This window comes from Nocardia sp. NPDC060249, from assembly GCF_042728755.1.
Classification (GTDB): Bacteria; Actinomycetota; Actinomycetes; order Mycobacteriales; family Mycobacteriaceae; genus Nocardia.
This window is the reverse complement of record NZ_JBHXAQ010000005.1, coordinates 4,421-59,515: the sequence shown is the minus strand read 5'-3', so window position 1 is coordinate 59,515 and position 55,095 is coordinate 4,421. Positions and strand designations below refer to the sequence as shown.

Annotated in this window: 60 protein-coding genes and 1 pseudogene (1 of these 61 running past the window's edge); 29 read left to right on the top strand and 32 right to left on the bottom strand. The window is 66.0% G+C overall.

Annotated elements, in window-relative coordinates; translation table 11 throughout:
- The 4 genes from ACFWFP_RS19625 to ACFWFP_RS19610 form a co-directional block, all read left to right on the top strand.
- On the top strand, window positions 1-1,345 hold the 3' portion of the coding sequence (locus ACFWFP_RS19625; RefSeq protein ID WP_379296964.1) for an acyl-CoA dehydrogenase. 437 nt of this gene lie to the left of the window's left edge; 1,345 of the gene's 1,782 nt are visible here — the last part of the coding sequence; its start codon lies off the left edge, out of view; its stop codon occupies window positions 1,343-1,345.
- 44 nt (window positions 1,346-1,389) lie between these two features.
- The gene (locus ACFWFP_RS19620) at window positions 1,390-2,151 is read left to right on the top strand and encodes an SDR family NAD(P)-dependent oxidoreductase (RefSeq protein WP_379296962.1); all 762 of its coding nucleotides are present in this window, start codon (window positions 1,390-1,392) and stop codon (window positions 2,149-2,151) included.
- 136 nt (window positions 2,152-2,287) lie between these two features.
- Window positions 2,288-2,698: a DUF4189 domain-containing protein gene (locus ACFWFP_RS19615; protein WP_379296960.1), complete on the top strand. Its 411-nt coding sequence runs from the start codon at window positions 2,288-2,290 to the stop codon at window positions 2,696-2,698.
- A gap of 213 nt (window positions 2,699-2,911) precedes the next feature.
- The gene (locus ACFWFP_RS19610; RefSeq protein ID WP_379296958.1) at window positions 2,912-3,460 is read left to right on the top strand and encodes a DUF1062 domain-containing protein; all 549 of its coding nucleotides are present in this window, start codon (window positions 2,912-2,914) and stop codon (window positions 3,458-3,460) included.
- Window positions 3,461-3,788: 328 nt separating this feature from the next.
- On the opposite strand, the gene ACFWFP_RS19605 is transcribed toward ACFWFP_RS19610, so the two are convergent.
- On the bottom strand, window positions 3,789-4,256 hold the full coding sequence (locus ACFWFP_RS19605) for an STAS domain-containing protein (RefSeq protein WP_379296956.1): 468 nt from the start codon (window positions 4,254-4,256) through the stop codon (window positions 3,789-3,791).
- 500 nt (window positions 4,257-4,756) lie between these two features.
- Here ACFWFP_RS19605 and ACFWFP_RS19600 point away from each other — a divergent pair, with 500 nt between their 5' ends.
- The 5 genes from ACFWFP_RS19600 to ACFWFP_RS19580 all read left to right on the top strand — a co-directional run bounded on the left by ACFWFP_RS19600 (window position 4,757) and on the right by ACFWFP_RS19580 (window position 9,671).
- On the top strand, window positions 4,757-5,206 hold the full coding sequence (locus tag ACFWFP_RS19600) for an SRPBCC family protein (RefSeq protein WP_379296954.1): 450 nt from the start codon (window positions 4,757-4,759) through the stop codon (window positions 5,204-5,206).
- A 220-nt stretch (window positions 5,207-5,426) separates the two neighbouring features.
- Window positions 5,427-5,639: an NAD(P)H-binding protein gene (locus ACFWFP_RS19595; protein ID WP_379296952.1), complete on the top strand. Its 213-nt coding sequence runs from the start codon at window positions 5,427-5,429 to the stop codon at window positions 5,637-5,639.
- 286 nt (window positions 5,640-5,925) lie between these two features.
- The gene (locus ACFWFP_RS19590) at window positions 5,926-6,342 is read left to right on the top strand and encodes a hypothetical protein (protein ID WP_379296950.1); all 417 of its coding nucleotides are present in this window, start codon (window positions 5,926-5,928) and stop codon (window positions 6,340-6,342) included.
- A 124-nt stretch (window positions 6,343-6,466) separates the two neighbouring features.
- Window positions 6,467-8,248, top strand: a complete 1,782-nt coding sequence (locus ACFWFP_RS19585; protein WP_379296948.1) for a thiamine pyrophosphate-requiring protein — start codon at window positions 6,467-6,469, stop codon at window positions 8,246-8,248.
- Between the two features lie 67 nt (window positions 8,249-8,315).
- Window positions 8,316-9,671: an APC family permease gene (locus tag ACFWFP_RS19580; RefSeq protein ID WP_379296946.1), complete on the top strand. Its 1,356-nt coding sequence runs from the start codon at window positions 8,316-8,318 to the stop codon at window positions 9,669-9,671.
- A gap of 282 nt (window positions 9,672-9,953) precedes the next feature.
- Here the strand turns inward: ACFWFP_RS19580 and ACFWFP_RS19575 are convergent, their stop codons facing one another.
- A complete protein-coding gene (locus ACFWFP_RS19575) occupies window positions 9,954-10,787 on the bottom strand; it encodes an oxidoreductase (RefSeq protein ID WP_379296944.1) in 834 nt (277 codons plus the stop codon).
- A gap of 89 nt (window positions 10,788-10,876) precedes the next feature.
- On the opposite strand from ACFWFP_RS19575, the gene ACFWFP_RS19570 reads away from it, so the two are divergent.
- Window positions 10,877-11,449 carry a TetR/AcrR family transcriptional regulator gene (locus tag ACFWFP_RS19570; RefSeq protein ID WP_379296942.1) on the top strand — a complete coding sequence of 191 codons (573 nt, stop codon included), beginning with the start codon at window positions 10,877-10,879 and terminating at the stop codon, window positions 11,447-11,449.
- Window positions 11,450-11,632: 183 nt separating this feature from the next.
- Here the strand turns inward: ACFWFP_RS19570 and ACFWFP_RS19565 are convergent, their stop codons facing one another.
- The 5 genes from ACFWFP_RS19565 to ACFWFP_RS19545 form a co-directional block, all read right to left on the bottom strand.
- Window positions 11,633-11,908 carry a GlsB/YeaQ/YmgE family stress response membrane protein gene (locus ACFWFP_RS19565; protein ID WP_379296940.1) on the bottom strand — a complete coding sequence of 92 codons (276 nt, stop codon included), beginning with the start codon at window positions 11,906-11,908 and terminating at the stop codon, window positions 11,633-11,635.
- 264 nt (window positions 11,909-12,172) lie between these two features.
- On the bottom strand, window positions 12,173-12,787 hold the full coding sequence (locus ACFWFP_RS19560) for a class I SAM-dependent DNA methyltransferase (protein ID WP_379296938.1): 615 nt from the start codon (window positions 12,785-12,787) through the stop codon (window positions 12,173-12,175).
- Window positions 12,784-13,536, bottom strand: coding sequence for a PIG-L deacetylase family protein (locus tag ACFWFP_RS19555; protein WP_379296936.1), 753 nt, complete (start codon window positions 13,534-13,536; stop codon window positions 12,784-12,786). Before ACFWFP_RS19555 ends, ACFWFP_RS19560 begins: the two co-directional genes overlap by 4 nt.
- Entirely contained in the window at window positions 13,518-14,486 is a 969-nt protein-coding gene (locus ACFWFP_RS19550; RefSeq protein ID WP_379297681.1) for an acyl-CoA dehydrogenase, read from the bottom strand. Before ACFWFP_RS19550 ends, ACFWFP_RS19555 begins: the two co-directional genes overlap by 19 nt.
- Before the next feature lie 62 nt (window positions 14,487-14,548).
- Complete coding sequence (locus ACFWFP_RS19545) at window positions 14,549-15,244, bottom strand: glycosyltransferase (RefSeq protein ID WP_379296934.1); 696 nt, start codon at window positions 15,242-15,244, stop codon at window positions 14,549-14,551.
- 106 nt (window positions 15,245-15,350) lie between these two features.
- Here ACFWFP_RS19545 and ACFWFP_RS19540 point away from each other — a divergent pair.
- A pseudogene (locus ACFWFP_RS19540) lies at window positions 15,351-15,431 on the top strand (hypothetical protein); the annotation flags it as partial.
- Window positions 15,432-15,436: 5 nt separating this feature from the next.
- Here the strand turns inward: ACFWFP_RS19540 and ACFWFP_RS19535 are convergent.
- Window positions 15,437-16,084, bottom strand: coding sequence for a TetR/AcrR family transcriptional regulator (locus ACFWFP_RS19535; RefSeq protein ID WP_379296932.1), 648 nt, complete (start codon window positions 16,082-16,084; stop codon window positions 15,437-15,439).
- A 158-nt stretch (window positions 16,085-16,242) separates the two neighbouring features.
- On the opposite strand from ACFWFP_RS19535, the gene ACFWFP_RS19530 reads away from it, so the two are divergent.
- From ACFWFP_RS19530 to ACFWFP_RS19520, 3 genes are all read left to right on the top strand, one after another.
- A complete protein-coding gene (locus tag ACFWFP_RS19530) occupies window positions 16,243-17,274 on the top strand; it encodes a crotonase/enoyl-CoA hydratase family protein (protein ID WP_379296930.1) in 1,032 nt (343 codons plus the stop codon).
- 188 nt (window positions 17,275-17,462) lie between these two features.
- Window positions 17,463-18,707 (top strand): serine hydrolase domain-containing protein, encoded by a 1,245-nt coding sequence (locus ACFWFP_RS19525; protein WP_379296928.1) that lies wholly within the window; start codon window positions 17,463-17,465, stop codon window positions 18,705-18,707.
- Window positions 18,708-19,520 carry a class I SAM-dependent methyltransferase gene (locus ACFWFP_RS19520; protein WP_379296926.1) on the top strand — a complete coding sequence of 271 codons (813 nt, stop codon included), beginning with the start codon at window positions 18,708-18,710 and terminating at the stop codon, window positions 19,518-19,520.
- Window positions 19,521-19,626: 106 nt separating this feature from the next.
- Here ACFWFP_RS19520 and ACFWFP_RS19515 read toward each other — a convergent pair whose 3' ends face one another.
- Window positions 19,627-20,064 (bottom strand): VOC family protein, encoded by a 438-nt coding sequence (locus ACFWFP_RS19515; RefSeq protein ID WP_379296924.1) that lies wholly within the window; start codon window positions 20,062-20,064, stop codon window positions 19,627-19,629.
- A gap of 134 nt (window positions 20,065-20,198) precedes the next feature.
- Between ACFWFP_RS19515 and ACFWFP_RS19510 the strand changes: the two genes are divergently transcribed.
- The 4 genes from ACFWFP_RS19510 (at window position 20,199) to ACFWFP_RS19495 (ending at window position 24,999) form a co-directional block, all read left to right on the top strand.
- Complete coding sequence (locus ACFWFP_RS19510; protein ID WP_379296922.1) at window positions 20,199-20,669, top strand: RrF2 family transcriptional regulator; 471 nt, start codon at window positions 20,199-20,201, stop codon at window positions 20,667-20,669.
- A gap of 1 nt (window position 20,670) precedes the next feature.
- Window positions 20,671-21,894, top strand: a complete 1,224-nt coding sequence (locus ACFWFP_RS19505) for a globin domain-containing protein (protein ID WP_379296920.1) — start codon at window positions 20,671-20,673, stop codon at window positions 21,892-21,894.
- Window positions 21,895-21,924: 30 nt separating this feature from the next.
- Window positions 21,925-22,350 carry a hypothetical protein gene (locus ACFWFP_RS19500; protein WP_379296918.1) on the top strand — a complete coding sequence of 142 codons (426 nt, stop codon included), beginning with the start codon at window positions 21,925-21,927 and terminating at the stop codon, window positions 22,348-22,350.
- Between the two features lie 360 nt (window positions 22,351-22,710).
- Window positions 22,711-24,999, top strand: coding sequence for a S8 family serine peptidase (locus ACFWFP_RS19495; protein ID WP_379296916.1), 2,289 nt, complete (start codon window positions 22,711-22,713; stop codon window positions 24,997-24,999).
- A gap of 33 nt (window positions 25,000-25,032) precedes the next feature.
- On the opposite strand, the gene ACFWFP_RS19490 is transcribed toward ACFWFP_RS19495, so the two are convergent.
- Window positions 25,033-28,563: a CHAT domain-containing protein gene (locus ACFWFP_RS19490; RefSeq protein ID WP_379296914.1), complete on the bottom strand. Its 3,531-nt coding sequence runs from the start codon at window positions 28,561-28,563 to the stop codon at window positions 25,033-25,035.
- Window positions 28,564-28,633: 70 nt separating this feature from the next.
- Here ACFWFP_RS19490 and ACFWFP_RS19485 point away from each other — a divergent pair, with 70 nt between their 5' ends.
- A complete protein-coding gene (locus ACFWFP_RS19485; protein WP_379296913.1) occupies window positions 28,634-28,984 on the top strand; it encodes a hypothetical protein in 351 nt (116 codons plus the stop codon).
- A complete protein-coding gene (locus tag ACFWFP_RS19480; protein ID WP_379296911.1) occupies window positions 28,981-29,856 on the top strand; it encodes a hypothetical protein in 876 nt (291 codons plus the stop codon). Before ACFWFP_RS19485 ends, ACFWFP_RS19480 begins: the two co-directional genes overlap by 4 nt.
- A 103-nt stretch (window positions 29,857-29,959) precedes the next feature.
- Here the strand turns inward: ACFWFP_RS19480 and ACFWFP_RS19475 are convergent, their stop codons facing one another.
- The 4 genes from ACFWFP_RS19475 to ACFWFP_RS19460 all read right to left on the bottom strand — a co-directional run bounded on the left by ACFWFP_RS19475 (window position 29,960) and on the right by ACFWFP_RS19460 (window position 32,925).
- Entirely contained in the window at window positions 29,960-30,313 is a 354-nt protein-coding gene (locus ACFWFP_RS19475) for a thioredoxin domain-containing protein (protein WP_379296909.1), read from the bottom strand.
- A 90-nt stretch (window positions 30,314-30,403) separates the two neighbouring features.
- Window positions 30,404-31,675 carry a PucR family transcriptional regulator gene (locus ACFWFP_RS19470; protein ID WP_379296907.1) on the bottom strand — a complete coding sequence of 424 codons (1,272 nt, stop codon included), beginning with the start codon at window positions 31,673-31,675 and terminating at the stop codon, window positions 30,404-30,406.
- 310 nt (window positions 31,676-31,985) lie between these two features.
- The gene (locus tag ACFWFP_RS19465) at window positions 31,986-32,345 is read right to left on the bottom strand and encodes a nuclear transport factor 2 family protein (protein ID WP_379296905.1); all 360 of its coding nucleotides are present in this window, start codon (window positions 32,343-32,345) and stop codon (window positions 31,986-31,988) included.
- Window positions 32,346-32,541: 196 nt separating this feature from the next.
- Window positions 32,542-32,925: a hypothetical protein gene (locus ACFWFP_RS19460; protein ID WP_379296903.1), complete on the bottom strand. Its 384-nt coding sequence runs from the start codon at window positions 32,923-32,925 to the stop codon at window positions 32,542-32,544.
- On the opposite strand from ACFWFP_RS19460, the gene ACFWFP_RS19455 reads away from it, so the two are divergent.
- The 3 genes from ACFWFP_RS19455 to ACFWFP_RS19445 all read left to right on the top strand — a co-directional run bounded on the left by ACFWFP_RS19455 (window position 32,906) and on the right by ACFWFP_RS19445 (window position 36,410).
- Window positions 32,906-33,088, top strand: a complete 183-nt coding sequence (locus tag ACFWFP_RS19455; RefSeq protein ID WP_379296901.1) for a hypothetical protein — start codon at window positions 32,906-32,908, stop codon at window positions 33,086-33,088. The two genes, ACFWFP_RS19460 and ACFWFP_RS19455, sit on opposite strands and share 20 nt — an antisense overlap.
- Window positions 33,089-33,215: 127 nt before the next feature.
- Window positions 33,216-34,496: a cytochrome P450 gene (locus ACFWFP_RS19450; protein WP_379296899.1), complete on the top strand. Its 1,281-nt coding sequence runs from the start codon at window positions 33,216-33,218 to the stop codon at window positions 34,494-34,496.
- Between the two features lie 804 nt (window positions 34,497-35,300).
- Complete coding sequence (locus ACFWFP_RS19445) at window positions 35,301-36,410, top strand: saccharopine dehydrogenase family protein (protein WP_379296897.1); 1,110 nt, start codon at window positions 35,301-35,303, stop codon at window positions 36,408-36,410.
- Window positions 36,411-36,502: 92 nt separating this feature from the next.
- Here ACFWFP_RS19445 and ACFWFP_RS19440 read toward each other — a convergent pair whose 3' ends face one another.
- On the bottom strand, window positions 36,503-37,714 hold the full coding sequence (locus ACFWFP_RS19440) for an oxygenase MpaB family protein (protein WP_379296895.1): 1,212 nt from the start codon (window positions 37,712-37,714) through the stop codon (window positions 36,503-36,505).
- A 75-nt stretch (window positions 37,715-37,789) separates the two neighbouring features.
- Here ACFWFP_RS19440 and ACFWFP_RS19435 point away from each other — a divergent pair, with 75 nt between their 5' ends.
- A complete protein-coding gene (locus tag ACFWFP_RS19435; RefSeq protein WP_379296893.1) occupies window positions 37,790-38,413 on the top strand; it encodes a TetR/AcrR family transcriptional regulator in 624 nt (207 codons plus the stop codon).
- 108 nt (window positions 38,414-38,521) lie between these two features.
- On the opposite strand, the gene ACFWFP_RS19430 is transcribed toward ACFWFP_RS19435, so the two are convergent.
- From ACFWFP_RS19430 to ACFWFP_RS19415, 4 genes are all read right to left on the bottom strand, one after another.
- Window positions 38,522-39,697: an alkane 1-monooxygenase gene (locus tag ACFWFP_RS19430; protein ID WP_379296891.1), complete on the bottom strand. Its 1,176-nt coding sequence runs from the start codon at window positions 39,695-39,697 to the stop codon at window positions 38,522-38,524.
- 19 nt (window positions 39,698-39,716) lie between these two features.
- Window positions 39,717-39,941, bottom strand: coding sequence for a hypothetical protein (locus tag ACFWFP_RS19425; protein WP_379296889.1), 225 nt, complete (start codon window positions 39,939-39,941; stop codon window positions 39,717-39,719).
- Window positions 39,942-40,191: 250 nt separating this feature from the next.
- A complete protein-coding gene (locus ACFWFP_RS19420) occupies window positions 40,192-41,469 on the bottom strand; it encodes a lipase family protein (protein ID WP_379296887.1) in 1,278 nt (425 codons plus the stop codon).
- 405 nt (window positions 41,470-41,874) lie between these two features.
- Window positions 41,875-42,126, bottom strand: coding sequence for a hypothetical protein (locus ACFWFP_RS19415; RefSeq protein WP_379296885.1), 252 nt, complete (start codon window positions 42,124-42,126; stop codon window positions 41,875-41,877).
- A 389-nt stretch (window positions 42,127-42,515) separates the two neighbouring features.
- On the opposite strand from ACFWFP_RS19415, the gene ACFWFP_RS19410 reads away from it, so the two are divergent.
- Window positions 42,516-42,953 (top strand): XRE family transcriptional regulator, encoded by a 438-nt coding sequence (locus ACFWFP_RS19410; protein ID WP_379296883.1) that lies wholly within the window; start codon window positions 42,516-42,518, stop codon window positions 42,951-42,953.
- A 1-nt stretch (window position 42,954) separates the two neighbouring features.
- On the opposite strand, the gene ACFWFP_RS19405 is transcribed toward ACFWFP_RS19410, so the two are convergent.
- The 6 genes from ACFWFP_RS19405 to ACFWFP_RS19380 all read right to left on the bottom strand — a co-directional run bounded on the left by ACFWFP_RS19405 (window position 42,955) and on the right by ACFWFP_RS19380 (window position 46,746).
- Window positions 42,955-43,542, bottom strand: a complete 588-nt coding sequence (locus ACFWFP_RS19405; RefSeq protein WP_379296881.1) for a hypothetical protein — start codon at window positions 43,540-43,542, stop codon at window positions 42,955-42,957.
- Complete coding sequence (locus tag ACFWFP_RS19400; RefSeq protein WP_379296879.1) at window positions 43,539-44,138, bottom strand: hypothetical protein; 600 nt, start codon at window positions 44,136-44,138, stop codon at window positions 43,539-43,541. Before ACFWFP_RS19400 ends, ACFWFP_RS19405 begins: the two co-directional genes overlap by 4 nt.
- A gap of 5 nt (window positions 44,139-44,143) precedes the next feature.
- A complete protein-coding gene (locus ACFWFP_RS19395) occupies window positions 44,144-44,590 on the bottom strand; it encodes a hypothetical protein (protein ID WP_379296877.1) in 447 nt (148 codons plus the stop codon).
- A 23-nt stretch (window positions 44,591-44,613) separates the two neighbouring features.
- Window positions 44,614-45,108 (bottom strand): ImmA/IrrE family metallo-endopeptidase, encoded by a 495-nt coding sequence (locus ACFWFP_RS19390; RefSeq protein ID WP_379296875.1) that lies wholly within the window; start codon window positions 45,106-45,108, stop codon window positions 44,614-44,616.
- 388 nt (window positions 45,109-45,496) lie between these two features.
- Window positions 45,497-45,832, bottom strand: a complete 336-nt coding sequence (locus ACFWFP_RS19385) for a hypothetical protein (RefSeq protein ID WP_379296873.1) — start codon at window positions 45,830-45,832, stop codon at window positions 45,497-45,499.
- Between the two features lie 173 nt (window positions 45,833-46,005).
- Window positions 46,006-46,746: a helix-turn-helix domain-containing protein gene (locus ACFWFP_RS19380; RefSeq protein ID WP_379296871.1), complete on the bottom strand. Its 741-nt coding sequence runs from the start codon at window positions 46,744-46,746 to the stop codon at window positions 46,006-46,008.
- A gap of 234 nt (window positions 46,747-46,980) precedes the next feature.
- Between ACFWFP_RS19380 and ACFWFP_RS19375 the strand changes: the two genes are divergently transcribed.
- Window positions 46,981-47,796, top strand: coding sequence for an alpha/beta fold hydrolase (locus ACFWFP_RS19375; protein ID WP_379296869.1), 816 nt, complete (start codon window positions 46,981-46,983; stop codon window positions 47,794-47,796).
- A gap of 296 nt (window positions 47,797-48,092) precedes the next feature.
- Here ACFWFP_RS19375 and ACFWFP_RS19370 read toward each other — a convergent pair whose 3' ends face one another.
- A complete protein-coding gene (locus tag ACFWFP_RS19370) occupies window positions 48,093-48,929 on the bottom strand; it encodes an LLM class F420-dependent oxidoreductase (protein ID WP_379296867.1) in 837 nt (278 codons plus the stop codon).
- Between the two features lie 51 nt (window positions 48,930-48,980).
- Window positions 48,981-49,382, bottom strand: a complete 402-nt coding sequence (locus ACFWFP_RS19365; RefSeq protein WP_379296865.1) for a DUF302 domain-containing protein — start codon at window positions 49,380-49,382, stop codon at window positions 48,981-48,983.
- Between the two features lie 403 nt (window positions 49,383-49,785).
- On the opposite strand from ACFWFP_RS19365, the gene ACFWFP_RS19360 reads away from it, so the two are divergent.
- On the top strand, window positions 49,786-50,184 hold the full coding sequence (locus tag ACFWFP_RS19360) for a hypothetical protein (protein ID WP_379296863.1): 399 nt from the start codon (window positions 49,786-49,788) through the stop codon (window positions 50,182-50,184).
- Window positions 50,185-50,264: 80 nt separating this feature from the next.
- On the opposite strand, the gene ACFWFP_RS19355 is transcribed toward ACFWFP_RS19360, so the two are convergent.
- From ACFWFP_RS19355 to ACFWFP_RS19340, 4 genes are all read right to left on the bottom strand, one after another.
- A complete protein-coding gene (locus ACFWFP_RS19355) occupies window positions 50,265-50,642 on the bottom strand; it encodes an AMP-binding protein (RefSeq protein ID WP_379296861.1) in 378 nt (125 codons plus the stop codon).
- A gap of 200 nt (window positions 50,643-50,842) precedes the next feature.
- On the bottom strand, window positions 50,843-51,298 hold the full coding sequence (locus tag ACFWFP_RS19350) for a flavodoxin domain-containing protein (protein ID WP_379296859.1): 456 nt from the start codon (window positions 51,296-51,298) through the stop codon (window positions 50,843-50,845).
- Window positions 51,299-51,395: 97 nt separating this feature from the next.
- A complete protein-coding gene (locus ACFWFP_RS19345; protein WP_379296857.1) occupies window positions 51,396-52,007 on the bottom strand; it encodes a flavodoxin family protein in 612 nt (203 codons plus the stop codon).
- A gap of 119 nt (window positions 52,008-52,126) precedes the next feature.
- Complete coding sequence (locus ACFWFP_RS19340; protein ID WP_379296855.1) at window positions 52,127-52,561, bottom strand: STAS domain-containing protein; 435 nt, start codon at window positions 52,559-52,561, stop codon at window positions 52,127-52,129.
- Window positions 52,562-52,909: 348 nt separating this feature from the next.
- Between ACFWFP_RS19340 and ACFWFP_RS19335 the strand changes: the two genes are divergently transcribed.
- The gene (locus ACFWFP_RS19335) at window positions 52,910-53,854 is read left to right on the top strand and encodes a helix-turn-helix transcriptional regulator (protein ID WP_379296853.1); all 945 of its coding nucleotides are present in this window, start codon (window positions 52,910-52,912) and stop codon (window positions 53,852-53,854) included.
- 74 nt (window positions 53,855-53,928) lie between these two features.
- Here the strand turns inward: ACFWFP_RS19335 and ACFWFP_RS19330 are convergent, their stop codons facing one another.
- A complete protein-coding gene (locus ACFWFP_RS19330) occupies window positions 53,929-54,342 on the bottom strand; it encodes an ATP-binding protein (RefSeq protein ID WP_379296851.1) in 414 nt (137 codons plus the stop codon).
- 287 nt (window positions 54,343-54,629) lie between these two features.
- Here ACFWFP_RS19330 and ACFWFP_RS19325 point away from each other — a divergent pair, with 287 nt between their 5' ends.
- Window positions 54,630-54,986, top strand: coding sequence for an STAS domain-containing protein (locus ACFWFP_RS19325; RefSeq protein WP_379296849.1), 357 nt, complete (start codon window positions 54,630-54,632; stop codon window positions 54,984-54,986).
- Window positions 54,987-55,095 lie beyond the last annotated feature (109 nt).

The following is a 55,095-nucleotide window of genomic DNA, read 5'->3' as shown; positions in this document are numbered from 1 at the left end:
CGATACCTGGGTCCGGCCGATGCTCGACGGTCGTTTCACCGGCACGATGTGTCTGTCCGAGCCCCAGGCCGGGTCGTCTCTGGCCGACATCACCACCAAGGCCGTCGCGGCGCCGGATGGCACCTATCGGATCACCGGCACCAAGATGTGGATCTCGGGCGGTGACCACGAGCTGACCGACAACATCGTTCACCTGGTCTTGGCCAAAGTCCCCGGTGGCGGCGCTGGGGTGAAGGGCATTTCGCTGTTCATCGTGCCCAAGTATCTCCCCGATGGAACGCGCAACGACGTTGCGCTGGTCGGCCTCAACCACAAGATGGGCAACCGCGCCACCACGAACGCACTGCTCAACTTCGGAGACGGAACCTTCGATCCCACTCCGGAACCCGGCGCGGTCGGCTACCTCGTCGGCACCGAGCACCGTGGGTTGTCCTACATGTTCCACATGATGAACGAAGCCCGCATCGGTGTGGGACTGCTGGCCACAGCGCTGGGGTACGCCGGCTACCTCGCCTCCCTGGAGTACGCCCGCACTCGCGTCCAGGGTCGAGCGATCGATGACGCTGCCTCGGCCGCGGACAGCAAGCCCGTCGCCATCATCGAACACGCCGACGTCAAACGGATGCTCTTGGCCCAGAAGTCCTACGTCGAAGGCGCACTGGCGCTCGGGCTCTACTGCAGCAAACTCGTCGACGAAGCCGCTACAACGACCGGGCCCGAGCGCGATCGAGCGAACCTTCTGCTCGATGTCCTCACTCCCATCGCGAAGAGCTGGCCGTCACAGTGGTGCCTGGAAGCGAACAGTCTCGCGATCCAGGTCCACGGCGGCTACGGCTACACCACAGAGTTCGATGTCGAGCAGTACTACCGCGACAACCGGCTGAATCCCATTCACGAAGGGACGCACGGCATCCAGGGCCTGGATCTGCTGGGCCGCAAGGTCACGATGCACGACGGTGCGGGTCTGGCCCTACTCTCGGAAACCATCAGCGACACCATCGACCGAGCCTCCACCGTGCCGGCGCTGGCCACCTACGCCGATGATCTGGGCACGGCGCTGAACCAATTGGTCGCGGTCACCGCACAGATCTGGTCGGTCGACGACCGCGCCGCCTCGCTGGCCAACGCGAGCATCTACCTCGAAGCCGCCGGGCACATCGTGATCGCCTGGATCTGGCTCGACCAGCTGCTCGCCGTCGGCAACCTGGACGGTGCCTTCTACGACGGCAAACGCGTCGCGACGCAGTACTTCTTCCGGTATGAACTGCCCAAGGTCGCCGCGCAGCTGACACTGCTGGCTCAGCTCGACCGAACCACCCTCGATACCGACCCGACCTGGCTGTGAGCCTCGTTCACCGCACCACCTCGACTACGTTTCAGGAGAACTCGATGCCCCTACTCGAAATGTTCGACATGACCGGCAAGGTCGTCATCGTCACGGGCGCATCGTCCGGACTCGGAGTGTCGTTCGCTCAGGGGTTCGCCGAGGCAGGCGCCGACCTCGTGCTCGCGGCCCGCCGTGTCGACAAGCTCACCGAGACTGCGGAATCCGTGCGCGCAGCCGGTCGACGAGCTGTCGTCGTTCCCGCCGACGTCTCGGTACCCGAACAGTGCCAGGCAGTCGTCGACGCGGCCATCGCGGAGTTCGGGCGTGTCGATGTCCTGATCAACAACGCCGGCGTCGCCTCCGCCCACCCGGCGACCCGGGAGACCCCCGACCAGTTCCGCGCGGTCATCGACGTCAATCTCCACGGCTCCTACTGGATGGCGCAAGCCTGCGGCCGCGTCATGCCGGCCGGCGGCTCGATCATCAACATCTCGAGCATTCTCGGACTCACCACCGCGGGCTTGCCACAGGCCGCCTACAGCGCCAGCAAGGCCGCCATCATCGGACTGACACGCGATCTGGCCCAGCAATGGGGATCCCGCAAGGGAATTCGCGTCAACGCGCTGGCCCCGGGGTTCTTCCGTAGCGAGATGACCGACACCTACGACGACGGCTATGCCGCGTCCCTGATGCCCCGGGTCGTTCTCGGACGGTACGGCCACGGCGAGGAAATCGCGGCCACCGCGGTATGGCTCGCCTCTGCGGCCGGCGGCTACGTCACGGGTCAGACCATCGCTGTCGACGGCGGCGTCACCATCACCTGAGCTCGCCGGTGATGGTCGAGGACGACTGGATCTGCCATGACCCCAAGACTTTTGGGGCGTCCTCGCGTCCATGCGCTGCGGTATCTTCCATGCGATCGCCGCACCCTGGTCGGCAAGCAGAGGAAGCACACACCACATGTTCAACAAGACCTTTGCGGCCGCCGCGCTCTCGATGAGCGCCGCTGCCGTCCTCGCGGCACCGCCCGCCGCCGCCGACCCGGTCAACTGGGGCGCCGCTTCCCTCAGCGTGTGGGGCAACGTCTACGCGTTTTCGGTCAATCACCCGACGGAAGCCGACGCCATTCGAGCCGCCGACCGAGCGTGCAAGGGTCAAGGCATCATCGACTGCCGGATGGTGGTGACGTTCGCGAACGGCTGCGGCGCGGTCGTGACGAGTCCGCTCGCGATCGTCGCGGGGTTCCCGATCGTGGGTTTCGGTAAAGGGGCGACCCACGGGGAGGCATACGCAGACGCCACCCGCAACCTCCCCACCGGCACCGGAAGCGCCGGCTCGTTCACTGGTGACCACGCCTGCACCCGGCCTTGATCTAGGTCCCCTGCCGCGCTTGGCGATGAGCACCGAAAACCGTTGGAACAGCGGTGTTATGTGCCAGTACCATGCTGCCCAACTATGACGTCTAGTTAAGGACCTTCCGCTGTACATCCGGTGAGACCTCCCCAGCGCTGATTCGTCGCGCGTCGCGCATGTGCGACGCGCTCCTTCCTGCTGCGAATTTCTCACCGAAACGGGTGTACTTCTATGCTCGAGATCTGGGTTGTCGTGCCCACCTGCCTGCCGCTCGTTGTCCGACGTTGCCACGCGTGCGCGTCCGAGCGCTTCCGGGCAAACGGAAAATTCCGCGTCAACGCACACCACAAACTCATCGACGCTTGGCTCCTCGCGCTGTGTGCCGGTTGCGGGGAAACCACCAAGCTCACGGTCGTGGAGCGAGTGAACGTGCGCTCGATACGACCTGAGCTGCTGGACCGGCTACACAACAATGACCCCGGCTTGACCGCTGAGCTGCTCCAGGACCCAGTCGTGCAGCGTCGCAATGGCATCGCCCTCGACTGGGCCAATGCCTGGCGGCTCGATACCGGAGAATCGGACCACCTGGACTGCGAGGTGGTTGACGTCTCAGTCCGTTTCGTGGCCCGGATCCCGGTGCGGCCGGTGCGCCTGATCGCTGAAGGTTTCGGTCTTTCGCGGGCCGAGGTCGAGAGACTCCTCACCGAGGGGAACCTGATTTCGGCAGTCCGGCTGAGCGGCAAACTCTCCGGCGACTTCACCTTCACGCTCAAGCGCTGAGCCAGGCTGAAACCAGGGTTACGGTGGCGTTCAGGTCACCGCGTCAGTGTCCGGTCGCCGACGATCCGGGGCTTTCTGGCCGCTGCGGCGCCCGGGCGTGGGCGGGACGAGGTGCTCGTGCACGACCTGTTCCCACCACGGTTGCAGCGGGCTGGGGTCCGGCCAGGACACGATCGCGGTATCGATAGGCGGTAGGGGTGAGCGGTCGATCCGATGCGTCATGAGATCTCGATTGCAGTAGCAATCCCGCGGGATGCGCAGGACTTCGGGAACGAGTGGTCGCGACGGTGTGCACGGTCGCTGCTGTACTCGGGTCCGGACTTGCCCGTTACGCCGCACGAGGACTTCCGGTAGTCGTCGGGGGGAGCTCGGACTGAGCCCCGGCCAGGGCATCGACGAGTTCGGGGTAGACCGGTAGCCAGTCGGTCAAGCCGGTGACCTCGACGACTCGGCCGGTCACCGCGTACGGTCTCGCTTCGACCACGCTGATCCCTACGCCGTGCCGCCGGCCGTGCCGGGTGAGTTCGGTTATGGCGAAGATCGCGCGCAGGGATAGGAACTCGACCTTGGTGAGGTCGACGATCACGTGTCGGCCGCCCCCGAGCGCGGTTGTGCCGATCGCTGATTCCAGCACCCGCTGCCAGCGGGTGAGGGTGAAGGCATCGACGATGCCCAGCACTCGCAGGATGGTGGTGGTGCCGCAGGGCTCGACCTCGGCACGCAGGCGTTGCGTCGCGTCGCGAGCTTCGGCGGTGATGGCGTTCGACCAGTGATGCGTGCTGCGAGTGATGTTCATCGAGTACTCGATTCCTCGGCACCGGCAGATCTGCTACCGCCCCGCCGCTCCTGCACTGCTCGAGAACGACCGGTACCACCATCCCACCACACAACACGTCCCGCCGGGCATGACCGTGACCTACCTGTGGCCGTTTGCCCAGGTAAAACCGACTGAATGTCATCTCGAGGGTGGATCAGTACATGACAACGGAGGCGTTGTACCCAGCCGTACATGTGGGCTCGACCCAGATAACGAGGTCGCTTCGCGCACCGAGCGAATCTCGGCAACGACCCACGGCCGGAGGCGCAGACAGGCAACAAAGCAGATTCGAGCTCACGGGACCGGGTACGCGCCGTAGGACCGACATCAGTCCTGCCCGGCCCGGTCGACGGTAGCGGACATGACCTCGAGCGGCCTGCAGGAAGCTGGGAGCACTGCACGATCGCTCGAGACAGGCCGACGAGAACACGGAAAGTAGTACCCCGGTGACAGTTCGAGACCGAGGAGATGAGGTCGTCATGGTCCAGGTCACACTCAGGATCCAGGCTCCGGTAGAGGAGGTATTCGCGGTGCTCGCCGACGGCTGGTTGTATGCGAGCTGGGTGGTCGGTGCCTCCCATATTCGCGGAGTCGACGACGAGTGGCCACAGGTCGGCGCGCGGATACATCACAGCGTCGGGCCATGGCCGCTGACCATCCAGGACACCACCGCGGTCCGCGCAGTCGACCCTCCTTTCGGCATCGAGCTCGATGCCCGGCTGTGGCCGTTCGGTGCGGCCGTCGTCCGGCTGGAACTGCGCGCGACCGGACCCGCCGCATGCGAGGTTGTGATGAGCGAACGGGCTGTCCGTGGTCCCGGACGGCTACTACCTCACGCTGTCCAAACGCTGGTACTCACGCCGCGCAACCGGGAATCACTGTCCCGGCTCGCTGATATCGCGGTCGGTAGACACCAAGCGGCACCGTAGCGGGTATTCGCCGTGCTGAGCGGTCCAGCAAGCACGCCCGTCCTGCGCCATGTACGCGGGGGCGGTGTGCGGAGATCTCGGCCGGATCAGGGTGCGGCGAACCCGTCTGTTGCGCTGCCGGGCTCGCGGATCGGCCGGGCGAACCGGACCATCGCGCGGTACAGGGCGCGAGGTTCGGGTGCGGACGGCAGGGGTGGGACCTGGGTGCCAATTGCTCGGAATGAGCGAACTGATCACAGGCAGCGGCGTGAACTGGACGATCATCCGGTTCACCGCTCCCAAGGACAGGCTGCAGACCGGGAAGCTGCGGGTCGGGTTCTACGGCACTGACCGGATCGGATTCGCCGTCAGCCGCGCTGACATCGCCGCCTTCACCGCGGCGCAAGTCGACGACGACACCTACATCAACGCAGCCCCCGCCATCAGCAACTGACCACTGTGGCCGGGGCACCGCAGTCCGTGGTACGGACCCACGTCCAACGGCTGCAACGATGTTCGACCACCTGCTCTTGACCGGCCACGAACGAATCGAGCCCAACGGCGATACATAACTTGCGCAGCATGAGATCGCCGCGTGATCGACTACACGCCTGGTGAGCGAGCGATAGTCCTGTAATCGCTGTCACCGCAACTGATTTCGGCCCGAAATTCTGATTCGGTCACAAAGCCGCGGGCATTCGAACAGTGAACCGTCGTGTTCCCGATCGAAGGAGAGCCCAATGTTTTTGAGACGAACGCGCCGACGCGTCCACCACATGGGCCGCCTCGCGTTATTGGGCGCTCTCATCTCGGCCGGTGTTGTCGCCTGCGCGACGACTACCGAGTCGCAAGGCCCCGGTGGGGAAGCCGGCTCCGCCGACGCACCGATGATCGGTCCCGCCGCGGGTGCGAAGTTGTGCGAGACGATGTGGGCCGATCTCGATGATTGGCGCCAACAGGGCAGCGCCATTGCCCGCGTGAAATTCAACGGCGTCGTCCACACCTGGGCGCTGCGCAACGGCGCGATCAACATCGCCGTCGCCCGCCACCGCGACGCCATCGACGCGACCACCCGCGACCAGTGCCCCAACGCACGCGAGCAGGTCACACGGATCATCAACACTGTCGATCTGGCATCGGGGCTCGTCGGTTTCTGATTCCACGCACGGGTTGTTTAGGAACTGGTTCGCGCGGTAGCACCACAGTGGGCTGCCGACAGCGGGAAGTGAAGATACACCGGTAGCCGGCCCACCGACCATCTCGGCCCGGAAAGGGAGAACCATGTCGATGCAGGTAGCGGATTACGTCCTTGCGCGGCTGCGGGAATGGGATGTCGGGCAGGTTTTCGCCTATCCCGGTGACGGCATCAACGGCCTGGTCGCCGCATTCGGGCGAGCCGACAACGCGCCGCGGTTCGTGCAGAGCAGGCACGAAGAGATGTCGGCCTTCCAGGCCACCGGCTACGCGAAGTTCAGCGGCACCGTCGGCGTGTGCATGGCCACCTCGGGGCCAGGCGCGATCCACCTGCTCAACGGCCTCTACGACGCCAAGCTCGATCACGTACCGGTGGTGGCCATCATCGGCCAGACCGCCCGCAGCGCGATGGGCGGCAGCTACCAGCAGGAGGTGGACCTGCAGGCACTGTTCAAGGACGTGGCCTCGGACTACCTCGTCGAGGTCAATGTCGCCAACCAGCTGCCCAACGCGCTCGATCGAGCCATCCGCACCGCGCTGACCCGCCGCGCGCCGACCGCGGTGATCATCCCGGCCGATCTGCAAGAGCAACCCTACGAGCCGCCGGCGCATGCTTTCAAAGAGGTGCCGTCCAGCCCGCCCAGCATTTCATCGAGCACCGCCGTCCCGGCGCGCACGGAGGTAGAGCGCGCGGCAGAGGTGATCAACGCCGGAACCAAGCTGGCCGTGCTCATCGGCCAGGGTGCGCGCGGCGCGGCCGAGGAGCTGCTCGAGGTCGCCGAGCTGACCGGTGCGGGCATTGCGAAGGCGCTACTGGGCAAGGACGTGCTCTCCGATGACCTGCCCTTCGTCACCGGCTCGATCGGCCTGCTCGGAACGCGCGCGAGCTATGAGCTGATGCGTGACTGCGACACCCTGCTGATCGTCGGTTCGAACTTCCCCTACAGCCAGTTCCTACCCGAACTGGACCAGGCCCGGGCGGTACAGATCGACCGGGACGGCGCGTCGATCGGGATGCGCTACCCCACCGAGGTGAACCTCGTAGGAGACGCGAAAGCCACACTGCGCGAGATGATCCCGCTGATCGAACACCAAGACGACCGCTCCTGGCGCGAGACCGTCGAACAGAACGTGCGGCACTGGTGGCAGACGCTGGAACGCCAAAGCATGCTCGACGCCGACCCGGCCAACCCGATGCGGGTGGTGTGGGAACTGTCGCAGCGCGTTCCGGACAACGCGATCATCACCGCGGATTCGGGCTCGTCCACCAACTGGTATGCCCGCTGCCTGCGCATGCGCGCCACCATGCGCGGCTCGTTGTCGGGCACCCTGGCCAGCATGGGCGCCGGGGTCCCCTATGCCATCGGCGCGAAGTTCGCACACCCCGATCGCCCGGTGATCGCGCTGGTCGGCGACGGCGCGATGCAGATGAACGGCCTCAACGAGCTGATCACGATCCATCGCTACCAGCACCTGTGGGCTGACCGGCGACTGGTCGTGTGCGTCTTCCACAACAATGACCTCAATCAGGTCACCTGGGAGTTGCGCGGCATGGGCGGCGCGCCGAAATTCGAAGAGTCGCAGACACTTCCGGATGTCTCCTACGCCGACATCGCTCGGTGCACCGGCATCGAGGCGATCACCGTCGACAACTCCGGGAACATCGGAGCCGCCTGGGATCGCGCGCTGGCCGCAGACCGCCCGATACTGCTCGACATCCACTGCGATCCCGAGGTCCCCCCGATACCGCCCCACGCGACCACCGAGCAGATCAAGGACATGGGCCGTGCTGTTCTCCGAGGTGACCCGAGCGCATGGCACCTGCTGGTCCAAGGAGTGAAAAGCAAAGCTCAGGAATTTCGGCCTTGACCAACGGCCCGCGCGCGACTGCTGCCTCCGCGTGCTTGGGCCGGAAACAACGGGGTATGGCCTTCTCATGCCTGACTCGCTGAAGCGGGCGGTCACCACCCCGCTGCTGTACTTCTTCATCCTCGGCGACGTTCTCGGCGCGGGCGTCTATGTGTTGGTCGGATCGGTCGCCCGTGAGTCCGGTGGCGCGGTCTGGCTGCCGCTGTTGACCGCACTCGTGCTGGCCACGCTCACCGCGGGCTCCTACGCCGAGCTGGCCACCAAGTACCCGCGAGCAGGCGGATCGGCCCACTACGTCACCATCGCGTTCGGTCCCGCCGCTGGTTCGTTCGCCGGTTTCTGCATGCTCGCTGCGGGCATCGTCTCGGTGGGTGCGCTGGCCAGGGCGTTCGCCGGAGACTACTTGCAATCGTTGATCTCGCTGCCGACTTTCATGGTCGTAGTCGTCTTCCTCGCACTGCTCGCCGCACTCAATATCCGCGGCATCAAGGAGTCGCTCGCGGCGAACGTGGTGGCCACTCTGGTGGAAATCGGCGGTCTGCTGCTGATCATCGCCTTGGGCGCCTGGCTGATGCTGCGCGGTGACGCGGATCTGGACCGGCTCACCCAGGTGGGCACCGCCGACCACGGCGCCATCGGGGCGGTGCTGGCGGGTTCGGTGCTGGCGTTCTACTCGTTCGTCGGGTTCGAGACCTCCGTGAACCTGGCCGAGGAGGTCAAAGATCCGCGGCGGTCCTATCCCACCGCACTGTTCGGGGCATTGCTCACCGCGGGGGTGGTGTACGTGCTGGTCGGTGTGGTCGCCAGTGCTTGCGTACCCACCGATCAGTTGGCCCAGTCCAGCGGGCCGCTGCTCGAGGTCGTTCGCGCCACCGGTGACATCCCCGACTGGCTGTTCAGCGTGATCGCACTCGTCGCCGTCGCCAACGGTGCGCTGCTCACCGGCATCATGTCGTCACGGTTGGCCTACGGGATGGCCGAAGACGGGCTGCTTCCACCGGTTCTTGGCCGGATCCTGGCGGGCAGGCGCACGCCGTGGGTGGCGATTCTCGCGACGTCGGCCGTGTCGCTGATCCTGGCGTCGACCGGCGAAGTCGACTCCCTGGCCGCCACATTGGTGCTGTTGCTGCTGTTCGTCTTCGCCGGCGTCAACGCGGCAGTGCTGGTCTTGCGCCGAGACAACGGCGAATCCGACCACTTCCGAATTCCGGTCATTTTTCCGTGGCTCGGCTTGGCCTCGTGCCTGTTTCTGTTCACCCGGATCGACGGTGAGGTGTGGGTGCGCGGACTCGTGCTCGTCGGATTCGGAGCCGTGCTCGCCCTGGGGAACGCGATCCGTGCCCGCCGAAATGGTGTGATCGAGACAGACCGAAACAGATATAGCGCAACGACGACAAAGGAGGATTCTCATGCCGAGAACTGACGACACCGATGACGAAGCCGACGAGCCGAAAGGTGGGAGACCCGGACCGACCGATCAGGGTCGCCGAGGTGGGATGGCAACACGCGAAGTATCCCCGGAATTGAGCGAGCCGGACGACACACAAGAACCACCCGACTGACCTACCTGTCATTCTCCTGGCTCGCGCGCTGCTGGCAGTGGTGGTTGTGCTGGTGAATGTCGACGCCGCTCATCGGCGAATCCGGCCGTCGCTGCACAGCACGGCCTGTTGATCCCGGCCGCGATCTCGGCGACGGCTCGCATTCAGTGCCGGGTACCGGTGGCGCGCTTGATCAGTGCGTCGAAGGCACGGTCGGGCAGCAACCACTTCAGGAAGATCAGCGGCCGGGAACCGAACCCGACCCGGTAGCGGGTCTTGGGTCGGCGGGCGGTGACGGCCTTGCCGATCGCGTCCGCGATCACCTCCGGCGGGGAACTGAGGCGGGCGACGGTGGCCTCGGGGCCCAATGAGGCGGCCACCGCTTCGGCCTGGGCCGCGTAGGCGCCGTCGCCGGAGACCTTGCGCAGGTGGTCGGCGGCGATGCCGCCCCACTCGGTGCGGATACCGCCGGGCTCGATGACGACAACGTCGACGCCGAAGGGCTCGGCCTCGAGCCGCAGGCAGTCGCTGAGGCCTTCGAGGGCGAATTTGGTGCCGTGGTACCAGCCGCCGAGCGGGGTGTAGATCTTGCCGCCCATGGAGGTGATGTTGACGATGGTGCCGCTGCGCTGTTCACGCATGTGCGGCAGCGCCAGCTGGGCCAGTCGCGCGGCACCGAAGACGTTGACCTCGAACTGGTAGCGGGCCTCGTCGAGCGGTACGTCCTCGATCGCGCCGTAGGAGCCGTATCCGGCGTTGTTGACCAGCACGTCGATGCGGCCGGTCTCGGCGACGATGTGTTCGATGCCGGCGCGCACGGAGGCGTCGTCGGTGACGTCCATGGCCAGTGGGCGGATCCCGTCGGCGGCCAGTTTCTGTAGCCGGTCGGCGCGGCGGGCAGCGCCGTAGACGGTGTAGCCGAGGGTGGCGAGTTTGCGGGCGGTGGCTTCGCCGATGCCGGAGGAGGCTCCGGTGACGAGTGCGGTCTTGTCGGTCATGTCGGCTCCTGTCGGTAAGATGAACAGTAATTCATGTTCTATCATGAACTAGTATTCATCTTCATGCAAGGACCCTGTGGGAGAAGTTCATGACCGAGGCCAGACCGCAGCGCGCCGACGCGATCCGCAACCGCGGCAAGATCGTGTCCGCCGCCCGTGAGCAGATCACCGCGCACGGACCCGACGTGGGAATGAACGAGATCGCGACCGCGGCCGGGGTCGCCGTCGGCACCCTCTACCGTCATTTCCCGACCAAGGCCGACCTGGTCACCGCCATCGTGGCCGAATATGTGGCCCAGGTAGCCGATGACGCCGAAGCGGCGTGCGAACGTGTCGCGGGCGGCGCGGACGCGACGCACGAGATCACGGCGTTCTTGCGACGGGTCGTGGACGTCTCGGCCACCAATCACGCTGCCAAGGCAGCGGCACAGACCCTCGGCGCCGATCTCCGAGTACAGGCCGACGAACAGCGCGCCGGCGCCGCACTGGCCACGCTCATCCGCGCCGGGCAAGCCGACGGCAATGTCCACCCCGACGTCACCGTCGGCGATATCTACCTGCTGTTCTCCACCGCTCCGATCGACCAGTCCCCCGCCGCACGCGAACGCTGGCTCACGCTGGTCCTGCCCGGCCTGAGTGCCCGCGCCCGGATGGTGGGTTGATCAACCCGGGGTGTCGCGACCCTGGAGCTGGGCGCGTTCAAGCCCACTGACCCTCCCACCAACGCTGTGCTGGGAGACCGCGACGCCGATCGTTCGGGTTGACTGCGCGCCCACGACAACCGAAAACGGCCCGAAGCTCACAGGCTTCGGGCCGCGCGCGGCCGATATCGGGGTCGGGAAAGGTTATCGCGAGACTCCACGACGGCCAGTGACCAGATTGACGAGGAACAACAGAACGACCGAGCCGCCGATGCAGGTGAAGAAGCTGAACCACAGTCCACCGCCTTCGACGTCCACCCCGAGCAGTGTGAGCAGGAATCCCCCGAGCAGACCGCCGATGACACCGACGACGACGTTGAGCAGGATTCCTTGCTGGGCGTCGGTTTTCATGATCTTGCTGGCGATCCATCCGGCGAGTCCGCCGATGATGATCCATCCGAGAATACCGAGACCGAGCATGGCCTTCTCCCATCATCTCACTGTGCTGACGAGCACCCGGTGCGCCCGTCCCATCGCGGCATACCCCGGCTTGGCACAGCCAATCAGCTGAAGCGACAACCGCTTCGAGTCGTCGCCCTGGGAGCAATGACGAAACCGGTAAGGCCGGCGAACCGCGGGCGTAGTGAAGGGCGGCCAACGACCGACTGGTCCACTGCCCCGGGGGCGCCGTGGGCGAATCCGTGTACGGCACAGCTCATCTGCGCTGAAGCGCCCCGCGGAATCTCAGACGAGGCCCTCGACCTCGGCCACCGACGGGGGAACTCGCTTCGACGCCGCGAACACGTCGATGAGCAAGTCTTCGTCGTGGTAATGAGCCGAGGCCGACAGGCCGACGGTCTGCTGGGCGAGTGCGTGGACTTCGTCGCCGGTCAGCGGGTAGTCCTCCACGATGTGGCGCCAGTGCGCGCACAGCAGTGTGCCTCCTGGTTCGAGGTGCGCCACGACTTGTTCGAAGACGTCCCGCAGACCTGTTGTATCGAGGTAGTAGCAGACTTCGCTCAATACGATGAGGTCGAAACGCTCTGTCTGCCAAGGCTGGCCCAGACCCCACAGCCGGAACTCCACCGGTGCGTCGCCGAGGCGCGACCGCGCGGCGATGAGGGCGCGCTCTGCGATATCGGTACTTACCAGGTGATCGCAGCGCTCGGTCAGCTCCTCGGTGAGCACACCGATGGAGCAGCCGGGTTCGAACCCCCTTCGGTAGTGCGCCCGCGGCAACATAGCGGTCGTCAACGCGCGTTTGCGCCGCTCGTACCAGCGGGTGGTGAAGCGCCATGGGTCCTCGTCGTGGGCATACATCCGATCGAAATAGCCCGGCGGCATGGGCTTTTCGTTCACTGGAAGAAGACCTCGTCCGGTGTGGTGAACCGCTGAAGGACATGCGCGGGCAGGACAGGACGGTCGGCCGGATGATCCGACAGCGGGCGGATCTGGGTGCGATGTTGCGCCATCGCCCGCGCCTTGGCCGCGACCGCCGACGGCAACAGCGGCAACGCGAAGGCGCTCTCCGGGCTCACTCTCGGATGCTCCGGATTGCCCCAGTGCCACATCCACACCGGGTACTCGACCAGCGCGGTGACGGTGTTCGCACAGGCAGCGGCGGCCGCGCGGCCGACGGCTTCGTGGTCGGGGTGACCGTCGTGGCGCCAGGTGGCCGCGCACCGCACTCCTGGCCCACCGAGGCGGGCCAGGACGTAGGTGAGCAGATCGGTGAGCTCCGCCTCCTGCTCCGCGATACCTCCATCGGACATACCGAGCCGCATCGGCGCTCCGATGGCGAGTTCGTAGGCTGCGTTGTGCGATTCCTGGATTCGCAGCGCTGCCAGCTCACCAGGGGTATGGGTGGGTGAGCCCGGATGCGAGGCTTCACCATCGGTGACCGCGATCAGCGTGACCGGGATGTCGGCAGACCGCAGCCGCGCGATGAGCCCGCCCGCTCCGAGTACCTCGTCGTCGGGATGCGGCGCGACGACTACGAGGTGCCGCCAGTCGTCGATCCGAAGTTCGGGCCGGCTCGCCCGCCACCTCGCCCAGACACCCTCGCTTGCTCCGGGACATCCCGTGTCGATCAGCGGCTGGGCAACCACGAGAACTCCTTTTCCGCCTGGTCACGGCCGAGGGCGGCCAGATCACGTTCAGCATGGCTCTGGCGCAGGTACACGGTCAGGTCGGCGACACGGCGAGCATGGACGCTGTCGCCGCACAGCGGCCCCGCGCCGAGCGCGCGCCCGACCCTGTCCAAGGTCTCGGTCGCCGCCTGTTCGATCACCGCACGCACGCTGCGGGCGCGGACTCGAGCCATCCCGGCAGCATCACGTGGATCGGCATCGACCGCATGGGCGGCGACAGAGAGGCTGGCGTAACCGGTGGACAACGCCGCGGTGACCGCGCCGAGGTGGGCAAGCGCGTGGTCGTCTGCCTGCCCGGCGGCCGCGTACCGATGCAGCGCTTCGGCGACCGCGCACGCGCTCCCGTACCAGCAAGCGGCGACGCCGATGGCACCGTGCCAGAATCCGGGACGGCTCAGGTACTCGCCGGGGATTCCGAGCATCCTCGCTGGGGCGTTGTCGAAATCGACAGCACCGGAGTCGGATTCGCTCATCCCGACCGCAGACCAGGTTCCGGGAACCGGGTGGGCGACTGCACGGTCGAGCGGCACCGCGAACAAGGCTCTCTGCTCGCCCGCGAGGGCCGTGACCAGCGCGTGCGTGCATATGCTCGCCCCTGAGCACCACAGCTTGCGCCCGTCCAGCAGCCAACCACCGGAGACCTCGCGCGCTCGCAGCACAGAGGAAGGCGCTTCCGCGGCCCATACGCCCCAGATCTCGCCGGGCGCTGCCACCGGACGGTCCGTGGCATCCACGCGACCATCACCGAGCTCAGCGATGATCGCTACGGCGTCGGCGTGTGCCTCCGCCAGTCGGCCGAGAACTGTGTCCTCATAGGCTATTTCGGCCATGGCACGCCATCGCTCGAGGGTTCGTCCCGAGCCCGGCAACGGGAGATCCAACCGTCCCGAGCTCGCGAGCGAATTCATCGCCGCCGTGATCCGCGGCGCGGCTGCCACGTGTGCGCCGACGACAGTACCGTCCACAAAGGTCACGAGACCTCCTGCGGCTCGTCACGTCCCAGCTTGCGTAGATGCTCGGCGAATCCGTGTGGGGCCCGACCTCTTCGCCGGGCAGAGGTGGTTACTCGAACGTCCTCTGCCCAAGCGATCCGGGCCCCGCCGGCCAGCATCCGAACGACCAGATCCACGTCCTCGCCGGTGCGCAGCGCGCGGAAACCGCCGATTCCCCAGTACGCGTCGGCCCGGAAGCCGAGCGCGGCGCCATGGAGATGACCGTGACCCTCCGGCCCGTGGCTGCGGTACTGACGCTCGTACATCCGTCGAGTCTGTGCCGAGTGCCCGTCCCATTGACGCACCGCCACCATGCCCGCCACCACCTCGAAACCCCTTCGCGCGTATTCGAGCTGGGCGGACAACCAGGATTCTTCGACCTCGGAGTCGGCGTCGGTGGTCGCAAACCAGGTTCTGGCATCACACGCGGCCCCCGCGTGCTCGAATCCTCGCCGCCGCGCGGCCCCGACGTTGCGCTCGCTGACCGTCAGGACCTCGACTGTCGAAACGACCTTCGCTGAGCCATCGGTGCAGGCATCGAGCACGAGCTGGACACGAACCGGAACGTCCAATCGGCTCACGGCACGGTCCAGAGCCGCAAGACATCGAGGAAGCAGCCGTTCCTCGTTTCGCGCCGGAACCACGACGACGACCCTGTCGATCTCACCGATCATGACCTGCACGGCACATCGTCACCAACGACTGATTCATGAGGTACACCTACCCGCCTTTACAGAAGGCAAACAGCCATGAGTCGTCCCGACCTGCGCCGAAAGGCGCCTGCCCGCACCCACACAGGAAATCGGCGATCTCCTCGGAACCTTCGCCGGCGCGATCCTTGGCGCTCTGCTGGCTGTTCACAAGGACTACGGCTTCGTCGGTATCGCGATTCTGGCGTGCGCCACGGCGCCCTCGGATGTTGTCTCCGGGGTCAGCAGGGTTCGAATGATGTCGGCCCACTGTGCGAGTGCTGCGCGATCGGCCTTCTCCGAAGACTGCAGCGCCCGCGACGCCGCCAGACCGCGCAGCATGGCAACGCTCAGGTCCCGGACAGCCGGATACCGTGGGTGAGCGGCGATCTGCGGCCCGAACAGGGCATCGATGACCCGGTGCAGATCACGACCGGCGGCACGTTCGGCGATGCGTAACGCCGCGGCCAAGTCGGGATCGGTGCGCGCCGCCGACCACAGTTCGAACTCCGCCTGGGCCGGCGGTTGCGACATCGACTCGTACAGCGAAGCCAGAGCCCGTTCGATCGGATCCGCGCTCTCGCCGATCCGCGTGGCAGCGGCCTGGGTCGCCACCTCGTTCATGGCGACGAGGTTGGCGACCAGCGCTTGGGAAAGATCGCGCAACGTGGGGAAATGGTGCAGGAGAGCACCACGGCTGATCCGTGCCGATCGCTGCACGGCAACGGTGGTCAGCGCCGAATATCCGCGTTCGGCCAGTAAGGCAGTCGCCGCGTCGAGGATCCGGGCACGCGTCGCCTGCTTCTGTTCCGCGCGTGTACTCACCGCTGGATCCTCCGTTCCCTCGATCCGACGATGCACCCGACAATTTCACAGTCACCATTGACTGTCAACGACTCCATAGGTCAAGCTGCAGCGGAACCCAGCGCAGCGACCTGCGCCCGAATCCGGCCGAATTCCCGCCCACCGAGAGGGGAAATCCCTTGTCCGAGAATCCATCACACTCCGGCGAACGCCCCGCAGCCTGGTATGAGAACTGGACCGAGGCTCCGGACTCCCCCTGGCACCACCGACCCGACCCCGACTACCACCGCGAGTATTCGACACTCACCTACGAGCGTGACGGACGAATCGCCCGAATCACCTTCAACCGCCCCGACAAGGGCAACACGATCACCCCGGACACTCCCCTCGATCTCAGCCACGCGGTCGAGCGAGCCGATCTCGACCCCCGAGTGCACGTGATCCTGGTATCCGGGCGCGGCAAAGGTTTCTGTGGCGGCTACGACCTGGACATGTTCGCCGAGCGGATCTCCGACACGGATGACCGAACGGACGAGATCACCGGCACGGTGCTCGACCCGGCCGTCAACGCCGCAAACCACAACCCTTGGGGCACCTGGGATCCGATGATCGACTACGCCATGATGAGCCGCTTCAACCGTGGCTTCGCCAGCCTGTTGCATGCCGACAAGCCCACCGTCGCCAAGCTGCACGGGTTCGCCATCGCGGGCGGCACCGACATCGCCCTCTACTCCGATCAGATCATCTGCGCCGACGACACCAAGATCGGCTACCCGCCCAGCCGCACCTGGGGTATCCCGGCTGCCGGAATGTGGGCACACCGCATCGGTGACGCCCGCGCCAAACGTCTGCTCTTCACCGGCGACAGCATCAGCGGCAAACAAGCCGAGGAATGGGGGCTGGCCATCGAGTCCTGCCCAGCCGAGGAACTCGACGAGCGCACCGAGGCACTCGTCGAGCGGATCGCCCGCATGCCGGTCAACCAGCTCATGATGGCCAAGCTCGCGCTGAACTCGGCACTTCTCGCCCAGGGCGTCGCCACTTCCGGCATGGTCAGCACCGTCTTCGACGGCATCTCCCGCCACACCCGGGAGGGCTACGCGTTCCAGATGCGCTCCGCCACAGTGGGTTTTCGTGAGGCTGTGCGCGAACGCGACGAACCCTTCGGCGACTACAAGCGCGCGCAGTTCGAGCGCGACAAGTCGCAGTGACATCGAACTGAACGGACGGGCTCGCGGATCGGCCGGCCGCGGTCCCACCCGATCCGATCGCGGTGACGATATTCGTCGGGTCGTCGGCGCTGTTCGTGTGCTGCGCGGTCATTTCGGGGTCACCGGAGCATAGAATCGGCTACTCGGTCGATTCACATTTCGGAGGACGGTAACCAGGAAGGTGACCAATGTCCGTTTCTCGGAACGTTCTGGTGTTCGTCTGCACTATGGGTCTGCTGGCGGCCTGTTCATCGAACGAGACTGCGCAGGATTCCCGATCGACCTCGCCGGTGCAAGCCGCGGCCATCATGAAGATCGTCGACGATTATATGGCGGAGGCGCACCTGAAGTCGGTGATCGTGCGGGTGACAGTCGACGGGAAAGAAATCGTCACCGCAGCCAGGGGCGAGTCCATGACGGGTGTGCCGGCCACCACCGCGATGCATTTCCGCAACGGTGCCGTCGCGATCTCCTACGTGTCGACCCTATTGTTGATCCTGGCCGACGAGCGGAAACTGAACCTCGACGACAAGCTCTCGAAATACCTGCCCGCCATTCCCAACGCGGACCGGGTGAATCTGCGCCAATTAGCCCAGATGACCTCGGGCTATCACGATTTCGTCCTCGGTAACACGAAATTCGCGGAGATCGCCTACGCGGATCCGTACAAGGCGTGGACCACCCAGGAACAACTCGCTCTGGCAATCGACGACCCCCTGTGGTTCGAGCCCGGAACCAACTGGGCCTACGCCCACACCAACTATGTACTCCTCGGCCTGGTGCTGGAGAAGGTCACGGGTAAGTCGCTCGCGGATGCCCTGCAGGAGAAGGTTCTCGGCCCACTCGACCTGAAGAACACCGAGCCGAACCTCACGCCCTACATCCCCGAGCCGGTCCTGCACTCCTTCACCTCGGAACGGCGCGATTTCTTCGAATTGGCGCCCGACGTTCCGTTCTACGAGGAATCGACCTACTGGAATCCCTCGTGGACGCTCAGCCACGGTGCTGTCCAGACGAGCGACATCTACGACCTGGAACGAAGTGCCGTCGCGATCGGCAGCGGCGAATTGCTGTCCGGGGAGTCGTATCGGGCGATGACGACGACGGACCTGCGAGGGAAGACGACAGCAGTCCCCGGTTGCGTCAACTGCCGGGCGCTCGACGATTTCCAGACCTATGGTCTGGGCCTGTGGCTCACCGGCGACTGGTCCTACCAGAACCCCCTGTTCTACGGCTCTGCCGCGGTCAACGCCTACCTGCCGTCGGAGAAGATCGCGATCGCGGTTGCTGTCACCTACCAGCCCGAAGCGTTCAGCGCGTCGGGCGGCTACTCGAATGGCGGTGACGCGCTGTTCCGCAAGATCGGCGCGTACCTCGCCCCGGACGACGCCCCGCCGGTCAAGCGGGATGTTCCCTCGCAGGGCGGGTCGTAGATGGCCGACTGGGACGGCGCGGGCTACGCCCACATCAGTGGGCTCCAGCGCGCGATGGCGACGAACGCTGTGGAGTCCCTCTCGCTCGCGGGTGCCGAGCACATCCTCGACGTGGGTTGTGGCGACGGCTACGTGACACGCCTGATCGCAGCGCGGGTGCCCACTGGGTCCGTGCTCGGCATCGACCCGTCGCCGCGAATGATCGAGGCCGCCCGTACGGCCGACGACCAGCTCACGAACATCGACTTCGGAGTCGGCGATGTCACGACCATGACCTTCCCCCGCGATTTCGACCTCGTTGTCTCGTTCAACGCACTGCACTGGGTGCTCGACCAGGAGACGGCCTACCGGCACATCGCCGGGGCACTCGCACCCAGCGGGCGGGTGCTCGTACAGTATGTCTGCGGCGGGCCTCGCCCGAGCATCGAGAACGTCGCGATGGCTGTCACCGGCGATGTGCGCTGGTCGACAGCGTTCGCCGGGTTCGCGGGCCCCTTCGTGCACATCGACCCCGACACGCTGCCCTCGATCGCGGCGAGTGCCGACCTCGAGGTCACCGCACACTCCGTGACCGACCGGGAATGGGACTTCGGCTCACGCGAGGCCTTCGCCCGGTGGTGCACGGTCGGGTTCGCGGACTGGACGGCCCGCATTCCCGCCACCGCCATCTCCGCTTTCATCGACGAGGTCGTCGACCGCTACGAAGCCGTCGTCGGCCGGCCAGGACTATTCCGATTCCTGCAGCTGCGAGCCGAACTGTCGCGTACGCCGACATCACCACGCACGTCTCCGCCGAACCGTCCCGGGTCCTAGCCGGAGTTCGATTCACCCGTGCGGTCTCTTTCGGTGTGACTGTTCGATCACTCGAGTCGCTGGAGCGCGGCGGGTTCGTCGCGACCGAGCGACGGTAGCGGGTCGGTCAGTCGGCGAAGATGCCTTTCAGCATCCCGGTGGCCTGACCGACCTCGATCAGGTAGCCGTCAGGGTCGCGCAGGTAGCACCGTAGTTCGGCTTTGCGGTCCAGCGGCTCGGTCAAGAACTGCGCGCCTTTGGCGGTGACGTCGGCATAGAAAGCGGCGATGTCGGCGACCCGCACGTTGAGAAACGACGACACCACCTCGCCGGCCGTCGGCGGTGCCAGCGTGATGTCGGGCTTGTCCGGGGTGGGTCCGCCGCCGGGATTCATGATGATCCAGCTGTTGGCGACCTTGACGATGGCCGGATTTTCCGCGAGAACGACTTGGCCGCCGAGGACATCGGCGTAGAAATCGCGCGAGCGGACCACATCGCGCACGGTCAGGAAGTGGGTGAGGATCAGACCCTGTTCGGGCGCGGGGAGGTCGGGGCGACTGGTCACGAGGGCTCCTTCGGTTCGAGTTACCGTGCGCGTTCCCACTGCCGGTCTGTTGACACACTCGCTGCGCCGCAGCGCCCGCGTAACACCGATCACATAATTGGTATCTCATATGCGAATTAAAGTACGGTCGGGCCATGCAGCTCACCCGGTTCACCGACCTGGGACTACGGATCGTCATGCGACTCGCCGTGGCGGCCGACGGTGACCGCCCCGGAAGCCGGGACATCGCCGACGAATTGTCGGTGTCCTATGCCCATGCGGCGAAAGTGATCACCCGGCTCTCCGAGCTCGGCATCGTGGATGCACGACGCGGACGCGGAGGTGGCCTGGCCATCACCGAACTCGGTCACACCGCCTCGGTGGGATGGCTCGCGCGGCGCCTGGAAGGTGAGACGGAAGTGGTCGAATGCGACGGCGCCAATCCGTGCCCGCTGCGGTCGGGTTGCTTGCTGCGGTCCGCGCTGCGCCGCGCCCAGGAAGCCTTCTTCGAGTCACTGGACACTCTCACCATCGAGGACCTCACCCACGCCCCCACCCGAACAATCCTGCTCGCCCTGCCCCCATCGCCGGCAGTCCCCCACGTTTCGTCAACGATCGGAGAATGACATGCTCTCGCCCACTGCGACCGAGATGATCCGTGCCACGCTGCCCGCGGTCGGTGCTGCCATCGAGGACATCACGACGCTGTTCTACCGCAAGATGTTCGCCGCCCATCCCGAGCTCGAACGCGACCTGTTCAACCGCGGAAACCAGCAGCAGGGCGGCCAGCAGAAGGCTCTCGCCGGGGCCATCGCCGCCTTCGCGGCTCTTCAATTGGAGCCCGATCAGGCCCGTGTCGATCTGATCCTGTCCAGAATCGCCAACAAGCACGCGTCGCTGGGAATCGAGCCCGCACAGTATGCGATCGTGCACACGCACCTGTTCGAGGCCATCGTCGAGGTGCTCGGTGACGCCGTCACCCCCGAGGTCGCCGCCGCCTGGGACGAGGTGTACTGGCTCATGGCACAGACACTGATCTCGATGGAAGCCGGGCTCTACCAGGCTGCCGGTGTCGCGGTGGGCGATGTTTGGCGCCAGGTGCGTGTGCGCGACCGCCGCCACGAGTCGGCCGACACGGTCTCCTTCGTGCTCACCTCGGCAGACGGTGCATCCCTGCCGTCCTTTGCTCCGGGGCAGTATCTGTCGGTCGGTGTGCATCTTCCCGATGGTGCGCGCCAGATCCGTCAGTACAGTCTGTCCTCTGCGCCGTCGCGCGACGACTGGCGCATTACCGTCAAGCGCGTCGACGCCCAGATCCTGGCGGACCGGTCGGTCATCCCCGCCGGCGAGGTGTCGAACTTCCTGTTCCACAATGTCTTCGAAGGCGACATGCTGAACGTGACCACGCCATTCGGTGACCTGGTGCTCCAGGACGACGACGCGCCGTTGCTGCTTGTCTCCGCCGGTATCGGCTGCACGCCGATGATGGGCATGCTCAGCCATCTCGCCGACACCGACGACTCCCGTCCGGTCACGGTACTGCACGCCGACCGCTCCCCCAGCAATCACGCACACCGTGCGGAGTTGACCGAACTGGTGGAACGTCTGCCGTTCGCGGTCATGCACCGCTGGTACGAAGACCTCGGCGTCCGCCGCCCCGAAGGCAGCCTCCGGCAGGGCCGCGCCGACCTCGGTGAGGTCACCATCGCACCCGGCACCCGCGCGTACTTGTGCGGTCCTCTGCCGTTCATGCTCGGCATGCGGGAGGCGCTGCTTGCCAAAGACGTGGCGCCCGAGAACATCCACTACGAGGTCTTCGGCCCGGACAGTTGGGCAGCTGCCCCGGCGTGAGCACACCACCGACTCTCGGAAAGGTCCCCCATGGCAACCATGCGCGCGGTCGCGATCGCCGTGACCTTCCTCTGGCTGGGAATGGTGTTGGCCATCTCGTTCCTGGAGGCGCCACTCAAATTCCGGGCACCCGGCGTGACAGTGCGCATCGGGCTTGGAATCGGGCGGCTCGTCTTCCGTGCCCTGAACCGCATCGAGATCGTCTGGGCCGCAACACTGGTCCTCGCTGTCATCGCCGGCGATACGCGGGCAGCGGCAGTAGCCGCCTCGCTGACCGCGGTCGCGGCGCTTATCGTGCAATTGGCAGGTGTTCGCCCCCGGCTGACGCGGCGTTCCGACCGTGTCCTGGCCGGTGAGGATGTCCCCCGTTCACACGCACATCACCTCTACATCGGGTTGGAAACCGTGAAGGTCCTCGCGCTCCTCACAGCCGGCATCCTGCTCCTCGGTCAGTAGATGCAGGGTCCATCCGCTGCGTCAACTGGCTGATTTCGTTACCTCGTCTCCAGCGACGAGGACGGCTGACAGCGCGCGGAGCGCATTGGCGCGGTTGCACAGGATCCGAGTAGTCGGGTACTCGCGCGCACAGCAGGCACTCGGACCACCATCGAGGTGTGACCTTGTCAGGCAGAGGATTCGGTCTCCCCCGGTGGACGAGAGGAGCAAACTGGCGTTGAGTTGGCAGGGCCTCAGGAGGCAGGAGTACGGACCGGCCGCGACAGAGGCCAGCCGAGTCGGCCGCACTGTTCCCTCGGGAAAGTGGCGTAGCGGGAGCGTCATTCGGCTTTGAACAAACATTCGTGGAGGGAGTCGGACATGGACCGCACACTCAAAGTGATCGCGAGCAAACCTGAGCAGGCCGCGCTCGCGCAGGACCACACCGTGACAGCCAACTACGACGCCTTCGCGCTGGTACAGGTCAACGAGGCCGAAGCTCGAGAGTTGAGTCAGCGCTACCTCGTCGAGGACATCACCGCCCAGTACGAGATCCCACTCGGACCGGCCACGACAGACTCGATCGACACCACTCTGCCTCGGATAACCGGCGCAGCCCGGCCTTCTGCCCACCCCGCCTACACGCGCACCCGGCGCCTGGACGCCGGACCGCACCACTACCTCGTCCAGTTCGTCGGTCCGATCAAGCCGCAATGGCGCTCAGAGGTCGAGAAGGCAGGTGCCTCGATCGTCGATGCCCGCTCTGGTTTCACGCTGGTTGTGCGCGCGACGGCCGAGCAAGTCGCGGCGATCGCCGCGTTGCCGCAGGTGCGCTGGGCCGGTCATCTGCCCGACCGCGCACGCCTGGACGTGACCACCGAGCCCGTGCTGCCCCGCACGAAGTTGCTCCCCGACGTCCTCACGGTCGAGTTCTTCACACCGTCCACGGCACGCGCCGCCAAGGCGAAGATCCGCAAACTCGGACTGAAGATCATCGGAGACGGCCCGGAGACGCTTATCGTCGAACTGCCCGAAGGCACCGATGCGGCTCGGCGAAAGCAACTGGCCGACCTGTCGGCTGTCCATGGTGTGCGCATGGTGCGCAACCGGCCGATCAATCGCATCAGCAACGACGTCGCCGCGACAATCATGCGCGGGACCCCGGCAACGCTGAGTGGGGTCGCTGCTCTCGACGGCGACGGCGAGACGATCGCCGTGTGCGACACCGGGTTCGACACCGGCACTACCTCCCCCGTACACCCCGACTTCGCCGGTCGCGTCAAAGCAGTCATGAGCTTTCCGATCACCTCGGAATTCGCTCCCTACATCAACAACGCCGGCGGCGACGACGGAGCGTCCGACCTCGACTCCGGCCACGGCACCCACGTCACCGGATCGGTGCTCGGCGACGGCGCCGCGAGTAGCGCGGTGCCGGGGCAACCGGCGATCCGCGGTCTGGCCACCAAAGCAAAGTTGGTGTTCCAGGCCGTCGAGCAAGCCTTGGACTGGAAGAACCCGGCGTTCGTCGCGAAGTACGGTCGCTACCTGCTCGCGGGAATTCCGGTCGACCTCGCCGACCTGTTCACACCCGCGTACAACAAAGGCGCACGCATCCACACCAATTCGTGGGGCGGCGGCGACCCCGGGGTCTACGACGACCAGTGCCGTGCCGTCGACAAGTTCATGTGGGAGCACCCATCGTTCTGCATCCTGTTCGCCGCGGGTAACGACGGCAGCGACTCCGACGGCGACGGCGAGATCAACCTCGGCTCCGTCACCTCGCCCGGCACCGCCAAGAACTGCCTGACCGTCGGGGCCAGTGAGAATCTGCGACGCTCCTTCGACAGCGAGCGCTACGGCAGCTGGTGGCCGGACGACTACCCGGCACCGCCGTACAACAGCGCTCCGATGGCCGATGACCCCGACCACGTCGTCGCCTTCTCCAGCCGTGGCCCGACCGCGGACGGGCGCATCAAACCCGACGTCGTTGCCCCGGGCACCTGGATCCTGTCGACGAAGTCGACGATGCTCAGCCCCACCGCGACAGGCTGGAAGCCGTTCCCGGGATCCTCGAAGTACTTCTATATGGGCGGCACAAGCATGGCCACGCCGCTGACCGCGGGCGCACTCGCGCTCCTGCGCCAGCACCTTCGCCGCGACCAGGGCATCGCAACGCCGTCGGGTGCCCTCCTCAAGGCCGTCGTGATCGCCGGTGCTCGCCGCCTCCCGGGCACGGCATCCGCGACCACCGTGGCCGACAACCACCAGGGCTTCGGATGCGTCGACGTCACCGGGGTCGTCGCCCCGACAGCACCGTCCACGCTGCTGGTGCGCCAAGGCAGGAAGATCTCGACGGGACAACTCCATACCCTCGAGATCGAGGTGACCTCGGCAGCTGTTCCGCTGCGGGTCGTGCTCGCCTACAGCGACTTTCCCGGTGAGACGTTGGTCAACAACCTCAATCTCGTTGTCCGGGGCCCGGACGGAGCGCCCAGGGCCGGAAACGGCGGGCAGGGCGCCGGGTTCACGATGGACTCGGCCAACAACGTCGAGGTCGTCGAAGCCGGTTCACCCGCAGTGGGTACGTGGAGGATCGATGTCATCGGCTCGAACGTCGCGCAAGGGCCCCAGCCCTACGCGCTGGCGATCCTCGGCGCGGCGACTGGCTGACTTCCCAGAACAGCCACCGCCACTGCGGGTAACTCAGTCGCCGACGTGGACGTGTGCGGCCCACCGGGTCGGCACGGCTGGATAGGCGTTCCGCATGCTGCGCAATGTCTCGGTGAGCGCGGTGGCCGCCGCGGCCGTGTCGGGCGACCGGGTGCCCTGCGCGGTAAGCGCGGCGTAGATCGCCTCGGCGGTCTGGGAGCTGTCCGCGGTATGCCACAGCGTGCCGATGACGCCGCGGAAACCCGCGAGGTGGAACGCCGACGCCAGGTTCAGCGGCTCGTCGAGCAGGGCGGGGTCGGGGCCCGCGGTGTCGCAGGCCGACAGGAACGCCAGCTGCGCTCGCGTGGTGCGCAGGTCGTGCACGAACGAGGGCACGAACATCCCGTCACTGAGGACCAGTCCACCCTGGTCGGGATGCTTCGCCGAGCTGACCGCCCGGCCGTGGCAGGCGAAATGGGCGATCGCGTGCTCGTGCAGGCCCTGCTTGATCGCATCGAAGTCAGCGGCGGCGTCGATGAGCACCGTGGAGCCGGGCAACAGGCGCGCCACCGCCTCAGCCTCGGCGCGGGCTCCCGGCAGCACTGATTCGCCGTTGCCCTCGCCGACGCCGACGATGAGCGCACTGTGCCGGACATGGTGCGGCCGGGGTGTGCTCAACGTGTCGGCGAGTGCGGTCAGCGACGGCGTGTACGAGCAGACGGCCCGGTCGAACACGGTCTGCCCCGCCCCGTCGCGGTGTCTGCCCGCCGCGTGCAGTGGCAACTGGGCCATGATGCCGATCGGGCACCACCACAGCCGCGTCGCCGTGACTCGGTCCAGCACCGGCCCGGCCGTGGTGTTCCACAGCCATTCCAGCACGGCGTGCACATCCAGCTGTGCCTGCTCACGGCGATCGAACGAGCACGCCGGGTCCTTCACATCGGCGAGCGCTGCTCGCAACCGCCTGACCTGGGAGTGGGCGGTGGTCTCGGTGATCTGCCGGAGCGGCACGGCCTCGACGGGCTCCCGATGGTCGGCGGGGACCACGAGCGCGGTGCCCTGGGCGCTGACGATCACCACGGTGTGCCCGGCTGTGCGCGTGCGCAGGACTTCGAGATTCGGCGGCACCAGTAGATCCTCGAACCCCGGCAACGTCCGCGCTTCCGCGAGCAACCGGTCCCGCCGCATCGAGAGCTGCCGGATCTGTTCGACGGCCTGTGGTCGCGGGTCCCAGTCCCGGGAGGAGATCCGGCCCTTGAACTCCACCTCGATGTGAAACGTCAGGTCGGCGTACCCGTCGGCCTTAGCCAGCTCGCGCTCGACCTCGCTGAGCTCCTCGGCCAGCGAGGGTTGTGTCCGGCGCAGTCGTGCCCAGCCCCGGCGGATACCCCACGCGTCGCCGAACAGCACGCCGCGGCACCGTTCGACCAGTTCCAGCGCTCTGTCGAGCTGACCCGCCCGCACACCGGCGTCCACCACCCGGTCTGCGAGGCCGTGCAGCTGCCGCGCCGCCTGCACCCTGTGGACCCATGACAGCCCTCGGCTGACCGTGGCGGGAATGGCGGTGATCACCCGTTCCTGCGCGTCCAGCCATGTTGCCGGGTTTGTCTCGGCGAACATCGCGGCTTGGGCCTGTTCGCAGATCATCCGATGCTGCGCGCTGGTGGCCGGGTGGCCGGAAACTGCCCGGTAGTGGGTGATCGCGAGCTCGCGCAGCCGGTCGGCACCCGGCCCGCCGAAGGTGGCGAGCGCACGAGCCGAGCGCGCGAGCGCGAAGGCACGCAACGGCCACCAGTGGTGGTCTCGAGGTGTCTGACCGACGGCTTTCTCCGCGAGCTCGAGCGAGTCGTCCAGCGCGCCGAGATCGCCGCACTGCCGGTACCGGTGGTACAGCACGCCGGCGATGGTGCTCTCGATGCGCGGCACGTCGGGGTGCTCAGGACTCACGAGCGCGAGGGCGGCCCGGTAAGCGCGTTCGGCCTCATGGAACGGTTCCGCGTGCGTAACATCGGTGCTGACTGCCTGCATCTGCACAGCACCGGCATAGTTGTAGAGCATGCCGATCCGGCGTACGTCGTCCGCCGGAATGGTGGACACCGCAGAGGCCGCCGCGTCGACAGCTGTGGTGAACATGGCGTGGTCACCGGCCTCGGCGACCTTCTCGGCCGCACTGGACAGGGTCGACCAGCGCAGCGAGAGATTCGGGTCGCCGGGCGGGGTCAGCGCGAGGGCCTGCTCTGCGACGGTGACAGCCTCCCGGCCCGCTGCGGGATTGCCGCCGACTTTGCATTGCATGATCAGCGCGGACGCGAGCGCGGAGAGCCGGAGCGCGCGCTGGTTGTCGTCTGCGGCAGGTAAGTTCAGCGCGGCGCGGGCGGCGTCGACCGCCAGCTTCGCTTCGTCGCGGGAGCCGGTCCGCATTGCGGCGGTCGTTGCGCAGTGGGCGAGCGCCTTCAGCAGCCGGGCTCGGAGCGCGTCGTCCGGCGAGGTGGTGAGCAGCGCTTCGGTCACCGCGTCGTAGGCGAGCGTGATCGCGTCGGTGTCGCCGCCGATATCCCAGAGGTCGTTGTGCGCGAAGTAGAGATCCAGCAGCGCAGCCGGCCTGTCCGGGTGGTCCAGCGGCAGGCCGACAGCGAGCACCCACGCCTCGTCACGTCGCCGCACCAGCACATCCCGGGTGACCGGCTGCCGCCGCAGACTCTCGACCAGGTCGTACTGCGCCTGCAGAGTGCGCGGATCGCGATGGCAGGTCATCAGGAATCGCGCTGTATCGGGACCGATCTCCCTGCTGGCCTCTTGCTCGAGCTGCGCGAGCGCGGACACCTTGGCTGTGTCGCCGTAGTCCCGCTCCAACGCGTCGGCGAGGTCACGGCATGCGACCAGCGCACCGGCCAGGTGGATGGGCGCTCCACCGTCGGTGTAGAGATCGAACTCGTACTGGGCGAGCTCGAGCACAACGTCGCGCCACACCGGGCGTTCCCGCAACGCCAGCCGGGCAGCGGCCCGGTAGTCGGCGACGATCTTGCCCGGTGGCAGGCCCGCGTTGTCCTGTGCTCGGGCTCGATCGACCAGTCTGCGCGCGCGTTGCGGATCGTCGCCAGGTGTGTGCGCGATCGTCCAGTTCAGCCCGTTGACGACAGTCTCGCGGTAGGTGTCGGTGCCGTCGTGCTCGTCGAGCAGGAGCAGCAATGTGGCGTGATCGGCGGTGAGCGCGGCTTTCATTCGCTCGTCGTCGAGTGCGTTCATCACCGTCGTACAAGCGTTCGCGAACAGCACCAGCGAGTCGCGATCCTGGTAGACCTCGAACTGGTCGCGTGCCCCGTTCAGCGCCCGGTATTCCGGCATGGCGATGACGCTCGCGACCGCGAGATCACCGGGCGTGCCCGCGATGGCGGCCGCGATCTCCCGGTCGACCAGCCCGGCGAACCCGCTCTGCGCCTGGAACCGGTGCCAGTGCGCTCGAGCAAGGTGCGGTAGCAGGTGCGTGGGACAGTGTGGCGGTGGCGGCAGGCCGGCGGCGAGCAGCGCGCCGACGTCGCCGCTGTACTTGAAGTTCTCGACCACCAACCGAACGTCGTCGTACATGTGGAGCCCCCGATCCCTTCGGTCCACGGTAGCGTGATCCGAATCCCTAAGCAGGAGGTTCGAATTCGGCATGGCACCTACGACCGGTCCCCGAGTCGAAGTTCTGTGCGAGCAAGCCGGAGCGGCGCTCGCCGAACGCGCTTCCCGCTACGGCGTCGCGGACGTACTGGCCAGAATCGTCGCGGCGGCCGAGCAGGGCGAGGTGTCCGCAACTGACCTCGACCTGCTCGACAGCGCCTTCGCCCAACACGGCATCGACAGCCTGACGCGGGCGCACCGCGGCTTCGAGCCATGGAGGGGACCGCGCGATGTCGCGGTCACGGCGTGGGTGTGCCCCACGAGTGCGTGCACCCGGGCCGGGATCGACGAAGGCCCGCGGTGCGGGCTCACCGGGCAGCCGATGCGCAGGATCGTTCTGTGAACGCGTTTCTCACCGAGCTCGGCAAGAACCTGGCTACCCGCTGGGCTGCCGCGCTCGCGCTGCCCGCCGCAGTGTTCGTGGCAGTCGTGGTGGTGGCGGTCGCGCTCGGGCCCTCGCACGCACTCGACTTCACCATGTTGTGGACCCGGGTGACGACGGTGTCGACCGGTCCCGCGCTGGTGTGGGCCGCCGCGGCGTTCCTCGCCGCCACCGCAGTAGTGGGGTTGACGGTTACCGCGCTCGGCGGCATCGTGATCGCCGCGTGGGCGGCCACAGACACCGGTGTCGGCAGACCGTTCGCCGCAGTGCGCCACCGTCGTTGGCGGCGTGCGACGGTCAAGGCGGACGCCGCGGTCAAGGTGGTGCTGGCCGACCGATCGGACCGCCGGGCGAAGGGCAAGGCGCAGCGAGCTGTGCTGCGACGCAACGCGATCTCCGAGATCGAGCCGGCTTGCCCCACGTGGGCCGGCGACCGGCTACGGAGCGTGGGCGACCGCGTCAGCCGTGGCACAGGACTCGACCTGACCACAACGTGGCCGCGATTGTGGCTGGTACTGCCCGACGCGGCGCGAACCGAGGTGACGACGGTCCAGGAACGGTGTGCCTCCGCCGCCCGCACCCCGGTGTGGGGCTTGGCTTATCTGGCGGTCGGTGTGTACTGGTGGCCCGCACTCGTGCCGGGAGCGTGGGCTTTGCTGGTGTCGCGCCGTCGAATCCGCCGCGCGGTGGGGGTTTACGCGGATCTCGTGGAAGCCTCGATCGACCTGTACGCCCGCGATGTCGCCAACCAGCTCGGCTTCGAGCTGACAGGCAGGTTGACCCCGGCGATCGGCGAGCAGGTGACCGAGGTGCTGCGGAAACAGCCTCAGTAGCTGGTGTCGGCCATCGTCTCGAACCGCCAGCGGGCTGCCCGTTGTGACGACTTCCGCGCATCCCCTCGGCTGCGCATTCGCCTCCGCCGCACAACGGCCGAGTCTAGAAGTCCAGTGTGATACCGAGTCGGGGACCACCCCGGCCGAGGTCTGCGCGCAGTTCTGCCTCAGTTCGGGATCCGAGGATCCTTCCTGTTTCGACGCCGTGAACAAAGATCAAGATCGTCGGCAGGGCCGTTACCCTGAATTCTTCGACAACCCTCGACCAGTCATCGAACTCCATCATTGCGAACTTCATAGCTACACAGCAGGTTTCGGCAATTTTCTCATATGCGAGCCTGGTCTTTGCCGAATTCGGGTCCCGGTGCCGATGGAACAGGACCATCAACACAGAGTCTCGCCGATTCACAACTTCATGGAAACGTACGGAGTTTTCCAATACTTCGAGAACTTTCATCGATCTCTCGGCCGTTCCGATAGACAGGACTTTGTCAAACCTAAAAACAGAACCGCAAACACCGCGCCCCTGGTTGGCCCTGAACGGATATCATCCGACGCAAGAGCTGGACTCCTCCTCAGCTCTAAGGACATCCGCCTGACTACCTTCCTGATGTTTACGAATTATCAGGGCAGCCCGAAGGTGACATATTCCCGAGACCGAGCTCACATCGAACCCGGTCAACTGACCTATCCGTTTCAATCGGTAGTCCACCGTATTCGTATGGACAAATAATTCTCGGGCGGTAACGGAACGCTGCAAGTTAGTCGACATATACACCTCGAGCGTGCGGAGCAATTCCGGATGCGCTTCCAGTACATCGACGACCGAACTCAGGTGATCGCGGGCCGCCCCTTGCCGGGTGAGTTGATATTCGAACGCCAATTCGTGCGGGCGATACACTCTGCTCGGGCCGCCGAGCCGGTGAACGATTTCGACCAGATCATGGACCCGTTCTGCAGCCCGAGGGATCTCCCCAGGGAGTGCTGACATCACCACAGCTCGCACCGGTACACGAGCAGCAACGGACAGCCCGGCGATCAATCCGTCGAGAGCCGATTCAGAGAATTCCGATGTAGGCAAAAGAAGCGTGCCACCATCGACGCTCAACAACGACAGCACCTTGCCCGCGCACCGGTTCGCGAGCTCAGCCTGCACGCGCCGCAATTTACGTCGGGCAACCACTGTGCTGTCAAGAGCGGGATCGAATTCATCCGGATGCGCCGGAAGCGCGACCGCGAGGACGTGATATCGGTCGGCGATCTTGATACCGCATTCTCTGGCCATCGTCGAGGTGCTCTGACCGCCCAGCAAGGCCGAGGTCAGCGAGTGGACAGCAGTATGATGCTCACTGACAACGGACCGCAGTTCACGAACATAGGCTGCGGACACAACCGAGGTGATCATGTTCTGAGCTTCGGACAACCGTCGGGCTACCTTGATAGTCGTGTCGTGATCGTGGCTGGTGACATCGGTGATGACGAGATCGAAGCCGAGCCTGAAACCTTCCTGCACGGCGTTGTGGATCGTGTCGATCGGGATCCCTTCCCGCGCCCAACCGGCGGCAGCGTCCTGAATCCTCTCCACACGGCCAGGAAGGTCCCGCCCATCGAGCATGCTCCGGGTCAACTCCAAGCACACTCGCGTCACGGTGGTGACATCACCGTCCAGTACCTCACCTGGCAATGTCGCACACGGCACGACGTTTTCGATGAAATGCCCCACCATCTGACGGGAGATCGTGCGTACATCCCTCAACGGGGTAGATACCGGACGGCCCGTAGCGGTCAAGAACGGCGCGATGGATTTCACGACAACCATAATTGATCCTTCCCGCTCACATCACTGAGCAAGACCTCAATCTACCGTGACATATAGATAATCTCCCGATGTTCACTTGTGAAAAAGGCAATGGCGAGCGAAGTTTCTCTGTAGCTTCGAACAAAGCCTTCGCACCGCCAGAACTCACCGCTCCGACCGACCAACGAGCGCATCGCGCGTATCGCGGGCGAAAGCAGGCTCCTGCAGAAAGCTCATGCCACACGTTTCGGTCCGAGTCGAGGATGAATTCACTGTCAATCGCTGCTGGGTGCTGCACGCTTCATCTGTCGAATTCGGGCGGCAGGGATCATCACTCCGTCGTGCTGGCGTGTGCTGCGATAATCCGCCAGCCATGCGTATCGTCGTGCAACCAGGAACGCGTGTACCGCATCCTCGCTCCGAAAGGCTCGCCGTTGACGGTCCCCTCGACGGTCCCGAGAAACCAGGTCACCCCGGCACGCCCATCGGTGAGTACGCTCAGTTCTTCTTCGACCAAGGCTGTCATCACCTGCGTCCGGGTGCGGTGAAGCTCCAGGTCATCGGACTTGGTGTATACGTCGCCGCCGAAGGTGAAGATCAACCGGTCATCCAGCAGACGATCCAGCGCCTGTACATCCCCTGCGAGTTGGGCGGCCTGCAACCGCCGCTCAGCGTCCCGTAAGTTCTCCATGCGCCTCACCCTGCCAGCCGATGTCGCACTCCCGCCACAATGTTCGCGTTCGGCTGAGACTGTCGGACGGCGTATCGGCAAGGGCCCTGCCGTCAGCATCGACCGTGTCCGGCCCCCGATAACAGACTCGATCGTCAAGCCGCTGACCCGGCGACGACGTTCCCCATGACAACCGGGTCGGTACCGAGCGGCCGAATCAGTAGACAGCAGCCCAGTATTCGTTCACCGTCCATGTCACCGCACGGAATTCGGGATGTTTCGGATCGTCGGTCACGGTGATCGTCGCGCGTGCCAGGTCGATCTTCATGCCATCGGCCACGAACTGCTGACTATTGGCGGTGAAAGTGAAGAATGCTCCTTCGAAGGGGTCCGGCCGCAGCGCCGGTGCCGCAGCCCGCATGATCCGGGTGCCGGTCCGGTCCTCGCACACGACGAATCGCTGGTCCCCGCCCACTCGGCTGCCCTGAAAGGTGGTCACCGGGTGCCCAGTGGTCTGACTGACCAGCAGCACCAGCCGTTCGGTGCCCTGACATCGGGCGAACGAATCACGGTAGCCGTAGGTGTCGGTTCCATCGGGCAATGTGCCGTCAGTCTGCGTCGGTCCGGCCGTCGTGCTGGTGCGCGGCGCGCTGGGCGAGGTCGTGGCGGTGTTCTCGCTGGAACACGCCACCATCGAACAAATCAACGCGGCCCCCGCCAGCGCCGGAAAGCCTTTCCGTGCTGAAATCACCTACGCAGACTAACAATTCGGACAAAACGCCATTCCGCCGCGCTGCCCGCGCGGCAGCGAACACGTGGACTCCCAGATCGACGCCCGGCCGAGCATCCGGGGTTACTGTGGAGTGAGGTGTCCAGGAAAGGACCGTCGCCATGTACCCGCCCGGCCCCCGACTACCCGCGATCGCGCAGACGATGCGGTATGTGCAAGCGCGGGAACGGTTCATGACCGCCACCGCTCGCCGTTACGGCGACACCTTCACCTTGCGCATGGTGCCGCCGTACGCCCGGCATCTGGTCGTGTTCACCCGCCCCGAACACGTCCGCGAGATCTTCGCCGCCTCCCCCACCGACCTGCACGCCGGCGAGAGCAACGGCATCCTGCGTCCGCTGCTCGGCGATCATTCGGTGCTCATCACCGACGAGGCCGAGCACGCTCGTGCCCGCCGCCTGCTGATGCCCGCCTTCACCGGGTCCGCTCTGACCGGTTACCGCAAGACGATCGAGCAGATCGCCGCCACCCACGTGGAAACCTGGCGGGCCGGGTCGACGGTCCGCAGCCTGGACGCGATGACCGGGATCACCCTCGATGTCATCGGTGAGGTGGTGCTCGGTGTCGCCGATCCGCGCCGCCGCGAACTACTCGGGCCACCCATGCGCCGCATTACCGATATCGCGCCACTCACCCTGCTCGGTTCCCGATACCCGGCCCTGCAAACCCGCGGACCCTGGAAGCGGTTCCACCACGACCGGGCCGGTCTGGACGCCCACCTCTACGCCGAGATCGAGCAGCGCCGCACCGGCAGCGACGGCACGGGCGCAGACGTGCTGTCGCGACTGATGGCACCGGGCGCCGGCAACGACACCCCGCTCACCCCAGACGAACTCCGCGATCAGTTGGTCACCTTGCTCGCCGCCGGGCACGAGACGACCTCGGCCGCACTGTCATGGGCGCTACGCGAACTGGCCGCCGACCCCGCCCAGCAGGACCTCGCCCGCCAGGCCGCGCTCGACGGCGACACCGTGTACCTCGAAGCGGTGATGAAGGAAGCACTGCGCTACCACTGGGTCATCGGAGGTGTCGTGCGAAAACTCACCCGCGATATGACGATCGGCGGCCACGACCTGCCCGCTGAAACCGTCGTCGCGACCTCCATCCTGCTCGCACACAAGCGGCCCGAGGCCTTCCCGGACGCGGTGTTCCGGCCCGGCCGCTTCCTCGACGGCAGCGTGGCGCCGAATACCTGGCTGCCGTTCGGCGGCGGGGTACGCCGGTGCATCGGAGCGGGTTTCGCGCTGATGGAGGGTGCGGCGGTGCTCCAGGAGATCTTGCGCCGCCACGTCCTTTCCCTGCCCGCGGCCGCGACGACGCGGGGCCGGATCCGCAACATCACGCATGTGCCGTCCGACGGGGCACCGATTCTGGTCAGCTGAAAGCGCACCATCCACAGCGAAACGCGAACTGGCTGTGACGATCAGAAGCACCGCGAGCTTCTGAGAGGTCTCGACCATAGGCGGGCGCGTCCGGGATTCGGCGACTGTTCACGATGGATTCGCTCATGAACCAGATGCTGGTCGATGCCCGCGACGGGTTGCCAACAACGGCCCTCGGGGAGTCGGCTACCCCATCCCGACCGCTTCTCGAGGTCATCGCTCCCGAGATCGAGGCGCAGCTGGCTACGGTTCTCGCAACGCTGTCACCCACCTGGGTGGCGGGCCGTCGACCTGGTCGGGCAGGCCATCCGCCCATATGTCGTCCGCCGCCCGATCGGCGCGAAACTCCTCGACGGTGTAGTGGAGGAAGGCGCCACGAACGTTCAAGACAGTCTTGAACAACGGTCGCAGTAGCGGGAGCGGCAGCGCCGATGTGGGCTCGTCGAGTCGGGCATCATTTTCGCCGCGCGGCCTGGCCGCCCAAGCGAAGTTGGTGTTCCGGGCAGTCGAACAAGCGTTGGACTGGAAGAACCCCGCGTTCAACCTCGGCTCCGTCACCTCTCCCGGCACCGCCATGAACTGCCTGACCGTCGGGGCGAGTGAGAACCTGCGGCACTCCTTCGACGGTTTCGGGGTGGTGTTGGCGCCCCGATGGATGTCGCCGCGGATACGCGACGGCAAGAATGGGTCACTGTGCCGAGGCCTCGCTACGGCCAGGGGATGGCGACCCGCGCCGCAGTCTGTTTCGATCACGGCCCGCGCCGGTAACGTTGGCAAGTGGCCAACTATGAGGAGACGACGGCGATGCCGAAAATTGTATTGTTCGGGGCAACCGGCTACACCGGACGCCTGACGGCCGAAGTCCTCACCGCACGCGGCGCTTCGCCCGTGCTCGCGGGACGCAACGGGGCTGCCCTCGCGAAGCTCGCCGACGAGCTCGGCGGCTGCCGGACCGCCGTCGCCGATGTCACCGATCCCGCGTCGGTGCGGGCCCTGCTGGGGCGCGGCGATGTCCTGGTGACGACTGTCGGGCCGTTCCTGCGCCATGGGCACCCCGCACTGGCCGCGGCGATCGCCGCGGGCGCGCACTATATCGACTCCACCGGCGAAGGCCCCTTCATCCGCACCGTGTTCGAGCACGACGATCACGCTCGTGCCGCCGGCGCGGGGCTGCTCACCGCGTTCGGGTTCGACTACGTACCGGGCAATCTCGCGGCCGGGCTGGCCTTGCGCGAGGCTCCCACCGCGGTGCGTGCCGAAATCGGCTACTTCATGGAAAGTCCCGGTACCAGCGGTGGTACCCGCGCGTCCATGGCGGGGATGTTGTTCGAACCCGGCTTCGCGCTCCGCTCCGGACAGGTGGTCACCGAGCGCACCGGCGCGCGTCTGCGTTCCTTCGATGTCGCCGGGAAAAGCCGTCCGGGAGTATCGATTCCCGGGTCGGAGCATTTCGCGCTGACTCGCTCCCATCCACACCTGCGAGAAGTCGAGGTGTACCTCGGCTTGCCGCCGATCGCGGCACAGGGGCTGCACGTCGGCTCGCGACTGACCTCGGTCGTCGCACAGGTGCCTGTCCTGAAGCGCGGACTCGACGAGGCTTTGGCTCGAACCGTCAAGGGATCAACCGGTGGCCCCGACGCCGAAGCCCGCCGCCGCACCCGCAGCTGGGTGGTCGCCGAAGCTCAGGACGCGGCAGGCAAGACATTGGCCACCGTCACCTTGAAGGGCGGCGATCCCTACGATTTCACCGCCGCGATTCTGGCTTGGGCCGCCGACACGGCGCTGGGCGGCGGTCTCCTGGGCTCCGGCGCGCTCGGCCCGGTCGACGCGTTCGGGCTGGACGCGCTGCACACCGCTGCCCGCGAGGCCGGCTGGTCGCGTCACCTGAGCTCCATCGAGCCGGACGCGACCTGACACCGGCTGCCACCTGCCGCGTGCTGCCTTCCTCGCCCATCAGGACGGCGGTTTGCCCCGGACAACGCATGTTGTCCGGATCCGTTGCAGCGCTAGGCCGCGTGGGTGAGTCGCGCGGCCGCCGCGCCGACAGTCGGTCCGGCGCTGACCAGCGTCCCCATGAACCGATCCTGTTCTCGCGCACCGCGAGTCGCCGCACGGTCGAGCCCGCCGGGCAACAGCCGGGTGACCGAACGCGCGACATTGACGGGGATGCGGATCGCCGGGTACCACGGAACGATCGCCGTCGGCAGCCCGAGCGCACGCATCGTGTGGCGGCCGAGGAAGGTCCCCGTCACCGACAGATGCTGGGCATAGGCCAGACGGCGCCGGATCGTGGGCAGCCGGTCGTAGTTCCACGACAACGGGTCTCGTGACATCGGCACTGCGAGTTGACGGGTCGACTCGTCGGGGTCGGCCAAGGCAGACAGCGTGTGCACCAGGACGCGCACACCGTCGCGGAAGGAGTGCGGCAGCCACTGTTCCTCGACACCGAGCAGCCAGCCGACGTAGCGGACCAGGTGCGCGACAGCGTCGGTTTCGGCGGGGGTGAGCAACAGACCCAGGCCCATCCCACCGATCGCCGGTGCGATGAAGGCGCCGACGAGGGTGGCCGCCATGTCCGTCTGGTTGATGGGCAGGCCCCAGTCCTCGGTCCGCCAATCCGGCATGGCAGCCACGTGCCTGCGGACGAAGGCATGGATGAGTCGCACCCGGATCGTGGACTGGTATCCCAGACCCCGCGGGGACAATCCGTCGTCGGACAGGACGTCCATCGCCCACTGCATCGTCTCGGCCCACCGCTGATTGGAGCCCTTTTCCAGCGCTCCTGTGCGCAACAGGGTCTTGTTGAAGCCGGAGAACTGGTAGCCGCCGAGCATGGCGACGTCGCGCGCGATGTACATGCCGTCGGAACCGCTGGTGAGCAGGACCTTGGCCCCGTGCACGAGTTTGTCGTGATCGACCCACGCCGGAACAGTCTCGACCGCGGTGAAGAACTCACGCAGCGCATCCGGCGCCTGCGGCACCGCGGCGATGCCGTCGGTGAGCGCTCGATCGAACAGCGGACGCATCTGCTTCGAGCCCGTGGCGACCATCCAGTCCACCAGCCGATCCATCGCGTCGTCACCGACGAGCAGGCCCTCGCCGAGATGCTGCCATTGCTCCGAGTCGGGGCTGTGCACCCCCAGCATCGCCGCGAAGCCGCCGACGAGGGGCGGGACGCGGTGGGGACGATCCGGGTGACGGGTGGGAACGGTGGTCATCGACACTCCTCGTTGAGCGCTTCATTTTGGATAACAACTGATATCCAAAGTAGGTCGACTGCTAAAGTCCTGTCAATGGCGCGCGCAGAGGTGGTCCGGTCCTACCGAGGAATCAGCGCGGCGAATCGACGTGACGAACGCGGCGACAAACTCCTCGCCGCGGGTCGCCAGATCTGGGGCGAGGCCGGCCCGAGCGAGGTCACCGTGCGCCGCGTGTGCGCCGCGTCGGGGTTGACGCCGCGCTATTTCTACGAACATTTCGCCACCCGAGACGCACTGATACTCGCCGTCGCCGAGCAGGTGAACGAGGAGCTGTTCACCACCCTCGTCGACGCGAGCCAGGCCGAGCCCGGCAGCCTGAAACGCAAACTCCTGCGGGCATTGACGACCTACCTCGACACGATCGCCGACGACCCCAGCATCCACCGCATCCTCACCAGCGATACCCACAGCGTCGCGGGGCTCGAAGAGTTGCGCTCCCGTGCCGTCGGCATCGTGACCGACCTCGTGATGCAGTACAGCGCGGAATTCCTCGACACCCCCGCAAATCCGGAGATCCGGCGTCAGGAAGCCCTGTTCGTCGTCGGCGGGATCAACCAGCTCGTAGCAACCTGGCTGAGCGACCCCCGTCGGCCGACCACCGAAGTAGCTGCCCTGTGCACCGAACTCGCACTAGCCGTGGTGAACCGAGCACCCTGACAGTCGGTGCAGTCGGACGGCTCCGCGTCCGGCGAGACGAGCGAGGCAGGCCGGCACCCCGAGGGATGCCACTTTCGGCCGGTGAATCCGCGCCCAGCTGCCTCACGATCAGTTCGACCCGCGACTCGCACGCCCAACACGGCCAGGCATCGTATTGACGCGGGTGAGGTCGCCGTCGTAATGCGCCAGGACCCGGTGGTCCATAGTGCGCCGCCACAGCACCGGCACCGACGCCAAGACGATCATCGTGGCATAGCCCGCGGGCAGCTGCGGCGCCTCGGACGCGGTGCGCAGGGTCTGATACCGGCGCCCGGGATTGGCGTGATGATCACTGTGCCGCTGCAGGTGAAACAGGAAGATGTTGGTGACAAGGCGGTCGGAGTTCCAGCTGTCGGCCGGCGAGCAGCGCGCCCAGCGACCGTTCGGCAATCGACGTCGCAGCAGGCCGTAGTGCTCGACATAGTTCACCGTCTCGAGCAGCCAGACGCCTACCACCGCCTGAACGGCGAGATAGGGCAGGACACCGGGCCCGAACGTCGCGACGAGCCCGCCGAACAACACCACTGTCATCGCCCACGACTGCAGAATATTGTTGTGCGGGCACCACCACGAACGGTGCTGGCGTCGCAGCCGGTCCCGCTCCAGTTCGAGCGCTGACCGAAACCCCCCGATCACGCTGCGGGGCAGGAATTCCCACAACGACTCACCGAACCGAGCGCTGGCCGGGTCCTGCGGCGTCGCAACCCGAGCATGATGGCCCCTGTTGTGCTCGACGTAGAAATGCCCGTACCCGGATTGGGCCAGCGCCGCCTTCGCCAGCCACCGCTCGAGCCGCTCGACCCGGTGACCGAGTTCGTGCGCGGCGTTGATACCGATACCCGCCAAGAAACCGACAGTCACGGCCAGCCCCAGCTTGTCGACGAATCGAAGCTGCGAATCGGCCCACAGGTGGCACGCGATCACCAGGGCAACGGCCTGCACCGGCAGGAACAGGTAGGTACACCACCGGTAATAGCGGTTGGCACCGAGTTCTTCGTAATCCTCGTCGCTGGGATTATGGCCGTCTTCACCGACAAGTCGATCCAGCACCGGAATCACGCACAGCACGACAATCGGTTCGATCCACCAGAAGACCGTCAACCCGGTACGCATCACCAGCTGTGAGGGCAGCAACGCGCACACCGGCGCGACCAATCCGAATACCCAGAGATACCGTTTCGGATCTGCCGTCGGCGCCAAGTACCGCTCGAGCAGGTGCCGCGTCCGTGGCTCCCGCCTCGACATCCTCATCGAAACGTTGGGGTCACGGCAGCCTCGCGCAGTTCGTCGGTACGGGCTGACCTCCGAGGCTGTCGGTCATCCGCTGCTGCGGCGCTAACGCAGGGAAGAACGACACCGGGTCGACGGCGGGTGCGTCGTCGAGATCCCGGAGGTGATCCCAGTGCGGGTCGTGTGCGAGCACGCACAGGATGTTCTCGTACTTGTTGCGTGATCCCTGCGGGATCTCGATGGTGACGTCGAACTCCACGGAGGTTGTCCTTCCTGGCAATTCAGTGGCACCAGCGCGCCGCGCACAGCGACGTCCTCGCCCCCCGAGCCGCGCCGCGCCCACCTCGGCGCGGCCGAATCCGGGATCACTCGCGCGGTGCTTTGCCTTGATAAGTGGTACTCACCGCATTCTCGCCTGACCGCATCGCAGCCACCGATGTTACCGGAGTTGCTCGTGGGGCGATGCGGTCGACTGGCGTGGTCCCGAGAATCGATGGAGATCGGCGCGGCTAGGGCAGCGCCGCGCAGTTCACCGGAGCGGGCACGCCGGCGAGGCGATCGACCATCCAGGGCTGCGAACTCGTCAGCGACGGGAAGAAGGCCATATTGTGGGTGCCCAAGAAGCCCGACATCGCGGGCACCGAGCTGTCCGCATCCAGCAGTACCGCCGCGCCGCCGCCACACCATCGCGCGGCCAGATCGCGCGCGGCGGGATAGGTGGCCTTCTCGTCGTACCTGGCCGAGTAGACGCGCACCGGCGCCGCCGGAGCGGACCCGCCGAGCCGCTGCTCGTCGAATACCCGCTTCAACTCGGGGGAACCGTCGATCACGGCCGTGATCGGCCGTCCGCTGGTCGTCCACCGCGACGTGTCCTGGGGCTGGACGAGAGTCTCGGAGAGACCGCCCCCGCACGTCCCGGCGGAGTCGTGCAGGATCGCTTTACCGGTCTCGTTGAGCTCGGCATCGAGTACCGGGCGTGTCTCGGGGTAGTCGGCGGCAATTCCGTTGAGCACCCACGCGATGGCAGGCGCGACGCCGGGGTTGCCGTCACTGCGCGCGATGAAATCCTGCGGCCCCACCACCGGCCCGCCCACGTGCACCCCGCGCACGTTGAGGTCAGGTGCATACTCGGCCTGCAGTTCGGCGGCGGCAGCAGAGGCCATCGCGCCCTGGGAGTAGCCGTAGATGATGACCGGTGTGTCCGGGCCGAACCCCGAACCGGGCAGCCGCAGCGCTGCCCGCGCGGAATCCAGCACCGCGTGTGCCTGCGTCCTGCGGTTCAGAAAGTCGTGTACTCCCGGTACCCCGAAGTCGTGGTAATCGGTCATCACCACTGCCATCCCGCTCGACAGCAGTTGGTAGATCGCGATGATGTCGTATTCGAAGATCACGTCGGCGGGCGGCTGGTACCGGATCACCTGCCCCAGCATCGCCGACGGCGAGCAATCGGCGTTCTGCCCCTGTGCGCCGCCCGCGTAGGCCACCAGTGGTCGCGGGCCCGGGCCGGTCCAGGGCTGAGTCGGCTCGAGATAGGTGCCGACCACCGTGTTCGGCGCGCCGTGGGTGTCGTTGCTGGTGTAGACGAGGCGGGTGGATCGTGCCGGTATCGGCCCGGCCGGGCCGGGAATCGTGATCGCCGTCGCCGAACCTTCGGCACGGACAATGTCACCTCCCGCCACCTGCATCTGCGGCTGGGCGCCTACCGTCGGGGTGGCCGCGACTCCGGCGCCGACGACCATGAGGGTCCCCATAAGTGCTGCGATCCACGCGCGTTTTCCGCTCTTCATACCGATCCTTCGTGCGAGGTTGTCCGTCCAGGGCAGCTATCGAACCGAACAGCGCAATCGCCACGGATGGAGCGCAACACCGCTTGTCAGCGGATCGTGAGCAGAAAGCGTGATGTTCGACCCGAGAGATCTAGATCAAAACTGCGGGCATCTCCGTCGAGCACAGAACCAGGCACGGATATCGCGGTGCCGGGGGCACAGCTTATGCCATGGCGCCGGCATCGGTGCGGCGGGTGCCGCTTCGGCGTAACGACTTCGCGATCAGGCGCCTTCCATTTGTTCGTGATCCGATCTAACTCTCTGTGGGACAACGCTTTTGCGTACCGCACTGCGGGTGGCCGACGTGTCGTGGCTCGGGTATCACCTGACTGAAACAGTCACCGATTCGTCTGCTACAGGGTCGATTCAGCAGCCGACGGCGTCAGCGACCGCATCGACGAAGTCGTCGATGTCATCGCTGCCAGGAAGGAGAATCCACAACTCCGGACCACCCTGCAGCGAATCGAGTTCGGCATGGACATTGTCGTTCTCGACCCACAATCTCAACGCGACTCCGTTGCGGAAAGCGAGTTCCCTTGTGACGGAGTCGCTGTGGGAGACCTGGTCGGCGAACTGTCCTACGAGCTGCCTGTACAGCGTCTCCAAGCTGTGCGACATATGACTCCTTGCGCGGGCCGAACGAGCACGACCATTGCATTCGCCGTTGGCCTGGTCTCCCTGATCAGCACCCTCATGAGCGACAGCGTGAACGCCGTGCTGTGGCTGCGCTCCTGGGCGGTGTCCTGGCCGAAGCAGAAACCGCAGGATGCACGCCATTGTGCATTCTGCGGTAGCTGCGAACCGCGGGCGGTTCGCTTGCCCCCTTCACGAGCGAACCGGGACTCGCCGAACTGGAGGGTCCGTACCCAACCGACCGCTCAGGACGGCTATCGTGAGCCTAAGATGGCCAGCTTGCTAGTGCAAGTTGCAAGAGCAAGTTTTGTGGTGGGTGGATAAGGTAGCTGCAGTTGTGCCGGGCGGGTGCGCATGGAGAAGGAGGTCGGGGCATGTCGAACCTCGAAAATGATGACACACCAATAGAATCCGAAGACGGATCGACGTTCGCCGATCGCCTGCGGTTTCTCTTCGAGACGGTGTATCCGCGCGGTCGGGGTCCGTACAGTCAGACCGAGGTGGTCGACATCATCAGGGCCAACGGGGGCAGGATGACCACCGGCTACATGTCACAACTGCTGTCGGGGAAACGCCGTTCACCCACGTTGCCGACCGTGACCGACATCGCCACCGTATTCCGCGTCCCGATCGACTATTTCGGGTCGCCGGAGTCCTCTGCGGAGATCCGGCGCCACATCGCTTGGATCAGTACGATCCGTGATTCGGGTGCCGAACAGGTCGCCGCCCGTACCTACAACCCTGCCGAGGTGTTCGAAGTCGGGTTCCGGGAGCTGCGCCGCAGCACCGACGCGGCCGACGCGGACAACTGATTCAGGACGCGAGCAGATAGGCGCAGGCCGCGAGCGCCGCTCCCACAACGGAGCCGACGACGACCTGTCCGCGGGTGTGATCACCCAGCCACACTCGCGACCATCCATTGACGACGGTCAGCGGCAGCGCGGCAAGAAACCACGGTGAGGCGATCAGCGCCAGCAGGACCGTTGTTCCCGCACTCACGGCGGTATGGACACTCACCTTCCATTTGCCGATCACGGTCACGATGCCGATGCCGAACAGGACGACCAGCCCGGCCACCGTCCATGCGATCAGAGCGCGCGGGGCGCCCCGCACGATCTCGACGATCAGGCCCACGCCCACGATGCCCAGAATCGCCGGAATCACCCAGCGCCGACCGTCGATATCGGTCACATGGTGATCGCTGGCAATGCCGCGCCGCACACCGGCCAGGATGATGATCATCGGGATGCCGCCGGTGATCGCTGCGACGAAAAGCCCCCATCCTGGAGCACCCACAGCGAACCCGGCGATCGTCCCGGTCACGATATTGATCACCCAGGGCGCCCCGAGCTCGGTGATCACCCGAGCCGCACGTGCTTGCGGCACCATCGTTTCCGTCACGCCGAAACCTCTCGCTGTTCATCCCGGTACTTCCGTCCCAAAGTCATTGCCCACGTGCGATCGAGGTCTGCCGCCAGGGCAGCCGACCGAATACCGGCACTACTGAACGCCGTCGATGCTCGCCCCCGCAACAGCCACTCTGCTACTGCCGCAGCTACTTCCGACATGCCTGCCACGGAAGCGTCAGGTTGTGGGGCGTTCTCAGCTTCCATGCTCAAGGCATCGAGCAATTCGGTGACCCGGTCATCGGCTCGCTCATCGGTGCTACTGCCCCACCGGGACGCCCGGCGAACGCCGGGCCAGCGCGTCGTCAACTCTCGATGTAGCGGGCCGATCGCCCACAGGACTCGCTTCGCACGCACCCACGACACGACCGGCGACAACATCATGCCGACGAAGATCACCAGCACGCCCACCGCGGATACCGCCCGGGTGACCTCGAAGACCACGGGCAGCTGGGGCGCATCGAGATAGCGCACCGCCACGAAGTAGCTCAGCCGAATCCACGCCCACACCGTCGCCGCGGCCAGACCCGCCGACAGCAGGGTCAAACTCCACCCGGTCAGACTGCGCACATCCGCGGCACGAGCGGTCATCACCATCAGCGCGGGGCACAGCAGCGCCGGGAACAGCGCACCGGCGATGCCCGCCTCGGCATACCCGGGCAGATGGCTGTAGAGATGTCGAACTCGAATCCGCCTGCCGCCTGCGGAACCGTCGGCGCGCAGGCGAAAATCGCCATCGCCACCACCGAACCGACCACCGCGATCAGGCCGAGTACCCGCGCCCCGCGCGCCACCCTCTCCGGATCGGTCGTGACGGCCAAGGCCAGCACACCCGAGGCGGCCGCCATCAGGTTGAACAGCACTATGCGCAATCCGGTCGAGAAATTGGCAATCGGCACGACAGCCTGCACCGACGTCTCCACCGCCGGGATGTTCACACTCAAATGCACGGCGACAACACCCAACGCCACCACCATGCTCCCCAGCACCCAGCCGCGCGTCCACCACCACCGCCACGCCCGGCTCACCACGGCGATCCACATCAGGGGCGCCAGAACGGTGGCGTTCACCCCAGTGCCTCGCCCCAGCGGGACCGCAGCCGCGGCTCTTTGCGACCGATGCGCTGCAAGCGGTTCAACAGCACGCTCGCGAACTGCTCGGCGGCCGATTCCTCGTCGGCCGCACCCGCATTGCCGCACTCTCGGCGCAACATCAGCGCGGCCAACTCGTGTACCCCGGCCGGCAGCACCGCCTGGGCCAGCTCGAGTACCGGCCGTCCCTGATGTCCCAGCACGATATGCCCCAGTTCGTGGGCAAGAGTCCGGTCCCGAGTCTGCACCCAGGAGGCAACGCTGACCTCATCGTGATCCCGGTAGTGGACCCACTGCCCGAAGACCCCCGCCGGCAGTGCCGAGTTCTCGATCACCTGTAACGGCCGCCCGCGGAAGCGAGAAACCGCCTCCACCAACCCATCCAATGACCGAGACTCCTCCACCGTCGCCATGGTGAAGATACGGTCGACCGCCGAATTGACCGCCGGACCGCTGAACACGCCCAACATCCAACCACACCCGACTCCGACCGGCCGAGCGCCGATTGCCGAGCCGGGCTTCGCCGGAGGGGCTCCAGGGTCGGCTAGGACCCCTGCGGCTCGACGACCACAGCGTCCCAATGCGGCACGTTCGTCAACCAGCTCCGGTGTGAAGTGTTCGAGATCGAGTTCAGTTGCGGTGCTCTGCAATTGGCCACAATTCGGTCGGTGTGCCTCGGTCCCAGGACCCCTTCACGGCCGTCACCGATTGCAGCGAATACGCAGCCAACACCCCCGGAATCTAGCGCGCCATTGCCAGATACATTGCTTTTCAACATATTTCACGAGCACTCAGACGCCATGGCCTCGAGCGCGCCACCGAGTCACACTGCACCAGAGCAATCGGTGCAACTCGTCGTCACGCAGGAGGCCGCTGCAGGTGGTGCTTCGCGAACGCCGAGGTTACATAATCGACAAGGTGTAGATGCAGGGCGGAACGCCAGTCAGCGGAGCTGTCATCGAGGGCGACGCCGAGGGCTGATTCGACTTCGTTCAGCACGAAAGGAAGGGGAATACTCTCCTGTGAACAGATTTGTACCGTGTATTCCAATTGATCCACGACATCGTGCAGATGAACGGTGTCGCTGTCGCATGGCTCGGGACCGAGACCAGCGGTCCACCCTAAGTCCCCGTGTTCGTGATCCCCGCCTTCACCGTCTGGCGTTCGCGGGAAAAAGTTGATATCCGCACCCATGAGTCCCCCTGTTATGTTCGGTCCGTCGTGACGTCACCGTACCGAACATTTGCGGAAAACGAAGAGTTACCCGGAACCCTGGGGCTAATATGCAGCTACTATCAGTGAATTTGTGAGCATTACCATCGACTATGCGCCTGCGCGCCGAATCCGACGACCACCGGCCCGAACATCTATCTCGTCTCCGTAGCCTTCGGACTCGTCTCGGTATTCGGGTAGAGGACCTCACGGCTCTGCGCCGCGGCTCGCAGGATGCTGTCGCTGATGAAGTCGCTGAAGCGGGCCATGTTCGCCAGCCGGGTGGCGGTCGGAGTGCCGTGGCCGAAGATCTCGACGCCTTGGCGGGTGATCTCGGCGACTTCGGCCATGCCGCGGGCGCTGTCGATCGTCGCCTGATACCAGACGTTGTCGTCGACGATGTAGCGCACGCGGCGGCGTTCATCGGTTTCGCGGCGGACGAGGCCTTGGAGTTCGAGGATTTTGATCGCCTTCGAGACCGACGGCGGGCTGATCTGGAGTCGCCCGACGACCTCCGATGCGGTGAGACTACCGGTGTCCGCAGTGAAAAGGCAGGTCAGCACCCGGGCAGTTGTTCTGGGCATGCCCTGTTGCATGAGCATCGTGGTGAACGTTTCTTCGTAGTCGCGCACGGACTCGTCGTCGCGACCCCGGCCGGGTGCCGGGGATGGCCGATCCCGGGGCCTCGGCTGCGCGCGCCGCAGGGCGCGGCGTTCGGTGGCGCGTTGAGCGAGGTCGGAACGGTAGGACGCGGGGCCGCCGTTGCGCATGACCTCGCGCGTGATCGTCGAGGTCGGACGATCCAGACGCCGGGCGATCACCGCGTAGGGGAGGTTGTCGGCCAGCCCCAGGGCGATCTGCCTGCGTTCGGCCTGGGTGAGTCTGCCTCCCGACATGACGGGCTCCTTCGTTCGCGATGCCCTAACTGTAGCGAATCGGGCTCAGTCATCGCAACGAAACCGACCTCCTGGCGTTGCGTTATCTTCAAGGTGGTCGCAACAATATTTGCGCTCTGAACAGCCCATATATCGACATTCCGCCATCAATTTGATTGCTCAAGTCAGGAAAGCTACGTAGCGTTTCCAGTGTCAGGAAAGAGTGATTCATCCAGCAAGGCCAGGAGAAAACACATGCGAACCACCAGCGTTGCCTCTACCGATTCGACCTGGACCGGGATGGTGACTGTCGATGACACATCCTTGGCCGTCACCGACACTGGCGGATCCGGCATCCCGGTGCTCTACGTCAACGGCCACGTCGCCACTCAGAAGTACTGGCGGCATGTCATCACCGAACTGGGCCCGCAGTGGCGCCACATCACCTACGACATGCGGGCCCGCGGCAAGTCGGGGACCTCGGCGGACTACTCGTTCGAAACCAACGTCGCCGATATCGACACCGTGCTCGCCGCCAGAGGTGTGCAGCGGGCGCTGGTGATCGGCTGGTCCTACGGCGCCTTCGTCGCGGCGCACTGGGCCAGCCGCAACCCCGCCCGGACCATGGGCGCGGTGCTGGTCGAGGGCGCACAACCGCACGACTGGATCGACGAGGTCGATATCGAGGGCATGCGGACACTGTGGCGGCGCCTGGGCTGGTTGATGCCGCTGATGCGCCTGACGGGCCGGGGCGCACGGATGACCGCAGAACAGATGGCCGACAGCAACATCGAGGCCGGCGAGATCGCCCGCGAACGAGTGCTGGGCCCGGTGATGGACAACATCAGCGTCCCGACGCGCTACGTGAATGCTTCGGGGTCCTCACTCGGCAGCAAGGGCGACCACCAGGAACGCATCCGCGCCAGCCTGTCCAAGGTCGTCGAACGCAATCCCAACATCGATATCCACGCGAAAGTCCCCAGCAACCACGGCAGCATCCTGCGCAAGGACTACCCCACCATCGCCGAAGCCGTCCGCGTGGTCGCCGAGCGCGACCACGAGCCGCGGTGAAGATCGAACCCGAACAGGTTGTCGGCAAACGTTTGCCGACAACCTGCTGAACGGCCTGTGCTACACAGATATTCGGGCTCACACCGATAATCGGCAATTCTGTTCAGCCGCAGCTGAACCCGCAAGCAATCATTGCGCACGACTTCGAACAGCGATGGCTTCGTACAATTTTATGTCAGTGGCTTTTCCGATGAATGTCAGTGCCCGCGTTTCGAAGTGGATTCGTCGGCGCGGGTTCGGCTGACCTCTCGCTCAGCTCGAGTTCGTCCGCGCGAAGCCCGTGGCGTAGCCGGCCTTTACCGAGTAAACGGCAGAACCGCGGCCAACACGCGTAGTGCCTCGAGGTAGTCCTCGTTCAACGGCTGGATCGCGACATGGTCGGCGCCCGCGTCCAGGTGCGCCACCAATCCGGCGGCGACTGCGGCGGGCGTGCCGTTGACGGCCAGGGTATCGATCAGCCGATCGCTTCCCGGCTTGGCGATGTCTTCCTCTGAGAAGCCCACGCGGCGCAGGTTACTCAGGTAATTCACCAGCCCCAGATACAGGGAAACCGTACCCCGGGCGAGCTCGCGCGCCCGCGCCACATCATCATCCAGAACGACCTTCTGCTCCGCGACCAGAAGCGCGTCCGCGCCAAGCGTTTCGCGGGCAGTTCTGGTGTGCTCGGGTGGGGCGAGGTAGGGCAGCGCGCCCGCGGTCCGCTCCCGAGCGAGTTCCAATACGCGCGGGCCGAGCGCCGCTAACGCCCTGCGCTCCTTCGGTACACCCGCCGCGTCGAGTTCGTCCAGATAGGCCACCAGCGCGTCGTACGGCTTGACGGCCCCCGCGCCGTTGGCCTCCCGATGACCCACTCCGACACCGAGCAGGAAGCGGCCAGGAAATCGCTGGTCGATGCGGTGAAAGGACTCCGCTACTGCCCCTGCGGGCGCCGTCCAGATATTCACGATGCTGGTGCCGACAGTCAGCGACTCCGTTGCCTCCAGCAGCGATTCGGCCACTGACAGATCGGCAGGCGGCGATCCGCCGAGCCACAACGCGCCGTACCCCAGTTCTTCGACCTCGCGGGCTGCCGCGGGGGCGAACCCCTTGTAGTGGCGCCACACACCGAATTTGCCGAGATCACTATTGGTCATGCCGGAGGCAACACGGGTCCCGTCGCGACTATTCCGGGACGAACAGGGCGCTCAGGCGGCGGCGAGTGCGTCGATCGCCGCACGCAAACGCGCCGTGGCATCGGCGACGACCGGTGCGAGCGCGGGCTCGCCGGTGACCTGGGACATCAGTTCGGGATTCATGGCCTCGACAACGATCGTGTCGTCGGTGGAGCGGTCGCGGCGCACCACTACATTGCAGGGCAACAGCAGGCCGATCTGCCGGTCGATGTCGACCGCGCGGTGCGCCAGATGCGGATTGCAGGCGCCGAGGATTCGGTAGTCCTCCATCTCCTCACCTAATTTGGCCTTCATCGTGGCGCGCATGTCGATATCGCTGAGGATGCCGAATCCCTGCGCCGCGAGCGCCTCGCGAGTGCGTTCGATCGCGTCGTCGAACGTGGTGTGCAGGCTGGTGGAGAGGGCGAGATCCATCACGAACTCCTTTCACGGCATCGATGTGAGCAAGCCGATGTACTCGTCATTGTGACGATACGGGCCAGGTGAACAACCTCGCCGTCATGCATTCGGGTCGGGCGATTCATGTCTCCATTCTCCGCTCCTCGCGCGGGCACAGTCGGATCCGAAGGGACCGGAACGGTCGAACGGTCCCGAGCAGCGAGCACGTCGCCGACGGTTACACAGGTCGCCGACAACTCTTTTTAGAGGGACTTTCTACTCTATTTGCCCGGCAGTAACTGTGGTGAGGTTGGCCCGTCAGACGCTCCACTCCGAGAGCTCACCGCGCCAGATCGTCACGGCCTGGTGCGATCTCGCCATCACCTTCCCCATCCGTGCCGTGCCGCAGACATGGCACCGACCGAAGGCAGGACATCCGATGAACAAACAGATCTCGGCCCCGGCCGGTGCGCGCTGGTTCACCCGCGCACCAGCAGACATCGGGTTCGCCCGTCGGCATCGGCGTACGGCCGTCAAGACCGCGATCGGCTACGTGCGTGCCGACCTGACCGGACCGAGCCGACCGCAGTGCGAATCGCTGATCCGTACCACCGCGATCGATCACGGCTACGAGTTGCTCGGGACTCTGGTGCTCGCGGGGACACCGCTGGCCCGGCTACGGTTCCTCGTCACCGAGCTCGCCGTCGATGTGGTGCTGTGCCCCACGTTCGCACACCTCGAGGGCCAGGTGCCCACCGAGCTGCTGACCGTCACCGACGTGATCGTCATCGACCCGTTCATCACCTACTGCCGACGGGACCCACAGCTGCTGGACTGAGCGATCCGACTGGCGCGACGGCCACGCCGGACCGGTGAAGCCTGCTCAGCAAGACCGGGTCAGGGCATTCGGTGTGGCGCTCATGCGGCTGCCTCGCTCAGATCAGATCCAGTCGACGGAGGTCGGTGCTGTATTCCCGCCAAACGCGCTGGGTAGGAAGCTAATTGGCGGGCCCCAGCAGGCAGCGGCAGCGGGGTGGCCGCCCCGCCCGCGGTCGTGGTCGCGAACAGGCCGATGAGGAATTCCGGCGCGTTCGGGCACAGCAGGCCAACCGGCTCACCGCGCCCGATGCCGCGCGCGACCAGCGCCGCGGCGGCCGCGACGGAGCGTTCCCGGAGTTCGGCGTAGGTGAGCGTCGATTGCGACAATGACCAGAACGTGGTGCGGACCTGCGGATTCGCGGTCGCGACCTCGGCCGGCCGCTGATGCAACGTCAGGCCCGATGTGGACGATGTCATCGCTCTATGACAAAGGCCTCAGGTATCCAAATTCTGAACGATCAGTGAAATACGGCGCTGCGATAACATAGTCCGCTGCGGCAATAACAGTACCGCGAAATTCCCCGATAACTTGACCCTAAAGGCCAATTCGGGCCTGAGCGATAGATTTCAGTTCTGAAGCCTCAAAGGCGACCGGCGACGGAGCCTGGCGCCGTGGATCATACGGCGGCGACGTAGCTGTGCAGCGGGAGTGTCGCCGCCCATTGCCTGGCCATGTCCTTGGGCTTGATCTCGGTCGAGGCATCGTGACGGGCGTGTTCGCCGACCTGTAGCGCACCGCGCTCGGTCAGCTTCTCGGCGGCGATCTCCCCGCCCCGGTTGAAGGTGTCGCCGTAGACGCTGTCGCCGAGGCCGAAGACCGCGAAGCGCAGACCGGTGAGATCAGGGCGGGTGGCGTCGAGAGTGTCGAAGAACGGTTCGGCGCCGGTGGGCAGATCGCCGTCGCCGTAGGTCGAGCAGACGACGATGTGGAAGTCCGCGGCGTCCAGATCACCCGGGTCGACATCGATCATGTCGTAGACCGAGACTTCATGGCTCGACAGCTCGTCGGCCAGACAGTCCGCCACCGATTCGGACGTACCCAGCTCCGATCCGAAGAGAATGACCACGCGCACGAACAGACCTCACTCCCAATAGTTAAGTATGCCTAACCTAACACTCCCTCTGGGCGCGTGTCATCAGGTACCCGAGCGGGCGATGTGGATCGGGTAGTCAGTCCGTGGGATAGTTCTGTGCGCGGAGCAATCCGGCCAGGTGAGCGGCGTTGCGTGCCATGGTGCGGGTGGTTTCGCGGACGGCGTCGGGGGTGCCGGGTAGATCGTTGTAGTCGATGCTGCCCATCGCCTCGCCGTTCCAATAGGTGCACCCCTGGGCGGGAATGGTGAAGCCGATATCGTCGAGCGCTTGGAAGGTGTCGGCGGCGATCTTGTGCGCACCGTCCTCGTTACCGACGATCGCGGCGATGCCCACCTTGCCGAACATCGCGGGTCTGCCCGCGTCGTCGGTGTTGGACAGTTCGGCGTCGAGGCGTTCGAGCACTCGCTGCGCGATCGAGGACAGATGACCCAGCCAGGTCGGGGTCGCCAGTAAGACGATATCGGCGTCGAGGACCCGGCGCCGGATCTGAGGCCACTGATCTCCATCACCCTCATCGGCGCTGACACCGGGGCGGATGTCGAAATCGGCGACCCGGACCGAATCACCGTCCACGCCGTGGGTGGCCAGCTCGGCCAGCACCTGATCGGCGATGAGGACGCTGCTCGACGCGGACGGCGAGGGCTTGAGCGTGCAAATCAGAGCGAGAGCTCGCAGAGAAGCGGCCATCGTGAATCCTTTCGGTGCTGATCAACTCGCGCGGACCACACGGAAGGCGCCCAGCCACGGACGGCCAGCATCGGGCACATTCGTTCTCTCCGTGCCAACGCTACACATGCTCAGCGGCGTCAGGCGTCGGAGCGCGGGCCGGCGGTAGCGGCGAGAGCCGTCGCGAGGTCCCGGTGGATCGAGATCCACTCGCTCATTCCGGCGAGGTCGACCACCCGCGCGATGCTCGCGCCGGTCCGTCCGTCGGCGAGATGCATCCCGATGCCGCGTCGGTCCAGCTGCTCGGCCAGGTCGGCGAGGGCCATGATGGCGCGTACCGACAGGAACGTGACCTCGTCCAGATCGACCACGAGGTGACCGTCGACGGCGGACGCGGGGACAGCGGACCCGAGCAGGCTCCGCCAGCGTGGGAGCGTATACGCGTCGATCTCCCCGCGGGCACGCAGCACGGTGACCTGCCCCGCGGATTCCACGACGGCACCCAAGCGGCGGCAGAGATCGGCGGCCGGGTCGTCGGCTGCGGGCGAGCGGGTTTCGTCAGGACGATTGTTCAACGGACTCGATTCTTCAGCACCAGAGAGCGGCGCGTTGCCAACTGTCCCGTGTGCTCGAGATCGGGCTGGCTCCCTATTCCAGCACGCGGCCTGGCAACTGCCCTGCTCCGTCACCGCGGCGACGCCCAGTTGTTCGCTTTCTGTCCTGATTCGCGGTGCACCGCTTTCGCATTTCGTCGCTGTGGCCCGGGCGCGCAGCCGCGACACGCGATGCGCTGAGGGCAGAACAGCGGGTGCGTCGTCTGTTGTCGAGCCGGTAACATGGAGCGGAAAACTGTACGGGCGCGGTTGTCCGGCGCCCAGCCACTCCCGCCGTGCCCGTGATCGCGTGTCCACGGAGGGAGGGTCGTGCAGAGGCTGGAATTCGAGAGCGACGACTTGGCCGTGACCGAGGAGTTCCTCAACACCGCCTACACCCGGGTGCAGATCGGCAACCACGGCCCGCACCAGGTACGCACCCGGATCCGTCGCGAGGTGCTCGGTTCGATCAACTTCGACCAGCTCGACATGGGTTTCGACATGGCCTACGACGCCGATCCGCTCGGTCGGGTCTGCCTGGTCACCGTGCACAGCGGTCGGATCGAGGAGAACTATCACGATTGCGGCCCCGACACTTTCACCCCCGGTCAGACAGGTCTGCTCACCCCGGACGACCTGCCCTACTCGGGGGTCATCCGAAGCAGTCGCTACGACATCACCATGTTCGACCCCGCGATCCTGAACCGTATGGCCACCCCCGCGGGCGGGGGCCGAGTGCGCGTAGCCGGGCACCGGCCCGTCACGGTCGCGGCCGGGCAGCGGCTGCGGCGGGTGATCATCCATCTGCAGCAGATCGCCGCGGACCCCGACGCAGCGAACAGCCCGCTCACCGTCACGACGGCCTCCGACTATCTCGCCGCGACAGTGCTGGCCACCATGCCGACGACGGCCGAGCACGAGCCGAACGCCACCGATCGTCACGACGCTCACCCCCACACCGTGCGCCGCGCCATCGCCTATCTGGAGTCGCATCTGGGCGACAGAATCGCGATCACCGACGTCGCAGCGGCGACCTTTGTTACGCCCCGCGCCTTGCAACTGGCCTTTCGCCGTCATCTGAACACGACGCCGCTCGAGTACCTGCGACGACTGCGCCTCGCCGCGGCACACGAACAACTCAGCGCCGCGGTGCCGGGTGACGGCCAGACCGTCGCGACCATCGCCTACCGATGGGGCTTCACCCATCCCGGCCGCTTCGCCACGGCCTACCGCCACCGCTACGGTCAGCCACCGAATCAGACACTGCGCGAATGATGACCGAACGGCCCCACCCCGCAGGTGCCGCAAACGAGGTCCGAGCCCACGCGACCGGATACGTCAGCGCCGTCTCACGGCCTGGCGAACCGCATGTCCACCACGGTGCCCGCCGCCGACGTGCTCACCTCGAATTCGCTGCTCAGCGCGCGCATGATGTCCATCCCACGCCCTCGTGACTGATCGCTGTCCGGATCGGGTGCCGTCCAGCGCCCCTTGTCGGTCACGACGGTGTGGACGTGAGTCTCGGTGAGCACGGCAGTGATGCGTACTGTGCCGCCGTCGCCACGGTGACCGTGCTCGACGGCGTTGGTACACGCCTCGCCGACAGCGAGCGCTATGTCGTAAGCCGCGTTCGGGTCGACCGGCACCTCCGCCAGCCAGGCCTGCAGCGCGTGACGGACTTCAGCCAGCCGCGCGGCGTCGGCCGAGAACTCGATCTCGAACGGCTTCACGGCGCTCTGCTGCCGAGATGGGTGCGTCGTCACCTGATGCCTCCCTCTTCATCTCGACGTCCAAACGAATCCGCGAGGAACCCCGCGCCATTGGCAGTACCCGCGCAGTACACGGATATGCCGCTTCCGGGCGTGAGAAGGCCCTCTCGCCGTGGCCCGGCGGATGCGTCCGAGCCAGGGTACCCGGTGCCGCGCAACGGTTTGCGGTCCGAGCGGATGCGGTAGGTTGCTGGGGCAAGAATCGCTCGCACATTCGCCGACTCGGCGAAGCTAGAGGCAAGAGGTAGAAAAGTGGCGAATCGCAACCGAGGAGACCTTCGGTGAGTGTAGAAGGCGGCTTCCGCGACCTCGAGGTGCAGACACGAGCACAGGACGAATTCGAAATTCTCACCGTGCGCGGTGAAGTGGATATGGCCTCGGCGCCCCAGCTGCAAGCGGCGCTGGAAAAGGCACAGCAGGGCGGCAAGACCTTGGTGGTCGACATGACCCAGGTCGGCTTCCTCGGCTCGGCCGGGCTCAGCGCGTTGCTCGTCGTGTCCAAGGCAGCGCCGCACCAGCTGCGCGTGGTCGCCTCCCGTGAGGTGGCACGGCCGATCGAACTGACCGGGCTGGACAAGCTGCTCGCGGTCTACGGCACCCTCGAGGCGGCGATCGCCGCGGAGCCGAACGCACACTAGATCCGAGGTCGCGGGGGCCCCCCCCCCCGGCGCCCCCCGCCCAACACCAAAAAAAAAAACAAATGACAGGTAGCGGCGCTTAAAAAGTGGAGAAAAAACCGCGTGGTTG

Bases quoted from the DNA above. Each gene is read 5' to 3' on its own strand.
- ACFWFP_RS19450 (WP_379296899.1), top strand. From the start codon at position 33,216: ATGTACCCGCCCGGCCCCCGACTACCCGCGATCGCGCAGACGATGCGG.
- ACFWFP_RS19380 (WP_379296871.1), bottom strand. From the start codon at position 46,746: ATGTCGGGAGGCAGACTCACCCAGGCCGAACGCAGGCAGATCGCCCTG.
- ACFWFP_RS19505 (WP_379296920.1), top strand. From the start codon at position 20,671: ATGCTCTCGCCCACTGCGACCGAGATGATCCGTGCCACGCTGCCCGCG.
- ACFWFP_RS19365 (WP_379296865.1), bottom strand. From the start codon at position 49,382: ATGGATCTCGCCCTCTCCACCAGCCTGCACACCACGTTCGACGACGCG.
- ACFWFP_RS19595 (WP_379296952.1), top strand. From the start codon at position 5,427: ATGAGCGAACTGATCACAGGCAGCGGCGTGAACTGGACGATCATCCGG.
- ACFWFP_RS19445 (WP_379296897.1), top strand. From the start codon at position 35,301: ATGCCGAAAATTGTATTGTTCGGGGCAACCGGCTACACCGGACGCCTG.
- ACFWFP_RS19385 (WP_379296873.1), bottom strand. From the start codon at position 45,832: ATGGGTGCGGATATCAACTTTTTCCCGCGAACGCCAGACGGTGAAGGC.
- ACFWFP_RS19490 (WP_379296914.1), bottom strand. From the start codon at position 28,563: ATGTACGACGACGTTCGGTTGGTGGTCGAGAACTTCAAGTACAGCGGC.
- ACFWFP_RS19410 (WP_379296883.1), top strand. From the start codon at position 42,516: ATGTCGAACCTCGAAAATGATGACACACCAATAGAATCCGAAGACGGA.
- ACFWFP_RS19440 (WP_379296895.1), bottom strand. From the start codon at position 37,714: ATGACCACCGTTCCCACCCGTCACCCGGATCGTCCCCACCGCGTCCCG.
- ACFWFP_RS19600 (WP_379296954.1), top strand. From the start codon at position 4,757: ATGGTCCAGGTCACACTCAGGATCCAGGCTCCGGTAGAGGAGGTATTC.
- ACFWFP_RS19345 (WP_379296857.1), bottom strand. From the start codon at position 52,007: ATGGCCGCTTCTCTGCGAGCTCTCGCTCTGATTTGCACGCTCAAGCCC.
- ACFWFP_RS19545 (WP_379296934.1), bottom strand. From the start codon at position 15,244: ATGATCGGTGAGATCGACAGGGTCGTCGTCGTGGTTCCGGCGCGAAAC.
- ACFWFP_RS19390 (WP_379296875.1), bottom strand. From the start codon at position 45,108: ATGTTGGGCGTGTTCAGCGGTCCGGCGGTCAATTCGGCGGTCGACCGT.
- ACFWFP_RS19420 (WP_379296887.1), bottom strand. From the start codon at position 41,469: ATGAAGAGCGGAAAACGCGCGTGGATCGCAGCACTTATGGGGACCCTC.
- ACFWFP_RS19575 (WP_379296944.1), bottom strand. From the start codon at position 10,787: ATGACCGACAAGACCGCACTCGTCACCGGAGCCTCCTCCGGCATCGGC.
- ACFWFP_RS19370 (WP_379296867.1), bottom strand. From the start codon at position 48,929: ATGACCAATAGTGATCTCGGCAAATTCGGTGTGTGGCGCCACTACAAG.
- ACFWFP_RS19550 (WP_379297681.1), bottom strand. From the start codon at position 14,486: ATGAATTCGCTCGCGAGCTCGGGACGGTTGGATCTCCCGTTGCCGGGC.
- ACFWFP_RS19525 (WP_379296928.1), top strand. From the start codon at position 17,463: ATGTCCGTTTCTCGGAACGTTCTGGTGTTCGTCTGCACTATGGGTCTG.
- ACFWFP_RS19375 (WP_379296869.1), top strand. From the start codon at position 46,981: ATGCGAACCACCAGCGTTGCCTCTACCGATTCGACCTGGACCGGGATG.
- ACFWFP_RS19400 (WP_379296879.1), bottom strand. From the start codon at position 44,138: ATGACCGCTCGTGCCGCGGATGTGCGCAGTCTGACCGGGTGGAGTTTG.
- ACFWFP_RS19615 (WP_379296960.1), top strand. From the start codon at position 2,288: ATGTTCAACAAGACCTTTGCGGCCGCCGCGCTCTCGATGAGCGCCGCT.
- ACFWFP_RS19605 (WP_379296956.1), bottom strand. From the start codon at position 4,256: ATGAACATCACTCGCAGCACGCATCACTGGTCGAACGCCATCACCGCC.
- ACFWFP_RS19510 (WP_379296922.1), top strand. From the start codon at position 20,199: ATGCAGCTCACCCGGTTCACCGACCTGGGACTACGGATCGTCATGCGA.
- ACFWFP_RS19585 (WP_379296948.1), top strand. From the start codon at position 6,467: ATGTCGATGCAGGTAGCGGATTACGTCCTTGCGCGGCTGCGGGAATGG.
- ACFWFP_RS19415 (WP_379296885.1), bottom strand. From the start codon at position 42,126: ATGTCGCACAGCTTGGAGACGCTGTACAGGCAGCTCGTAGGACAGTTC.
- ACFWFP_RS19500 (WP_379296918.1), top strand. From the start codon at position 21,925: ATGGCAACCATGCGCGCGGTCGCGATCGCCGTGACCTTCCTCTGGCTG.
- ACFWFP_RS19590 (WP_379296950.1), top strand. From the start codon at position 5,926: ATGTTTTTGAGACGAACGCGCCGACGCGTCCACCACATGGGCCGCCTC.
- ACFWFP_RS19570 (WP_379296942.1), top strand. From the start codon at position 10,877: ATGACCGAGGCCAGACCGCAGCGCGCCGACGCGATCCGCAACCGCGGC.
- ACFWFP_RS19430 (WP_379296891.1), bottom strand. From the start codon at position 39,697: ATGTCGAGGCGGGAGCCACGGACGCGGCACCTGCTCGAGCGGTACTTG.
- ACFWFP_RS19485 (WP_379296913.1), top strand. From the start codon at position 28,634: ATGGCACCTACGACCGGTCCCCGAGTCGAAGTTCTGTGCGAGCAAGCC.
- ACFWFP_RS19360 (WP_379296863.1), top strand. From the start codon at position 49,786: ATGAACAAACAGATCTCGGCCCCGGCCGGTGCGCGCTGGTTCACCCGC.
- ACFWFP_RS19520 (WP_379296926.1), top strand. From the start codon at position 18,708: ATGGCCGACTGGGACGGCGCGGGCTACGCCCACATCAGTGGGCTCCAG.
- ACFWFP_RS19465 (WP_379296905.1), bottom strand. From the start codon at position 32,345: ATGGAGAACTTACGGGACGCTGAGCGGCGGTTGCAGGCCGCCCAACTC.
- ACFWFP_RS19495 (WP_379296916.1), top strand. From the start codon at position 22,711: ATGGACCGCACACTCAAAGTGATCGCGAGCAAACCTGAGCAGGCCGCG.
- ACFWFP_RS19475 (WP_379296909.1), bottom strand. From the start codon at position 30,313: ATGAAAGTTCTCGAAGTATTGGAAAACTCCGTACGTTTCCATGAAGTT.
- ACFWFP_RS19355 (WP_379296861.1), bottom strand. From the start codon at position 50,642: ATGACATCGTCCACATCGGGCCTGACGTTGCATCAGCGGCCGGCCGAG.
- ACFWFP_RS19580 (WP_379296946.1), top strand. From the start codon at position 8,316: ATGCCTGACTCGCTGAAGCGGGCGGTCACCACCCCGCTGCTGTACTTC.
- ACFWFP_RS19435 (WP_379296893.1), top strand. From the start codon at position 37,790: ATGGCGCGCGCAGAGGTGGTCCGGTCCTACCGAGGAATCAGCGCGGCG.
- ACFWFP_RS19620 (WP_379296962.1), top strand. From the start codon at position 1,390: ATGCCCCTACTCGAAATGTTCGACATGACCGGCAAGGTCGTCATCGTC.
- ACFWFP_RS19565 (WP_379296940.1), bottom strand. From the start codon at position 11,908: ATGCTCGGTCTCGGTATTCTCGGATGGATCATCATCGGCGGACTCGCC.
- ACFWFP_RS19610 (WP_379296958.1), top strand. From the start codon at position 2,912: ATGCTCGAGATCTGGGTTGTCGTGCCCACCTGCCTGCCGCTCGTTGTC.
- ACFWFP_RS19470 (WP_379296907.1), bottom strand. From the start codon at position 31,675: ATGGTTGTCGTGAAATCCATCGCGCCGTTCTTGACCGCTACGGGCCGT.
- ACFWFP_RS19395 (WP_379296877.1), bottom strand. From the start codon at position 44,590: ATGTGGATCGCCGTGGTGAGCCGGGCGTGGCGGTGGTGGTGGACGCGC.